This is a genomic window from Streptomyces sp. 35G-GA-8 (assembly GCF_023534745.1).
GTDB lineage: Bacteria > Actinomycetota > Actinomycetes > Streptomycetales > Streptomycetaceae > Streptomyces.
The window spans coordinates 50,497-106,942 of the sequence record NZ_JAMHJQ010000007.1; the positions used below are offsets into that span (position 1 = coordinate 50,497).

General features: G+C 72.1%; 49 protein-coding genes, 1 tRNA gene, 1 pseudogene and 1 riboswitch (1 of these 52 cut by a window edge). Of the genes and pseudogenes, 24 read left to right on the plus strand and 27 right to left on the minus strand.

Annotated features, from left to right (window positions below):
• Positions 1 to 82: 82 nt before the first annotated feature.
• From M1203_RS17050 to M1203_RS17060, 3 genes are all read right to left on the minus strand, one after another.
• A complete protein-coding gene (locus M1203_RS17050; RefSeq protein WP_374403199.1) occupies positions 83 to 1,480 on the minus strand; it encodes a hypothetical protein in 1,398 nt (465 codons plus the stop codon).
• A gap of 333 nt (positions 1,481 to 1,813) precedes the next feature.
• Entirely contained in the window at positions 1,814 to 2,941 is a 1,128-nt protein-coding gene (locus tag M1203_RS17055) for a hypothetical protein (RefSeq protein ID WP_249950580.1), read from the minus strand.
• A 93-nt stretch (positions 2,942 to 3,034) separates the two neighbouring features.
• Positions 3,035 to 3,697: a class II aldolase/adducin family protein gene (locus M1203_RS17060; RefSeq protein WP_249950581.1), complete on the minus strand. Its 663-nt coding sequence runs from the start codon at positions 3,695 to 3,697 to the stop codon at positions 3,035 to 3,037.
• 176 nt (positions 3,698 to 3,873) lie between these two features.
• Here M1203_RS17060 and M1203_RS17065 point away from each other — a divergent pair, with 176 nt between their 5' ends.
• The 7 genes from M1203_RS17065 to M1203_RS17095 all read left to right on the plus strand — a co-directional run bounded on the left by M1203_RS17065 (position 3,874) and on the right by M1203_RS17095 (position 12,642).
• Positions 3,874 to 5,157: an inorganic phosphate transporter gene (locus M1203_RS17065; protein WP_249950582.1), complete on the plus strand. Its 1,284-nt coding sequence runs from the start codon at positions 3,874 to 3,876 to the stop codon at positions 5,155 to 5,157.
• A gap of 31 nt (positions 5,158 to 5,188) precedes the next feature.
• Positions 5,189 to 5,416: a hypothetical protein gene (locus M1203_RS17070; RefSeq protein WP_249950583.1), complete on the plus strand. Its 228-nt coding sequence runs from the start codon at positions 5,189 to 5,191 to the stop codon at positions 5,414 to 5,416.
• Positions 5,417 to 5,599: 183 nt separating this feature from the next.
• Positions 5,600 to 5,752, plus strand: a riboswitch (cobalamin riboswitch).
• 32 nt (positions 5,753 to 5,784) lie between these two features.
• Positions 5,785 to 6,804, plus strand: a complete 1,020-nt coding sequence (locus M1203_RS17075; RefSeq protein WP_249950584.1) for a cobalamin biosynthesis protein — start codon at positions 5,785 to 5,787, stop codon at positions 6,802 to 6,804.
• Positions 6,801 to 8,399: a cobyric acid synthase gene (locus M1203_RS17080; RefSeq protein WP_249950585.1), complete on the plus strand. Its 1,599-nt coding sequence runs from the start codon at positions 6,801 to 6,803 to the stop codon at positions 8,397 to 8,399. The genes M1203_RS17075 and M1203_RS17080 overlap by 4 nt, the downstream gene beginning before the upstream one ends.
• A 28-nt stretch (positions 8,400 to 8,427) precedes the next feature.
• Complete coding sequence (locus tag M1203_RS17085) at positions 8,428 to 10,596, plus strand: putative cobaltochelatase (protein ID WP_249950586.1); 2,169 nt, start codon at positions 8,428 to 8,430, stop codon at positions 10,594 to 10,596.
• Positions 10,596 to 11,195 carry a cob(I)yrinic acid a,c-diamide adenosyltransferase gene (gene cobO / locus M1203_RS17090; RefSeq protein ID WP_249950587.1) on the plus strand — a complete coding sequence of 200 codons (600 nt, stop codon included), beginning with the start codon at positions 10,596 to 10,598 and terminating at the stop codon, positions 11,193 to 11,195. The genes M1203_RS17085 and cobO overlap by 1 nt, the downstream gene beginning before the upstream one ends.
• Positions 11,196 to 11,202: 7 nt before the next feature.
• Positions 11,203 to 12,642 (plus strand): cobyrinate a,c-diamide synthase, encoded by a 1,440-nt coding sequence (locus M1203_RS17095; RefSeq protein WP_249950588.1) that lies wholly within the window; start codon positions 11,203 to 11,205, stop codon positions 12,640 to 12,642.
• Between the two features lie 116 nt (positions 12,643 to 12,758).
• Here M1203_RS17095 and M1203_RS17100 read toward each other — a convergent pair whose 3' ends face one another.
• Positions 12,759 to 13,505 (minus strand): ZIP family metal transporter, encoded by a 747-nt coding sequence (locus M1203_RS17100; protein WP_249950589.1) that lies wholly within the window; start codon positions 13,503 to 13,505, stop codon positions 12,759 to 12,761.
• Between the two features lie 99 nt (positions 13,506 to 13,604).
• On the opposite strand from M1203_RS17100, the pseudogene M1203_RS17105 reads away from it, so the two are divergent.
• The 3 genes and pseudogenes from M1203_RS17105 to M1203_RS17115 form a co-directional block, all read left to right on the plus strand.
• A pseudogene (locus tag M1203_RS17105) lies at positions 13,605 to 14,012 on the plus strand (cobalamin biosynthesis protein); the annotation flags it as partial.
• Positions 14,013 to 14,308: 296 nt separating this feature from the next.
• Complete coding sequence (cobC, locus tag M1203_RS17110) at positions 14,309 to 15,367, plus strand: Rv2231c family pyridoxal phosphate-dependent protein CobC (RefSeq protein WP_249950590.1); 1,059 nt, start codon at positions 14,309 to 14,311, stop codon at positions 15,365 to 15,367.
• Positions 15,368 to 15,488: 121 nt separating this feature from the next.
• Positions 15,489 to 16,592, plus strand: coding sequence for a DUF4037 domain-containing protein (locus M1203_RS17115; protein ID WP_249950591.1), 1,104 nt, complete (start codon positions 15,489 to 15,491; stop codon positions 16,590 to 16,592).
• Positions 16,593 to 16,704: 112 nt separating this feature from the next.
• Here the strand turns inward: M1203_RS17115 and M1203_RS17120 are convergent, their stop codons facing one another.
• Positions 16,705 to 17,634 (minus strand): SCO1860 family LAETG-anchored protein, encoded by a 930-nt coding sequence (locus M1203_RS17120; RefSeq protein ID WP_249950592.1) that lies wholly within the window; start codon positions 17,632 to 17,634, stop codon positions 16,705 to 16,707.
• Positions 17,635 to 18,024: 390 nt separating this feature from the next.
• Positions 18,025 to 19,116, minus strand: a complete 1,092-nt coding sequence (locus tag M1203_RS17125) for an amidohydrolase family protein (protein ID WP_249950593.1) — start codon at positions 19,114 to 19,116, stop codon at positions 18,025 to 18,027.
• A 181-nt stretch (positions 19,117 to 19,297) separates the two neighbouring features.
• Here M1203_RS17125 and M1203_RS17130 point away from each other — a divergent pair, with 181 nt between their 5' ends.
• From M1203_RS17130 to thpD, 5 genes are all read left to right on the plus strand, one after another.
• Positions 19,298 to 20,419 (plus strand): aminotransferase class V-fold PLP-dependent enzyme, encoded by a 1,122-nt coding sequence (locus tag M1203_RS17130; RefSeq protein WP_249950594.1) that lies wholly within the window; start codon positions 19,298 to 19,300, stop codon positions 20,417 to 20,419.
• Positions 20,420 to 20,819: 400 nt separating this feature from the next.
• On the plus strand, positions 20,820 to 21,359 hold the full coding sequence (gene ectA, locus M1203_RS17135; RefSeq protein WP_283958709.1) for a diaminobutyrate acetyltransferase: 540 nt from the start codon (positions 20,820 to 20,822) through the stop codon (positions 21,357 to 21,359).
• Between the two features lie 194 nt (positions 21,360 to 21,553).
• Entirely contained in the window at positions 21,554 to 22,822 is a 1,269-nt protein-coding gene (gene ectB, locus M1203_RS17140; protein WP_249950596.1) for a diaminobutyrate--2-oxoglutarate transaminase, read from the plus strand.
• A 130-nt stretch (positions 22,823 to 22,952) separates the two neighbouring features.
• Complete coding sequence (locus M1203_RS17145; RefSeq protein ID WP_249950597.1) at positions 22,953 to 23,351, plus strand: ectoine synthase; 399 nt, start codon at positions 22,953 to 22,955, stop codon at positions 23,349 to 23,351.
• A gap of 2 nt (positions 23,352 to 23,353) precedes the next feature.
• Positions 23,354 to 24,250: an ectoine hydroxylase gene (gene thpD / locus M1203_RS17150; RefSeq protein ID WP_249950598.1), complete on the plus strand. Its 897-nt coding sequence runs from the start codon at positions 23,354 to 23,356 to the stop codon at positions 24,248 to 24,250.
• Positions 24,251 to 24,353: 103 nt separating this feature from the next.
• Here the strand turns inward: thpD and M1203_RS17155 are convergent, their stop codons facing one another.
• Positions 24,354 to 25,418 carry an alkene reductase gene (locus tag M1203_RS17155; RefSeq protein ID WP_249950599.1) on the minus strand — a complete coding sequence of 355 codons (1,065 nt, stop codon included), beginning with the start codon at positions 25,416 to 25,418 and terminating at the stop codon, positions 24,354 to 24,356.
• Between the two features lie 159 nt (positions 25,419 to 25,577).
• Between M1203_RS17155 and M1203_RS17160 the strand changes: the two genes are divergently transcribed.
• Together M1203_RS17160 and M1203_RS17165 are read left to right on the plus strand one after the other, a co-directional pair.
• On the plus strand, positions 25,578 to 26,150 hold the full coding sequence (locus M1203_RS17160) for a MarR family winged helix-turn-helix transcriptional regulator (RefSeq protein ID WP_249950600.1): 573 nt from the start codon (positions 25,578 to 25,580) through the stop codon (positions 26,148 to 26,150).
• Complete coding sequence (locus M1203_RS17165) at positions 26,119 to 27,525, plus strand: serine hydrolase (protein ID WP_249950601.1); 1,407 nt, start codon at positions 26,119 to 26,121, stop codon at positions 27,523 to 27,525. The genes M1203_RS17160 and M1203_RS17165 overlap by 32 nt, the downstream gene beginning before the upstream one ends.
• Here the strand turns inward: M1203_RS17165 and M1203_RS17170 are convergent.
• The 9 genes from M1203_RS17170 to M1203_RS17210 all read right to left on the minus strand — a co-directional run bounded on the left by M1203_RS17170 (position 27,474) and on the right by M1203_RS17210 (position 36,902).
• Positions 27,474 to 28,523: an aminotransferase class V-fold PLP-dependent enzyme gene (locus M1203_RS17170; protein ID WP_249950602.1), complete on the minus strand. Its 1,050-nt coding sequence runs from the start codon at positions 28,521 to 28,523 to the stop codon at positions 27,474 to 27,476. The genes M1203_RS17165 and M1203_RS17170 overlap by 52 nt on opposite strands.
• Before the next feature lie 69 nt (positions 28,524 to 28,592).
• Positions 28,593 to 29,321, minus strand: a complete 729-nt coding sequence (locus tag M1203_RS17175) for a DsbA family oxidoreductase (protein WP_249950603.1) — start codon at positions 29,319 to 29,321, stop codon at positions 28,593 to 28,595.
• Positions 29,322 to 29,425: 104 nt separating this feature from the next.
• Positions 29,426 to 29,662: a hypothetical protein gene (locus tag M1203_RS17180; RefSeq protein WP_249950604.1), complete on the minus strand. Its 237-nt coding sequence runs from the start codon at positions 29,660 to 29,662 to the stop codon at positions 29,426 to 29,428.
• A gap of 199 nt (positions 29,663 to 29,861) precedes the next feature.
• Positions 29,862 to 30,212, minus strand: coding sequence for a hypothetical protein (locus M1203_RS17185; protein WP_249950605.1), 351 nt, complete (start codon positions 30,210 to 30,212; stop codon positions 29,862 to 29,864).
• A 150-nt stretch (positions 30,213 to 30,362) separates the two neighbouring features.
• Entirely contained in the window at positions 30,363 to 31,763 is a 1,401-nt protein-coding gene (locus M1203_RS39040) for a cytochrome P450 (protein WP_249950606.1), read from the minus strand.
• On the minus strand, positions 31,667 to 33,025 hold the full coding sequence (locus M1203_RS17195) for an SDR family oxidoreductase (protein ID WP_249950607.1): 1,359 nt from the start codon (positions 33,023 to 33,025) through the stop codon (positions 31,667 to 31,669). Before M1203_RS17195 ends, M1203_RS39040 begins: the two co-directional genes overlap by 97 nt.
• Positions 33,026 to 33,220: 195 nt before the next feature.
• Entirely contained in the window at positions 33,221 to 34,594 is a 1,374-nt protein-coding gene (locus tag M1203_RS17200) for an MFS transporter (protein ID WP_249950608.1), read from the minus strand.
• A gap of 113 nt (positions 34,595 to 34,707) precedes the next feature.
• Positions 34,708 to 35,322 (minus strand): DUF1349 domain-containing protein, encoded by a 615-nt coding sequence (locus tag M1203_RS17205; protein ID WP_249950609.1) that lies wholly within the window; start codon positions 35,320 to 35,322, stop codon positions 34,708 to 34,710.
• Between the two features lie 47 nt (positions 35,323 to 35,369).
• A complete protein-coding gene (locus tag M1203_RS17210; RefSeq protein ID WP_249950610.1) occupies positions 35,370 to 36,902 on the minus strand; it encodes an aldehyde dehydrogenase (NADP(+)) in 1,533 nt (510 codons plus the stop codon).
• A gap of 196 nt (positions 36,903 to 37,098) precedes the next feature.
• Between M1203_RS17210 and M1203_RS17215 the strand changes: the two genes are divergently transcribed.
• The 3 genes from M1203_RS17215 to M1203_RS17225 all read left to right on the plus strand — a co-directional run bounded on the left by M1203_RS17215 (position 37,099) and on the right by M1203_RS17225 (position 40,851).
• Entirely contained in the window at positions 37,099 to 37,869 is a 771-nt protein-coding gene (locus tag M1203_RS17215) for an IclR family transcriptional regulator (protein WP_249950611.1), read from the plus strand.
• A 78-nt stretch (positions 37,870 to 37,947) separates the two neighbouring features.
• Entirely contained in the window at positions 37,948 to 39,396 is a 1,449-nt protein-coding gene (locus M1203_RS17220; protein ID WP_249950612.1) for a penicillin-binding transpeptidase domain-containing protein, read from the plus strand.
• Positions 39,397 to 39,633: 237 nt separating this feature from the next.
• Complete coding sequence (locus M1203_RS17225; RefSeq protein WP_249950613.1) at positions 39,634 to 40,851, plus strand: MFS transporter; 1,218 nt, start codon at positions 39,634 to 39,636, stop codon at positions 40,849 to 40,851.
• On the opposite strand, the gene M1203_RS17230 is transcribed toward M1203_RS17225, so the two are convergent.
• Together M1203_RS17230 and M1203_RS17235 are read right to left on the minus strand one after the other, a co-directional pair.
• Positions 40,831 to 42,027, minus strand: coding sequence for a hypothetical protein (locus M1203_RS17230; RefSeq protein ID WP_249950614.1), 1,197 nt, complete (start codon positions 42,025 to 42,027; stop codon positions 40,831 to 40,833). The genes M1203_RS17225 and M1203_RS17230 overlap by 21 nt on opposite strands.
• Positions 42,024 to 43,025 carry a 5-dehydro-4-deoxyglucarate dehydratase gene (locus M1203_RS17235; RefSeq protein ID WP_249950615.1) on the minus strand — a complete coding sequence of 334 codons (1,002 nt, stop codon included), beginning with the start codon at positions 43,023 to 43,025 and terminating at the stop codon, positions 42,024 to 42,026. Before M1203_RS17235 ends, M1203_RS17230 begins: the two co-directional genes overlap by 4 nt.
• A gap of 266 nt (positions 43,026 to 43,291) precedes the next feature.
• On the opposite strand from M1203_RS17235, the gene M1203_RS17240 reads away from it, so the two are divergent.
• The gene (locus tag M1203_RS17240) at positions 43,292 to 44,101 is read left to right on the plus strand and encodes an NAD(P)-dependent oxidoreductase (RefSeq protein WP_249950616.1); all 810 of its coding nucleotides are present in this window, start codon (positions 43,292 to 43,294) and stop codon (positions 44,099 to 44,101) included.
• A gap of 240 nt (positions 44,102 to 44,341) precedes the next feature.
• Entirely contained in the window at positions 44,342 to 45,577 is a 1,236-nt protein-coding gene (locus M1203_RS17245; RefSeq protein WP_249950617.1) for a TerD family protein, read from the plus strand.
• Positions 45,578 to 45,703: 126 nt separating this feature from the next.
• On the opposite strand, the gene M1203_RS17250 is transcribed toward M1203_RS17245, so the two are convergent.
• The 4 genes from M1203_RS17250 to M1203_RS17265 all read right to left on the minus strand — a co-directional run bounded on the left by M1203_RS17250 (position 45,704) and on the right by M1203_RS17265 (position 49,342).
• A complete protein-coding gene (locus M1203_RS17250; protein ID WP_046495701.1) occupies positions 45,704 to 45,931 on the minus strand; it encodes a hypothetical protein in 228 nt (75 codons plus the stop codon).
• 63 nt (positions 45,932 to 45,994) lie between these two features.
• On the minus strand, positions 45,995 to 47,572 hold the full coding sequence (locus M1203_RS17255; RefSeq protein ID WP_249950618.1) for a TROVE domain-containing protein: 1,578 nt from the start codon (positions 47,570 to 47,572) through the stop codon (positions 45,995 to 45,997).
• 229 nt (positions 47,573 to 47,801) lie between these two features.
• Positions 47,802 to 47,877: transfer RNA gene (locus M1203_RS17260), tRNA-Lys, on the minus strand.
• 46 nt (positions 47,878 to 47,923) lie between these two features.
• Positions 47,924 to 49,342, minus strand: a complete 1,419-nt coding sequence (locus M1203_RS17265) for an alkaline phosphatase PhoX (RefSeq protein WP_249950619.1) — start codon at positions 49,340 to 49,342, stop codon at positions 47,924 to 47,926.
• 105 nt (positions 49,343 to 49,447) lie between these two features.
• Between M1203_RS17265 and M1203_RS17270 the strand changes: the two genes are divergently transcribed.
• Positions 49,448 to 50,212, plus strand: coding sequence for an SDR family NAD(P)-dependent oxidoreductase (locus tag M1203_RS17270; protein WP_249950620.1), 765 nt, complete (start codon positions 49,448 to 49,450; stop codon positions 50,210 to 50,212).
• Between the two features lie 432 nt (positions 50,213 to 50,644).
• On the opposite strand, the gene M1203_RS17275 is transcribed toward M1203_RS17270, so the two are convergent.
• From M1203_RS17275 to M1203_RS17290, 4 genes are all read right to left on the minus strand, one after another.
• A complete protein-coding gene (locus M1203_RS17275) occupies positions 50,645 to 52,099 on the minus strand; it encodes a hypothetical protein (RefSeq protein ID WP_249950621.1) in 1,455 nt (484 codons plus the stop codon).
• A gap of 298 nt (positions 52,100 to 52,397) precedes the next feature.
• The gene (locus M1203_RS17280) at positions 52,398 to 53,102 is read right to left on the minus strand and encodes an antibiotic biosynthesis monooxygenase (protein ID WP_249950622.1); all 705 of its coding nucleotides are present in this window, start codon (positions 53,100 to 53,102) and stop codon (positions 52,398 to 52,400) included.
• Between the two features lie 123 nt (positions 53,103 to 53,225).
• Positions 53,226 to 53,807: an SMI1/KNR4 family protein gene (locus M1203_RS17285; RefSeq protein WP_374403365.1), complete on the minus strand. Its 582-nt coding sequence runs from the start codon at positions 53,805 to 53,807 to the stop codon at positions 53,226 to 53,228.
• Positions 53,808 to 53,943: 136 nt separating this feature from the next.
• A complete protein-coding gene (locus M1203_RS17290) occupies positions 53,944 to 54,600 on the minus strand; it encodes a DUF4232 domain-containing protein (RefSeq protein ID WP_249950624.1) in 657 nt (218 codons plus the stop codon).
• Positions 54,601 to 54,744: 144 nt separating this feature from the next.
• Between M1203_RS17290 and dapA the strand changes: the two genes are divergently transcribed.
• On the plus strand, positions 54,745 to 55,650 hold the full coding sequence (gene dapA, locus M1203_RS17295) for a 4-hydroxy-tetrahydrodipicolinate synthase (protein WP_249950625.1): 906 nt from the start codon (positions 54,745 to 54,747) through the stop codon (positions 55,648 to 55,650).
• Here the strand turns inward: dapA and dapD are convergent, their stop codons facing one another.
• On the minus strand, positions 55,651 to 56,446 hold the 3' portion of the coding sequence (gene dapD / locus M1203_RS17300; RefSeq protein ID WP_249950626.1) for a 2,3,4,5-tetrahydropyridine-2,6-dicarboxylate N-succinyltransferase. 203 nt of this gene lie beyond the right edge of the window; 796 of the gene's 999 nt are visible here — the last part of the coding sequence; its start codon lies beyond the right edge, outside the window; it ends in the stop codon at positions 55,651 to 55,653. It lies immediately after the preceding gene.

The following is a 56,446-nucleotide window of genomic DNA, read 5'->3' on the forward strand; positions in this document are numbered from 1 at the left end:
CCGCTTGCCGCGGTCCGGGCGGCCGGGGCAGGGCCGGCGGGGCCGGTCCCTGCCTCCGTCGCCCGGCGCGCGGCCGGGCGGGTCAGGCTCCTCCGGTGTGCACCTGGAAGGCCGCCCGGCGGACCGCCTTGGCGAGGGCGGGATCCGGATGCGCGGCGGCGAGGGCGACCAGGACCTGGACGGTTCGGGGGTGGCCGACGGCCCGGACCTCGTCGAGGAGCGTGGGCACATTGCCCTGCACCGCGGAGTCCAGGTGACGGACCAGCAGATCGCTCTCGCCGTGGTCGGCGACGGCCGCCGCGGTGTCCACCCAGAGCCAGGTGGACTCCTCCCGGGTGAGGACCTCGGCGGCGTCCTCCGGGTCGGCGCCCTCGTACTCCGCGAGCCAGAGCAGGGCGTAGGGGCGCAGCGAGGGGTCCTTGGCGGCGGCCCGCACCTCACCCTCGGCGGGAGCGCCGACGACGCGCAGGGCTTCGAAGGCGAGCCCGCGCAGGAGGGCGTCCTCTCCCCGGGCGACGGCGAGCAGTTCGGTGACCGCGCTGCCGACGGTGCGGGCGGCGAGCCAGGCGCGGTATTCGGCGCGGGCGGGGCCGGGGGTGAGTCGGGCGCAGCCGCGCAGCATGTGCTGGGCGGACTGCTCGATATTGCCGGCGGGGCTCTGGGCGGCGACACAGATCTGCTCCAGCTTGACCCAGACCGCCCAGTTGCCGAGCGGGGTGAGGGTGGCCTGGCCCTTCCCGAGGGTCAGCGCGCCCACGGCGGCCAGCCCTTCCAGGGCCCAGTCGAGGAGCGGGGGCAGGAGGGCGTCGGCGGGCGGCTCGGGCGCCGGGGGCTCGACGGGGGCGGGCTGCGGGCCGTAGGGCACCTCGCAGCGCTCCTCGTGGAGCTCGGCGACCCGCTGCTGGAGAAGGTCGAGCAGGGCCGGTACGAGCACGGGACCGGCGGAGAGCTGGAGGAGGGAGAGCACCTGGGGGACGGCCTCGACGACCTCGGCGACCGTGGAGGCGGCGACATCGTCGGGGGCCGGGTGCACGAGCGACCAGGCGTCGAAGAGGGCCACCCAGCCGCGCTGGACGGCGCTGTCGTCGCGGTCCCAGGCCTGGAGCCGCCAGCCGGGCCGTACGGCGGTGCCGTGCAGCTCGACGAGTCCGGCCAGCCGGGCGCGGTCCCAGCCCGCGCGCACCTGCTCCGGCGTCAACTCCAGTGCGGTGGCGGCCCGTTCCGCCGTGGCCGCGTCGAGCGGACCCGCGCCGGGGTCCCGGTCGCCGGCCGCCCAGCGGGCGATCCGTACCGCGTCGGCGAGGACCGCTCTCGCCTGACGGGCCAGCTCCGCCGGGGGCGGAGTGCCCTCGGGCGGCCGGGGTGCCGGCCGGCTGCGCCCATCGGTCACTGCCCGTCGGGCCGTGGTCAACGGCCGCGGGCGGACGAGTCGGAGTCTGGAGTTGCGCGCCAATTGCTCATCAGGCTTTCGGGACGTCACGGGGGCAGTCTTCCCGGTGACCGCCCGAAAGCCCAAACGGAACCTGTTCCGGCGGTACGGGAAGGGCGGAAGGGGCCTGTTCCACGGGGGTGCCGCAGGGCACGGAGGGGAAGGAAGATGCCTGTTGGAAAGGTATGGGACAGCTGGTGGAGCGCTCCGTGACAGGTGGACACGGTGGGTCGCAAGGTGCGTGAAGGAAGCGAAGCGGAGCGTCGGGCGCCGCGCCGGATTCCCTACGGCCGCGCATGCCGGACAGATCCGTCAGACACCCGTAAGGCACCCCACGGCCACGCGCCGCGCGGGGCCCGCCATCGGGGGCTATCAGATCGGGGGCTACATCAGAGGGGTGAGGAAGCGGCGGAGCACCTCTTCGTAGCCGGTCGGATCCGCGTTCCACATGGCGGCGTGCGGAGCGTGCGCGACGGCGTGCAGGCTGATCAGACCGGAGCGGTGGGCGGCGAGTTCACGGGAGGGGTCCCAGGAGGCGAGGGTGTCGTCGGGGCCGTGGAAGATCAGCGTCGGGATGTTCAGATTGCCAGGGTCGGCGGCCTGGCGCAGCCGGTCGCCGTCGATTCCGGCGCGGTCCTGGGCCGACCGGACCGCGAGCGGCAGCAGCGGCGCGGGGATACGGCGGGCGGTGGCCAGCGCTCGCAGGGTGGCCTCGGAGTCCAGCACCGGCGAGTCGAGGACCAGCCCGGCGATCCGGGCGCGGAGCGCGGAGCCGGCCGCCGCGCCCAGCGCCATCGAGGCGCCGATGGACCAGCCGTGCAGCACCACGCGCTCGGCGCCGTACCGGACGGCGTAGCGGATCGCCGCGTCGAGGTCGCGCCATTCGGACTCGCCGAGGTGGCCGAGGCCGTCCGGGGAGCGGGGCGCCCCGGGATCTCCGCGATAGGCGAGGTCAAGTACCGGAAGTTCCTGTTCCGCCAGGAACTCCATGATGTTCATGGGGTGCTCGCGGGTGGTGCCGAGGCCATGTGCGGTGATCACCCAGGTGTCGCGCACCCCGGGCACGAACCAGGCGGGCAGGGGCCCGAGTTCGCCCGGGATCGTCACGTCCTTGTGGTCGAGGCCGAGCGCGGAGGTGGGATCGCCGCTGTGGACCTGCGGGGTGAGGCGTACGCGGGAGCCGGGGACGAGCGAGCCGTGGCCGACCCGCTCCAGCCGGCGCACCACGGTGTCCGCGGCGTGCTCCACCTCGTCGAGAACGGGCCCGACGACGGCGTGCACGCCGGGGCCCTCGATCCCGTACGTACCGGGGCGCAGGGAGGCGAGACAGCGGGTCAGCGTGATCTGTCCGGCGGCCGTGGCGTGCACGGTGAGCCGGGGGTCGCCCGGCAGCGGACGGCCCGGTGGCGTCTTGAGCGCGGCGTCGCCCGCGTACCGGCCGGCCGCGAACGCGGCCGCGCCGACGCCGATCAGTGTGGAGACGGCCGCTGCCGTCGCTTTGGCGGGGCGCACGTTCTCAGTGTGGTCACCCCCGCCGGGCTCGGCCAGCCGGCGGCGTCCGTCGGAGTGCCGGTTCGCTGCCGAACGCCGCGCCGAAAGCGCTGGTCAGCCGCGCTGTCCATACCCCTTCAACCGCTGTCCGACCTCGTCGAGCTGGGCCTCGGTCAGCAGCGTGGGAGTGCGGCCGGGCAGCGAGCTCGCGGTGAGCCAGAGCCGGCACATCCACTCCAGCTGGGCCGTGCGGTCGTAGGCCTGGGCGAGGCTGTCGCCGTAGGCGACGGTGCCGTGGTTCTGAAGCAGACAGGCGTTGCGGTCGCGCAGGGCGTGGAGCATATGGGCGGCCAGTTCGTCCGAGCCGTAGAGCGCGTAGGGGGCGACCCGGACCGCGCCGCCGAGGGCCGCCGCCATGTAGTGGATCAGGGGCAGTTCGGGGACGAGAGTGGAGACGGCGGTGGCGTGCACCGCGTGGGTGTGCACCAGGGCCGTCGCGGAGGTGTTCCGGTAAACGGCGAGGTGCAGCGGCAGCTCACTCGTCGGGGTGAATTCTCCGAGGACCTGACGGCCCTCCAGATCGACGCCGACGGTGTCCTCGGCGGTGAGCTGGTCGTACGGGACTCCGCTCGGCGTGACGAGGATCAGCTCGCCGATCCGTACCGACACATTGCCGGATGTGCCGACGACAAGCCCTTCACCTGCTGTTCTCCGGGCGGTCGCGACGAGTTCACGCCAGGCCCCGGCTATCGCGTCCTGGTTCTGCTGATCAGTCATAAGAGAATCCTGTCAGGCGGATACAGCGGCGCGCAGGGCCCTTCACCAGAACAGGTGGGCGATTTCTCCACACATGGGGACACCGCAAAGACGAGCCTAGTTCATCTTCCGTTTACCAAGACTCCCTACGTTCACCGAGGCCACTGACGTCAAAAGATTGCCTGGGTCCTGGGTCAATGGAACACATCACGCTGCTGCTCGCGATCGTGATCGTGACGGCTCTCGTGTTCGATTTCACGAACGGCTTCCACGACACCGCGAACGCGATGGCGACAACCATCTCGACCGGGGCACTCAAGCCCAAGGTCGCGGTGGGCATGTCCGCCGTCCTGAATCTCGTCGGCGCGTTCCTGTCCGTGGAGGTCGCCAAGACGATCTCCGGCGGACTCATCAATGAACAGGGCATCAGAACAGAAGTGATCTTCGCGGCGCTCGTCGGCGCGATCCTGTGGAATCTCTTCACCTGGCTGCTCGGCCTGCCGTCGAGCTCCTCCCACGCACTCTTCGGCGGCCTGATCGGCGCCACCCTGATGTCGGTCGGCACCTCCGGGGTCAACGGCGGCGTCGTCATCACGAAGGTGCTGATCCCCGCGCTCGCCGCGCCGGTCGTCGCCGGTCTCGCGGCGCTGCTCGCGACGAGGCTCACGTACCGCATCGGCCGCCGTACGGACGACAAGGCGACCGCCAAGGGCTACCGCGCCGGGCAGATCGCCTCCGCCGGGCTCGTCTCCCTCGCCCACGGCACCAACGACGCGCAGAAGACCATGGGCGTCATCACCCTCGCGCTGGTCACCGGCGGCGTCCTCGCCCCCGGCTCCAACCCCCCGATGTGGGTGATCGTCTCCGCCGGACTGGCGATCGCGCTCGGTACGTATCTCGGCGGCTGGCGCATCATCCGCACCATGGGCACCGGCCTCACCGATCTCCGCCCGCAGCAGGGCTTCGCCGCCCAGACCAGTGCCGCCACCGTCATCCTGGCCTCCTCGCATCTGGGCTTCTCGCTCTCCACCACCCAGTCGTGCTCCGGCGCCGTGATGGGCGCGGGCCTCGGCCGCAAGGGCGGTGTGGTCCGCTGGTCGACCGCCACCCGGATGTTCATCGCCTGGGGGCTCACGCTGCCCGCCGCGGGCCTGGTCGCCGCCGGGGCCGAGTTCCTCACCGGCCAGGGCACCTGGGGCATCGCGGTCGTCGCCGTCCTGCTCATCGGGATCTCCGGGGCGATCTGGCTCGCCTCGCGCCGCCGTCCGGTCGACCACACCAATGTGAACGAGAGCGGGGCCGGAGCAGCGGGCGCGGCAGAGGACGCCGGGAGCGCCGGGCCGGCGGGTGTCGTCACCAACGCCGTCGCGGCCGTCACCCCGCCGCCCACGGCCGGTGCCGCGCAGGATCTGTCGACCACCATCCCGGCCCCGGGCCCCGCGGACCCCGCGGGCGAGCCCGCGCGGACCGCCACGGTGTAAGTACCGCCACGGCGTAAGGAAGAGAAACCGCATGAACATCGACTGGGCAGCACTCGGTTCCGTCTTCGGGGTCAGCCTCGTGGCCACCGTCGCCCTCGTGGGCCTGTTCACCCTCGGCATCGTGGGCCTCGCCAAGCGGGAATCGGCGAGCGCGCGGGGCGCGACCGGCTCCGTGGCGCTGGCCCGCACGGGCGCGTACGCCTGCTTCGCGCTCTGCGTGGCGGCCGTCACGTACGGGATCTATCTGATCGTCGCCTGACCGGCGAGCGGTGACCGGGCGACCGGAACACCAGGACCACCACACCCCGGCCGGCCCCGGCGCGTCCGTCACGCGCCGGGGCCGGTTCGGTGTTGCCCACGGGACGGGCGTGCCGTGTGGGGCTCGGCACACTGTCCCGTCGCTGGTCAGGGATGAGTTGACGGGTGTTTGCGCTGCGTGGTGGACTTCCGGGGCCATTGGGGTCCTGTCCGGCCGGACAGGACCCGGGCGACGGCAGAAGAGGAAGCCGGTGCGAATCCGGCGCGGTCCCGCCACTGTCACTGCGAGCCATGTCTCCAGGAGCCAGGAACTCTCGCCGCCGCATCACGTCGAGCCGGGGCGCGGACCCTGAGTGAGGACATTTCGCCATGCCTGGCCGCCGTTCGGCCGTCGTGCGCGGCCGAGGTCGGGCCGCCGAGCGTGTTTTCGCCTACGGCGCCGCCGTGGGTCTCCTGGGCGACCAGTTGTTCGGCGATCCGCGCCGGGGCCATCCCGTCGCCGCGTTCGGCCGGGCGGCGACGGCCGTCGAGCGGACGCTGTGGCGTGACCACCGGGGCTGGGGCGCGCTGCACACCGCGGTCTGCGCCGGAGGAGCCGCCGGGATCGCGGCGCTGGCCGCCCGGGGCGTACGGGACCGACGCACCGCCTCCGTGGCACTGACCGCCGCCGCCACCTGGGCGGTGGTCGGCGGCACTTCACTGGGGCGGGAGGCACGGGCCATCGGCGCGGCGCTCGCCGCCGGCGACGTCGAACGGGCCAGGGAGCGGCTGCCGCATCTGTGCGGCCGTGACCCGCAGGCGCTGGACGGACAGCAGATCGCGCGGGCCGTGGTGGAGTCGGTCGCCGAGAACACCTCCGACGCCGTGGTGGGCGCGCTGGTGTGGGGCGCGGTGGCGGGCGTGCCGGGGCTCGCCGGATTCCGCGCCGTGAACACGCTGGACGCGATGGTGGGTCATCTCTCGCCCCGTTACCGCCGGTTCGGCTGGGCCTCGGCCCGGCTCGACGATGTCGTGGGATGGCCGGGCGCCCGGCTGACGGCCGTGCTCGCCGGGGCGCTGGCCGGAGCGGTCGGCGGCGATCCACGCGCGGCCCTGCGGGCGGTACGGCAGGACGCGCGCCGGCATCCGAGCCCCAACGCGGGCCCCGTGGAGGCGTCGTTCGCCGGCGCGCTGGGCGTACGTCTCGGCGGGACGCTCGCGTACGGCGGACGGGTGGAGCACCGGCCCGTACTGAACGGTGGGGGGCGGCCCGCCGGGGTCGCGGACATCGAGCGGGCCGTACGGCTGTCGCGCCGGGTGACCGGGGCCGCTCTCGCGGTCTGTGTGGCGGGCCGGTTCGGATTCGGCGCGATACGCCGTACGACAGGCGCGGGAAAGGGACGTGGATGAGCCGGGGCGGGCGCGGCGGAGGGCTGCTGATAGCCGGCACGACCTCCGACGCGGGCAAGAGCGTGGTCACGGCGGGGATCTGCCGCTGGCTGGTGCGCCGTGGGGTGAAGGTCGCGCCCTTCAAGGGGCAGAACATGTCGCTGAACTCGTTCGTGACACGCGAGGGCGCGGAGATCGGACGGGCCCAGGCGATGCAGGCGCAGGCGGCCCGGGTCGAGCCGACGGCGCTGATGAACCCGGTCCTGCTGAAGCCCGGCGGTGACCGCAGCAGCCAAGTGGTGCTGATGGGGCGGCCCGTGGGCGAGATGAGCGCCCGGGGTTACTTCGGGTCCGGGCCCGCGGCGGGGCCACGATCGGGCGACGCGTCCCCCGAGGCGACTCCGCATGGGCGGGAAGCCCTGCTCGGGCCCGTCCTGGAGTGTCTGGAGCGGCTGCGCGGCACGTACGACGCCGTGATCTGCGAAGGGGCGGGCAGTCCCGCGGAGATCAATCTGCGCCGTACCGACATCGTGAACATGGGCATCGCGCGGGCCGCGCGGCTGCCGGTGGTGGTGGTCGGGGACATCGACCGGGGCGGCGTCTTCGCCTCGTTCTTCGGGACGACCGCGCTGCTGTCGCCCGAGGACCAGGAGCTGATCGCGGGCTATCTGGTCAATAAGTTCCGGGGCGATGTCTCGCTGCTCGAACCGGGTCTTGAGATGCTGCGCGGGCTCACGGGGCGGGCCACGCTCGGCGTGCTGCCGTTCCGGCACGGTCTGGGCATCGACGAGGAGGACGGACTGCGCGTCTCGCTGCGCGGCGCCGTACGCGAGTCCCCGGCGACTCCCCCGTACGGCGAGGACGTGCTGCGGGTCGCGGTCTGCGCCGTGCCTCTGATGTCCAACTTCACCGATGTGGACGCGCTGGCGGCGGAGCCGGGGGTCGTCGTGCGGTTCGTGGACCGGCCCGAGGAGCTGGCCGACGCCGATCTCGTGGTGGTGCCGGGCACGCGCGGCACGGTCAGGGCGCTGGCGTGGCTGCGCGCGCGCGGACTCGCCGACGCGCTCGCCGCGCGGGCCGCCGAGGGGCGTCCCGTACTGGGGATCTGCGGCGGCTACCAGATCCTGGGCGAGCACATCGACGACGAGGTGGAGTCCCGGGCGGGCGCGGTGCCCGGTCTCGGGCTGCTGCCCGTACGGGTGCGGTTCGCCCGCGAGAAGACCCTCGCCCGACCGGTGGGCCTGGCCCTCGGTGAGGCGGTGGAGGGGTACGAGATCCATCACGGCGTCGCGGAGGTACGGGGAGGCGACGCGTTTGTCTCCGACGCGGACGGGAGCGCGCTGGACGGCTGCCGGGTGGGGGCCGTCACGGGCACGCACTGGCACGGGGCGCTGGAGAGCGACGCGTTCCGGCGGCGGTTCCTGACGGAGGTGGCGCGGACGGCGGGCCGGCGTTTCGTTCCCGCGCCCGACACGAGCTTCGGCGTGTTGCGGGAGGAACAGCTCGATCTGCTCGGTGACCTCATCGAGGAGCACGCGGACACGGACGCGCTGATGCGCCTGATCGAGGAGGGCGCGCCCGCGGGGCTGCCCTTCATTCCGCCGGGAGCGCCATGACGACCATCTTCGAAGGAGCGATCAGCATATGAGCACACCCTTTCCGTTCACCGCCGTGGTGGGAATGGACGATCTGCGGCTCGCCCTGTTGCTCAACGCGGTGAGCCCCGCCGTGGGCGGTGTGCTCGTCCGGGGTGAGAAGGGGACGGCCAAGTCCACGGCCGTACGGGCGCTTTCCGCGCTGCTGCCGGAGGTGCCGGTCGTCGCCGGGTGCCGGTTCAGCTGTGATCCCGCCGCGCCCGATCAGCGGTGCCCGGACGGGCCGCACGAGACGGCGCCGGGTGTGGCGAGGCCCGCCCGGATGGTCGAGCTGCCCGTGGGCGCCTCGGAGGACCGGCTCGTCGGCGCGCTGGACATCGAACGGGCGCTGTCCGAGGGCGTGAAGGCCTTCGAGCCCGGTCTGCTCGCGGACGCCCACCGAGGGGTGCTCTATGTCGACGAGGTCAATCTCCTCCATGACCACCTGGTCGACCTGCTGCTGGACGCCGCCGCCATGGGCGCCTCGTACGTCGAGCGTGAGGGCGTCTCCGTACGGCACGCCGCGCGGTTCCTGCTCGTCGGGACGATGAACCCCGAGGAGGGCGAGCTGCGGCCGCAGTTGCTCGACCGCTTCGGGCTGACCGTCGAGGTCGCGGCCTCGCGCGAGCCGGAGCTGCGGGTGGAGGTCGTACGGCGGCGGCTGGCGTACGACGACGATCCGGCCGGCTTCGCGGCGCGCTGGGCCGAGGAGGAGACCGCGCTGCGGGAGCGGATCGTCGCCGCGCGTGCGCTGCTGCCGCAGGTGCGGCTCGGGGACGGGGCGCTGCTGCGGATAGCCGCGACCTGCGCCGCGTTCGAGGTGGACGGGATGCGGGCGGACATCGTGATGGCGCGGACCGCGACGGCGCTGGCCGCCTGGGCGGGGCGTACCGACGTACTCGCCGAGGACGTACGGCAGGCCGCGCTGCTGGCGCTGCCGCACCGGCGGCGCCGCAACCCCTTCGACGCGCCGGGGCTCGACGAGGACAAGCTCGACGACACGCTGGACGAGTTCAAGGGCGAGGACGGCGACGGCGGGGACGACGACCCCGGTCCTGACGGGCCCGGCGGTGGCGGTGGCGTCCCGCCGCAGTCCGGTCCGGACAGTCCGGAGAGTCCGGAGGGTCCCGAGGGCTCGAACGGCCCCGAGGGGTCCCAGGGGTCCGAGGGGTCCGACACACCGCCCGAGTCCGGGTCGGGGCCGGACGACACGCCCGCGGAGGCGGAGCCCGAGCCCCAGGGACAGCCGCGCCGCGCCGGGGCCGGTGAGCAGTCCGCCGTACGGGCCACCGAGCCGTTCCGCACGAAGACGCTGAGCGTGCCGGGCCTGGGCGAGGGCGCGGCAGGCCGGCGCTCCCGGGCCCGCACCGAGCTCGGCAGGACGACCGGGTCCCGGCGGCCCGGGGGCGCGCTCACCAAACTGCATCTGGCGGCGACCGTCCAGGCGGCGGCGCCGCACCAGCGGGCGCGCGGGCGCAGCGGTCCGGGTCTGGTGGTGCGCAAGGACGATCTGCGGCAGGCGACACGGGAGGGGCGCGAGGGGAATCTCGTGCTGTTCGTGGTCGACGCGTCGGGCTCGATGGCGGCCAGGCGGCGGATGAGCGCGGTGAAGGGCGCGGTGCTCTCGCTGCTGCTGGACGCCTACCAGCGGCGCGACAAGGTCGGTCTGATCACCTTCCGGGGCACGGAGGCGGAGGTGGCGCTGCCGCCCACCTCCTCGGTGGACGCGGCGGCGGCCCGGCTGGAGTCGCTGCCGACGGGCGGGCGTACGCCGCTCGCCGCCGGGCTGCTCAAGGCGCATGACGTCCTGCGGGTGGAGCGGATGCGGGATCCGGCGCGCCGTCCGCTGCTGCTCGTGGTGACGGACGGACGGGCGACCGGGGCGCGGCCGGCGGGCGGCGCACGGACCGCGGGCGGCGCGGACCCGGTGGCGCTGGCGGCGCGCGCGGCGCGGCTGCACGCCTCGGAGGGAACGGCGTCGGTGGTCGTGGACTGCGAGTCGGGTCCGGTACGGCTCGGTCTGGCCGCGTCGCTCGCCGCGGCGCTGGCGGGTACGGCCATCACGCTCGACGAACTGCGCGCGGACAGCATCGCCGGTCTGGTCAGGGACGTACAGCGGGATGTGCGGGATGTACAGCGGGCACAGGCACACGACGGACGACCCAGGAGGGCCGCTTAATGCCACAGGGACAGCCGGAATCCGTACCGGACGACGGGCTCACCACCCGCCAGCGCCGTAACCGTCCACTCGTGCTCGTCCATACGGGCACCGGCAAGGGCAAGTCGACGGCGGCGTTCGGGCTCGCGCTGCGCGCCTGGACGCAGGGGTGGCCTGTCGGGGTGTTCCAGTTCGTGAAGTCCGCGAAGTGGAAGGTCGGCGAGGAACGGGCGCTGAAGGTGCTGGGGGCGAGCGGCGAGGGCGGTCCGGTCGCCTGGCACAAGATGGGCGAGGGCTGGTCCTGGGTGCAGCGCGACGCGCAGTACTCCAACGAGGAGGCGGCGCGCGAGGGCTGGGAGCAGGTCAAGCGCGATCTGGCGGCCGAGACGCACAAGCTCTACGTGCTGGACGAGTTCGCCTATCCGCTGCACTGGGGGTGGGTGGACACCGACGAGGTGATCGAGGTGCTGCGCGAGCGCCCCGGCACCCAGCATGTGGTGATCACCGGGCGCAACGCCCCGGAGAAGCTGATGGACTTCGCGGACCTCGTGACGGAGATGACGAAGGTCAAGCATCCGATGGACGCGGGTCAGAAGGGCCAGAGGGGCATCGAGTGGTGAACGTCCCATGGTGAACGTCCCGCGGCTGGTCATCGCCGCACCCGCCTCCGGGAGCGGCAAGACCACGGTCGCGACGGGGCTGATGGCCGCGTTCTCGGAGCGCGGTCTGGCCGTGTCCCCGCACAAGGTCGGGCCCGATTACATCGACCCGGGCTATCACGCGCTGGCCGTGTCCCAAGGGGCGTCCGGGGCGGCGGGAGGGTCCGGCGCGGCAGGAAGGTCCGGCGCGGCGGGATCGGCCGCCCGTGCCCGGCCGGGCCGCAATCTCGACGCGTACATGTGCGGTCCCGCCCTGATCGGGCCGCTGTTCGCGCATGGCGCGGCGGGCTGTGACCTGGCCGTCGTCGAGGGCGTGATGGGGCTCTACGACGGCGCGTCGGGCCAGGGCGAACTGGCCTCCACCGCGCAGGTGTCGAAACTGCTGCGCGCGCCGGTGGTCCTGGTGGTGGACGCCTCGTCGCAGTCGCGTTCGGTGGCGGCGCTGGTGCATGGCTTCGCCTCCTGGGATCCGGAGGTGCGGATCGGCGGGGTGATCCTCAACAAGGTCGCCACCGACCGGCATGAACGGCTGCTGCGCGACGCGCTGGACGAGTCGGGCGTGCCGGTCATGGGCGTGCTGCGGCGCGCGGACGGGGTCACCGCGCCCTCGCGCCATCTGGGTCTGGTACCGGTCGCGGAGCGGCGCGCTGAGGCGGTCGGATCGATGCGGGAGCTGGCCGCGCGGGTGCGGGCGGGATGCGATCTGGAGGCGCTGCTGGCGCTCGCGCGCAGTGCGCCGGCGCTCGATGTGACGCCGTGGGAGCCGGCGGTCGAGCCGGTCGTCCCCGCGACGGGCGCCGGTCGGCCGGTGATCGCGATGGCGGGCGGGTCCGCCTTCACCTTCTCGTACGCGGAGCACACCGAGCTGCTGACGGCCGCGGGCGCGGACGTCGTCCCGTTCGATCCACTGCGGGACGAGCAACTTCCGGAAGGCACCGGGGGGCTGGTGATCGGCGGCGGGTTCCCCGAGGTCTACGCGCCGGAGCTGTCCGCCAACGAGCCGCTGCGCAAGGCCGTGGCGGAGCTGGCGCACTCCGGCGCGCCGGTGGCCGCCGAATGCGCCGGGCTGCTGTATCTGGCGCGCTCCCTGGACGGGGCGCCGATGTGCGGGGTCCTGGCGGCCGACGCACGGATGTCGGGGCGGCTGACGCTGGGCTACCGGGAGGCGGTGGCCGTCGGCGACAGCGCGCTGGCGAGGGCCGGTACGCGCGTACGGGGGCATGAGTTCCACCGGACCGTGCTGGAGCCGGGCGCCGGGGCGGCTCCGGCGTGGGGCGTGGTGCATCCGGAGCGCCGGGTGGAGGGGTTCGTTCAACAGGGCGTGCACGCCAGCTATCTGCATACGCACTGGGCGGCGGCGCCGGAGCTGGCGCGGAGGTTCGTCGAGAGATGCGCGGCGGTTCGCTGAGAGATGTTCGTGAGCTGAGAGATGGTCATGAGCCGCGAGACGTGCGTGAGCTGCGAGATGTTCGTGAAGAGAGGTACGGCGTGACGGACGGGCCCGGGGGGAGCGCGCGCCCCGGGTCAGTCGGCCACGCCGACCACCGCCCAGATGAAGCCCACACCGAGGACCGTGCAGAGCAGCGTGGAGCGCGCCGGATGGTCGTGGTGCGCCTCGGGCAGGATCTCGGCGGCGGCGAGATAGAGCAGGACGCCGCCGAAGAAGCCGAGGTAGCTGCCGAGCGCTTCGGCCGGGAGGGTGAACAGCAGGGTGGACGCCGCGCCGAGCACCGGCGCGATCGCGTCCGCGACCAGCATCGTGATCGCCTTGCGCCGGTCGTTCCCGTACAGGCTGGTGATCGTGTACGTGTTGAAGCCGTCGGCGAAGTCATGGGCGATGACGGCGAGGGCGATGGCGATGCCCATGCCGCCGCCGACCTGGAAGGCCGCGCCGAGCGCGATGCCGTCCATCAGGCTGTGCCCCACCATGGCCGCCGCGGCCGTCAGCCCCACCTGGGGCACCCGCTCGCCAGGCCGGAGGCCGGAGCCGTGCGGGTCGCCGCCGTGGGACGCGCGGCGTACGGCGAGCAGGCGTTCCACCAGATGGGCTACGAGAAAGCCGCCGACGAACAGCAGCAGCGCCTGGGGCACCCCCAGGATCTCGCCGCCCGCCGCGTGTATGGCCTCCGGCAGCAGATCCAGTCCGACCACGCCGAGCATCAGCCCCCCGGCCAGGCCCAGCACGAGATGGCGGCGGTCGGTGACGCGCTGCGCCGCCCAGCCGCCGAACAGCGTCATGAGGAACGCGCCGAGCGCGACGAACACCGCCATGGGCCCTTGCATAGCCGATCGGACGGGTACTTCGCACATCCGGGGAGCGGGCCGGGAACCGCGGGGAGTGAGCCGGAAGCGGCGAGGAGCGAGCCGGGGCCCGCGCTTGTGGTGGGGGTGGGCGCGCGCTCCGGGGTGTCCGTGACGGACGTACTCGGGCTGATCGAGACCGCGCTGCGCGACGCCGGGCTCTCGCCGCGCTACCTGGTCGAGGTTGCCACGGTCGAGAGCAGGGTCGGTGAGGCGGGGATCGCCGGGGCGGCGGCGCGGCTCGGCGTCCCCCTGAGGGGATACCCGGCCGAGCTGCTGGCCGCGGTCGCCGTACCGAACCCGTCCGGTGCGCCGCTGGCGGCGGTGGGGACGCCGTCCGTCGCCGAGGCCGCGGCGCTCGTGTGCGGGGGCGAACTCCTCGTACCGAAACGGAAGTCGGAATCCGGCGCCGGGCCGGCGTCGGTCACCTGTGCCGTGGCGGATAGGAGCCAGTCGGAGTGGAACCGGCCGGGGCGGAAATGATGTCGGTGTTGACGGTAGAGTGCGGCGGCCTCGCGGCAGCGCGCGGACCGTGTGGTGACGTCCCGGGGAACCGGTGGCGGGAGAAGGGGAAAGGAGCCCGGTGATCCGCGTTGTCCAGCCCATCGAGAACAGTCGGGGAGTGATGTCCCGGCAGCGGGGATCGCGATCGCGCCCCTGGCCGGCGCGTCCCCGGTGGGCGCTTTCCCGGCTTGCGCCTTCCCCTACCTGGCTGTCGTCGGCCCCGCCCCACACGCCGGAGGCCATATCCGGCCGCGACCTCCATGACTGCCATGTCTACGCGCGCTGACAGCCATGACCTGCGCCATCACGGCGATGCCGAGGTGCGGGACGGAGCCGCCGGGCTGATCGATCTCGCGGTCAATGTGCGTACGGGCACCCCCCCGGACTGGCTGCGCGCGCGCATCGCCGACTCGCTGACCGGGCTCGCGGCGTATCCCGACGGGCGGGCGGCCCGCGCGGCGGTCGCGGCGCGGCACGGACTGCCGGTCGAGCGGGTGCTGCTGACGGCGGGGGCGGCGGAGGCGTTCGTGCTGCTGGCCCGCGCGCTGCCGGCCCGTCGGCCCGTGGTGGTCCATCCGCAGTTCACCGAGCCGGAGGCGGCGCTGCGGGACGCGGGGCACGCGGTGCGGCGGGTGCTGCTGAGCGCGGCGGACGGCTTCCGGCTGGATCCGGAGGCCGTGCCCGAGGACGCGGATCTGGTGGTGCTCGGGAATCCGACCAATCCGACGTCCGTGCTCCATCCGGCCGAGGTGATCGCGAAGCTGGCCCGACCCGGCCGGACGCTGGTGGTGGACGAGGCGTTCATGGACGCGGTGCCGGGCGAGCCGGAGGCACTGGCCGGGCGCGTGGACGTGCCGGGGCTCGTCGTACTGCGCAGCCTCACCAAGACCTGGGGCCTGGCGGGGCTGCGGATCGGCTATGTGCTGGCCGAGCCGGGCACGGTCGCGGCGCTGGAGCGCGCACAGCCGCTGTGGCCGGTCTCGACGCCCGCGCTGGCGGCGGCGGAGGCGTGCATGTCCCCTGCCGCGCTCGCGGAGGCCGAGCAGGCGGCGTGCCGGATCGCGGTGGAGCGCGCGCATCTGCTGGCCGGGCTGGCGGAGTTCGAGGAGGTGCGGGCGGTGGAGGCGGCGGAGGGCCCGTTCGTGCTGATCCGGGTGAAGCGCGCGGACGCGGTGCGGGCCAGGCTGCGCACGCTGGGCTTCGCCGCCCGACGCGGCGACACCTTCCCGGGCCTCGACCGCGACTGGCTACGGCTCGCGGTCCGCGACCGCGCCACGACGAACCGTTTCCTCCAGGCCCTGGACCAGGCCCTGACGGCGATCGGCTGACGGCGGCCGGTCGACGCGGCCGGCGGTCGGCCGCCGACCGGCCGACCCGCATACCGGCCCATCGAGGCGCGCCCCCCGATAATCGCTGGTCCCAAGAGGGCACGCCCGCCAAGGTGATCGCATGACCTCCGCCGACCCCGCTTTCCTTCCCGGTCTTGAGCTGTCCCGGATCCTGTACGAGGAGGCCGTCCGGCCGCTTCTCGATGACGCCTTTCCCGGACTGAGCCACGCCGCCGCGCGGGTCGGCACCGGCTCGGAGGTCCTCGGGTTCGACACCGCGCGGTCCGCCGATCACGAATGGGGGCCCCGACTAGAGCTGTTCCTGGCGCCGGACGAAGCGGCCCGGTACGGCCCCCGGCTCCACCAGCTGCTGGCCGAGCGACTACCGAAGGACGTACGCGGCTGGCCCACCCACTTCCGACGGCAGGACGATCCGCTCGACCCTGTCGGCCATATGGAGCTGACGGACGGTCCGGTGGACCACCGGGTCTCCGTCCAGGATGTCGGCGGCTGGCTGACGCTGGAGACCGGTGCCGATCCGACGGCCGGCGAACCGACCGTCCTGGACTGGCTCGCGATGCCGCAGCAGAAGCTCGCCGAGGTGACGGGCGGCGCGGTGTTCCATGACGGGCCCGGCACGCTCACCGCCGCGCGGCGGCGGCTGGCCTGGTACCCGGATCAGGTGTGGCGCCATCTGCTGGCCTGTCAGTGGCAGCGGATCTCGCAGCAGGAGGCTTTCGTCGGGCGCTGCGCCGAGGTCGGGGACGATCTCGGCTCGGCGGTGGTCGCGGGCCGCCTGGTGCGCGATCTCATGCGGCTGTGTCTGCTTCTTGAGCGGCGGTACGCGCCGTACGGCAAATGGCTGGGCAGCGCGTTCGGACGGCTGGACGTGGCCGAGGGCCTGCTCCCTTCGCTGCGGAGCGCGCTGACGGCGGCGGGGTACCCGGAGCGGGAGCGCGCGTTGTGCGAGGCGTACGAGACGGTGGCCACGCTGCAGAACGACTCCGGGCTCGCCGAACCGGTCGATCCCGCGTGCCGGAGCTATCACCGCCGGCCGTTCCAGGTGCTGCACGCCGAGCGGTTCGCGCGGGCTCTGGCGGCGACCGTCACGGATCCTGAGCTACGGGGGCGACCGCTGACGGGAAGCGTGGACCAGTGGGCGGACAGCACCGACCTCCTGAACCTCACGGGGCCGGTGCGGGCCGCCACCCGGGCGCTCGGGTAGCGACCAGGGGGCCGGAAGCGCCTCCCGCTCCCGGCCCCCCGACCCCCGTTACCGCCCGCGCCCCATCCCCCGGACCTGACATGACGTCAGTGGCCGGCGGGCAGGAGGGCGGTCAGCGTCGGCGGGCGGCCCTTGCCAGCAGCAGGGCTCCGCCGCCCGCCCCGAGCAGCGCCACCGCGCCGCCCGCCAGATACGGCGTCGAGGAGTTGCCGCCCGTCTCCGCGAGGTTCTCCTCGGCCGGCTCCGCAACGGTCTGGGGCTTCGTATCGGCCTTCGCGGGCGCGGACTTCTCCGGTTCCGGCGTCTCGGTGGCCGCGGGCGCCTTCGGCGACTCGCAGGTGGCTCCGGCGAGCGTGACGGTGCCCTCGACCTCGGCGACGTTCAGCTTGAGCGGGTTGATCGACACACGCAGTTCGAGCGCACTGGCCGCGGCCGTACGGGACGTGGTGTGCGTCTTCGACAGATCGAGCGTGACGGTGCCCACACCGGGGACCTCGACCCGGGTGGGACCGCCCGCGGAGAGCGTGACGCGCTTGCCGAGCACCGTCACCTGGCCGAGCAGTTCCGACTCCGCGACCGGCCGCTTCCCGGCCACGCAGACCGCCTTGGAGGTGACCTCCTGGAGCTCGATGAGCGAGAGCAGCGGCAGTCCGGGCACATGCACCTTCGCGTGGGCGAGGTTGGTGTATCCCTCCGCCTTGTGCGCGTCGGCCGTCGCCCTCGCGGTGGCCACGTCGGCGCGCAGCACGGTGAAAGCCCTGCCCTGGTCGACCCCGTCCAGCTGAACGCTCAGGGTGGTCTTGTCCGCGTTCGCGGGCGCCGACACCTCGTTCAGGGCGGCCCGCAGGGGCACGTTGAGGGTCTTGTTGAGCAGGGACACGTCGAGGCCGGTCCTGAGCACGACCGCGGTCGCGCGCCCGTCGCCCGCGCCCTCGGTGGCCCGCGCCGGAGCGGCGAGGACCAGAGGGCCCGCCGTCAGTGCGCCGGCGGCCATCAGGGCGGCGGCTCGACGTGCGGGCATGCGGAAGGTGTTGCTGTTCAAGATGTGGAACCCCCACAAGAGATTTGGTGTCGCCGGCCCGCCCAACGGGGACACGGGGCGGCGGCGACCGAGACACCGGAATCTTTACGCACGGAGAGTGAACCGGCAGACACCTGAGGCGAGTTCACTCCAAAGTGGGGTTTCCGGGTAGATATTCGATTCTTGTGGCACATGGGTTCCTCGAAGCCCCATGGATGACCGCCCGTCAGAGGGCAGAAGCGACCCGCGCCCCCTCAAGGGCGCCAGCGCGCAAGGGAGTTCAACGACACCGGTCGCCCCGCGTCACGCCTCCGTCAACCGAGTGCCGCCCGGCCCGGCGCAGTCGCTACCGGTCGCTACCGGTCGCCACCAGTAGCCACCGGTCGCCACCGGTCGTCAATCACGCTCCGATCAGCCGACGATCTGCCCGTTCAGCACGATCCGGCGCGGCGCCGCCAGGACCCGTACGTCCGCGCGCGGATCCTCGCCGTACACCACGAGGTCTCCGGGAGCGCCCTCCTCCAAGGACGGACGGCCCAGCCACTCGCGCGCACCCCATGTGGTCGCCGAGAGCGCCTCCACCGGCGGGATCCCGGCCTTTGTCAGCTCCTCGACCTCGCCCGCCACCAGACCATGGGCCAGACCGCCGCCCGCGTCCGTGCCGACGAAGACCGGGACGCCCGCGTCGTACGCCGCGCGCACGGTGTCGTAGCGGCGCTCGTACAGCCGGTTCATATGCGCCGACCAGCGCGGGAACTTGTCCTGCCCGCCCGCCGCGAGCCGGGGGAACGTGGCGATGTTGACCAGCGTCGGAACGATCGCGACGCCACGCTCCGCGAAGAGCGGGACGGTGTCCTCGGTGAGCCCCGTCGCGTGCTCGATACAGTCGATGCCCGCCTCGACGAGATCGCGCAGGGAGTCCTCGGCGAAGCAGTGCGCGGTGACCCTGGCCCCGAGCCGGTGTGCCTCCGCGATGGCCTCCTCGACCTCGGCGCGCGGCCAGCAGGCGGTCAGATCGCCCGCGTCGCGGTCGATCCAGTCACCGACGAGCTTCACCCAGCCGTCGCCGCGCCGGGCCTCCCCCGCCACATACGCGACCAGATCCTCGGGCTCGATCTCATACGCGTAGTTGCGGATGTAGCGGCGGGTACGGGCGATATGGCGGCCCGCCCTGATGATCTTCGGCAGATCCTCGCGGTCGTCGATCCAGTGGGTGTCCACGGGCGATCCGGCGTCCCTGAGCAGCAGGGCGCCCGCCTCGCGCTCGTCGAGCGCCTGCTTCTCGGTGGTCGCCTCGTCGACCGCGCCGTGATGGTCGAGGCCGACATGGCAGTGGGCGTCCACCAGACCGGGCAGCGCCCAGCCCTCGACCGTACGGACATCGCGGGCGCCGGCGGGCCGCTCGTAGCTGATCCTGCCGCCCACGACCCACAGTTCGTCCCTGATCTCCTCGGGGCCGACAAGCACCCGCCCCTTCACCCGCAGCACCGTGTGATCAGTCATGAGCAGCACTGTACGAGGCCGTGAGTACCCTCGACCGGGGGGTTCCGCACACAGGTCCGATCCCGGCCCCGTACCCCACCTTCCCTCTCCGTATCCACGCCCCGAACCGACCACCGACCGATCCCGAACCGACCCGCTCCGGCCCACCACGGCCGGGCGACCCACCGAAGAGAGCACCGCCGTGACACACCCGCTGCTGGACCTGCCCCCGCTGACTGCCGCGCACTTCGCCGCCATCGAGCGCCGCGTGGCCTCGCTCCTCGCCACCGAGAACGATGTCGTGATCATGCAGGGCGAGGCGCTGCTGCCGCTGGAGGGCTGCATCCGCGGCGGCGCCGGTCCCGGTTCCACCGCGCTGAACGTCGTCACGGGGCCGTACGGGCAGACCTTCGGGAACTGGCTGCGCGACTGCGGTGCGGTGGTCGTGGACCTGGAGGTGCCGTTCCACACGGCCGTGACCGCGGCGGCGGTCGAACGGTCGCTGGCCGCGCATCCCGAGATCGACTTCGTCTCGCTGGTGCACGCGGAGGCGGCGACCGGCAACACCAACCCGGTCGCGGAGATCGGCGAGGTGGTGCGGGCCCATGGCGCGCTGTTCATGCTGGACGCCGTGGCGTCGGTGGCCGCCGAGCCGCTGCTCACCGACGCCTGGGGGGTGGATCTGTGTGTGATCGGCGCGCAGAAGGCGATGGGCGGTCCCGCCGGGGTCTCCGCGGTGTCCGTGAGCGGGCGGGCCTGGGAGCGGTTCGCCGCCAACCCCCGGGCCCCGCGCCGCTCGTATCTCTCGCTCCTCGACTGGAAGGAGCGCTGGATCGACGGCGAGCGCCGCGCGCTGCCGCACGCCCCGGCCCAGTTGGAGATGCTGGCGCTGGAAGCATGTCTGGAGCGCATCGAGGCGGCGGGCCCGGCCACAGTCATGGCCCGGCACGCCTCGGCCGCGGCGGCCACCCGCGCGGGCGCGCTGGCGCTGGGCGGCGGTCTGACGCCGTTCGTCCACGAGGCCGCCGACGCCGCCCCGGTGGCCACGACGCTCCGTACACCGGCCGGGGTGGACGCCGCCGGTGTGGTGGCGAAGGCGCTGGCCGCCGATCCGTCGCTGCCGCTGGTCGCGGGCGGCGGGGCGCTCGCCGCGGAGATGATCCGGGTCAACCACTACGGCGCCGACGCGACCCCGGCCGCCGTGCGGTCCTCGCTGCTCGCGCTGGGCGCGGCGCTCGACGGCTCCGGAGGCGTGGTGGACCCGGAGGCGGCGGTGCGGGCGGCCGACGAGGCGTGGCGCCAGGGCATGGCCGACGAGGCGTAGCGGAGCCGGCGAGTGGCCGAGGGCCTGTCCCATGGCCTGGCCGGCCTCGGAATCATATGTGGCCGCAGTATCCATAAATTGAAGTGGGTATTAATTCGCGAATACGGGAAGATGCTTTACCGCGAGCAGCTTCCCGTATTCGTCTGCCCCGGTTTCTCTGCCCTAAACGCCAAGATTTCATCAGGGCCTCCGGTGTGATTCCGAGCGGTCTCCCGAGCGTTACGGACATGTGACCGAGTCCACAAATCCGCCCGTTTCGCCCCAACATATAGCTACATTTTACCCCGATCCGGGGTCGGCGCATCAGGTCCCACATGCCCGCGCGATAACACAGCCCGGCGTCTCACCCAACCCCTGGCCCAGATGCATCTTTTGAATTTGCTGGGTAAATTCAATCCGTATGACCGCCGCACAAGCAGACCTTGCAGGCGCCCGAAGCGAATTCCCCCGACCCTTCACGACCGACGCCCCACGAGTGGAGGACGGAGCCGCGATCTGGCGCATTGCCCGCGACTCCCAGGTCCTGGACCTCAACTCCTCGTACAGCTACCTGCTCTGGTGTCGTGACTTCGCCGCCACCTCGCTCGTCGCCCGTGACGAGACGGGATCCCCGGTCGCCTTCGTCACGGGGTACGTACGGCCGGAGCGCCCCGAGACGCTGGTCGTCTGGCAGGTGGCCGTCGACGCGGGCCACCGCGGCCACGGTCTCGCGGGCACCCTGCTCGACGAGCTGACCGCCCGGGTGGCCGAGGAGCGGGGCATCACGGCCGTAGAGACGACCGTGACCCCCGACAACATCGCCTCGGACCGGCTGTTCACCGCGTACGCCGCGCGTCACGGCGCCACGCTTGAGCGCGAGGTCCTTTTCGACGGCGGACTGTTCCCCGACGGGGTGCACCAGCCGGAGGTGCTCTACCGCATCGGACCGCTCTCGCCCTGAGCACGCCCGCGCCGGAGCCCGTCGAGGGCTCCCGCGCCGCCGCGCCCGGGGGCTCCCGCGCCGCCGCGCCCGGGTACGCCCGTATCACGCCGCGCACGCCACACAGCGGCGCGCGGCGCGCAGGAGCGTCCGAGCCCCGAGCACACTCCCGCTCTCTCCCATCACCCGCACACCCCCATCGGCAGGAGACCCCCATGACCATCACCCCGCCCGCACTGAGCGTCTTCGAGACCCTTGAATCCGAGGTGCGCAGCTACTGCCGCGGCTGGCCCGCCGTGTTCGACCGCGCGCGGGGCGCCCGCCTCACCGACGAGGACGGCCATGGCTACCTCGACTTCTTCGCCGGCGCCGGCTCACTCAACTACGGCCACAACAACCCGGTGCTGAAACGCGCGCTGATCGACTACATCGAGCGTGACGGCATCACCCATGGCCTCGACATGGCGACGACCGCGAAACGCGCGTTCCTGGAGTCCTTCCAGAACGTGGTGCTCCGGCCGCGTGATCTGCCGTACAAGGTCATGTTCCCCGGGCCCACCGGCACCAACGCGGTGGAGGCCGCGCTCAAGCTCGCCCGCAAGGTGAAGGGCCGCGAGTCGATCGTCTCCTTCACCAACGCCTTCCACGGCATGTCGCTCGGCTCGCTCGCCGTCACCGGCAACGCGTTCAAGCGCGCCGGTGCCGGTATCCCGCTGGTGCACGGCACCCCGATGCCCTTCGACAACTACCTGGACGGCCAGACCCCCGACTTCCTCTGGTTCGAACGGCTGCTTGAGGACCAGGGCTCCGGGCTCAACAAGCCCGCCGCCGTCATCGTCGAGACCATCCAGGGCGAGGGCGGCATCAATGTCGCCAGGCCCGAGTGGCTGCGGGCGCTGGCCGATCTCTGCCACCGCCAGGACATGCTGCTGATCGTCGACGACATCCAGATGGGCTGCGGCCGTACCGGCGCCTTCTTCTCGTTCGAGGAGGCGGGCATCACCCCGGACATCGTCACGCTGTCCAAGTCCATCAGCGGGTACGGGCTTCCCATGTCGCTGTGCCTGTTCACGCCGGAGCTGGACGTCTGGGAGCCCGGCGAGCACAACGGCACCTTCCGGGGCAACAACCCGGCGTTCGTCACCGCCGCCGCCGCGCTCACCACGTACTGGGCCGACGGCCAGATGGAGAAGCAGACCATCGCCCGCGGTGAGCAGGTGGAACGGGCGCTCTTCGCGATCCGCGCCGAGAGCAGCGGCGATGTCCCCGATGTGCGGGGCCGCGGGCTGGTCTGGGGCCTGGAGTTCGAGGACAAGAGCCGCGCCTCCGCCGTCTGCGCCCGCGCCTTCGAGCTGGGTCTGCTGCTGGAGACCTCGGGCCCGCAGAGCGAGGTGGTCAAGCTGCTGCCGCCGCTCACCATCACCGCGGAAGAGCTCGACGAGGGGCTGCGCACGGTGGAGCGCGCCGTACGCGAGACCGCCTGATCCGGCGCACCGCACACGGAAGCGCACCACACACGGAGGCGCACCGCACACGGAAGCGCACCACACGCGGAAGCGCGCACAGAGCGACCGCAGAAGAGAGAACCGCAGAAGAGAAAGGCGTCAAGGCACCGTGATCGTCCGATCGTTCAAGGACATCGAGAACACCGACCGCCATGTGAAGTCGGCCTCGGGCACCTGGGAGAGCAAGCGCATCGTGCTCGCCAAGGAGAAGGCCGGCTTCTCCCTCCACGAGACCGTCCTGTACGCGGGTACGGAGACATCGATGTGGTACGCCAACCACATCGAGGCCGTGCTGTGTGTCGAGGGCGAGGCCGAACTCACCGACGACGAGACCGGTGAGACCCACTGGATCGCCCCCGGCACGATGTATCTGCTGGACGGGCACGAGCACCACACGCTCCGCCCGAAGACCGACTTCCGCTGCGTCTGTGTGTTCAATCCACCGGTGACCGGGCGGGAGGACCACGACGAGAACGGTGTCTACCCGCTGCTGACAGAGGAGGGCTGACCATGACCACCACCCCCGTACGGACCGATCTGTACCCCACGCGCGGCCTCGGCGAGGTGACCACCCCCCGGCAGGACCCCGTCGTCTGGTCCCCTCCCGGCGTGCCGGGCCCGATCGCGCCGGGAGATCTCGGCCGCTTCGAGCGGGACGGTTTCCTCGCGGTCGAGCAGCTGATCGGCCCGGACGAGGTGGCGCTCTACCGTGCCGAGCTGGAACGGCTGATCACCGACCCGGCGGTACGGGCGGACGAGCGCTCGATCATCGAGCCCACGTCCCAGGACGTACGGTCGGTCTTCGAGATCCACCGCATCAGTGAGATCTTCGCCGGGCTCGTACGCGACGAGCGGGTGGTGGGCCGCGCACGGCAGATCCTCGGCTCCGAGGTCTATGTGCACCAGTCCCGGATCAACGTCAAGCCGGGCTTCGGCGCCTCGGGCTTCTACTGGCACTCGGACTTCGAGACCTGGCACGCGGAGGACGGTCTGCCGAACATGCGGACCGTATCGGTCTCCATCGCGCTGACCGAGAACTTCGACACCAACGGCGGTCTGATGATCATGCCGGGGTCGCACACGTCCTTCCTGGGGTGCGCCGGCGAGACCCCGCGCGACAACTACAAGCAGTCGCTGAAGATGCAGGACGCCGGTACGCCCTCGAACGAGGCGCTGACGGCCCTGGCCGACCGGCACGGGATCAAGCTCTTCACGGGCAAGGCCGGTTCGGCGACCTGGTTCGACTGCAACTGCATGCACGGCTCGGGCGACAACATCACGCCGTACCCGCGCAGCAATGTCTTCATCGTGTTCAACAGCGTGGAGAACGCGGCGCAGGAGCCGTTCGCGGCGCCGGTGCCGCGGCCGGACTTCATCGGGGCCAGGGACTTCACGCCCGTACGCTGACACGGCTGACACGGCTGACACGGCTGGTTGCGTTCGCGGGGCGCGGGGCGGGTCATGACGACCGGCCCCGCGCCCCTTTTCCTCGACCGTCGGCCGGTCCCGGTCAGTTCTCCAGGGCCGGGTAGTCGATGTAGCCCTTGTCGTCACCGCCGAAGAAGGACGCCGGGTCGGGGGTGTTGTACGGGCCACCCGCCTTGAGCCGGGCCGGCAGATCGGGGTTGGCGAGGAAGAGCGCGCCGAAGGAGAGCAGATCGGCGGTGCCGTCCTCGATCAGCGCCAGCTCGTCGGCGCCGGTGAAGCCCTCGGTGGCCGCGTTGAGGACGAGCGTCCCGGAGTACAGCTTGCGCAGGGTGACCGTCAGTTCGCGGTTGTTCTCGATCAGATGCAGATAGCCGAGGCCGATCGGCTCCAGCTGCCTGACCAGCTCGGTGTACACGGGCTCCGGGTCGGGCTCCGACACCCCGTTGTAGGGGTTGCCGGGCGAGATCCGGATCGCGGTCCGCTCGGCCCCGATCTCCGCGGCGACGGCGCGGGTCACCTCGACCGCGAAGCGGATGCGGGCCTCGTCGGAGCCGCCCCACTCGTCGGTGCGCAGATTGGAGTTGGGGGCCAGGAACTGATGGATCAGATAGCCGTTGGCGCCGTGCAGCTCGACCCCGTCGAAGCCCGCCTCGATCGCGTTGCGGGCCGCCTCGGCGAAGTCGCCGATGGTCTCCCGTACTTCGTCGGAGGTCAGCTCGCGCGGGACGATGAAGTCCTTGGGGCCGTCATGGGTGAAGACCTGCCCCGGTGCGGCGACGGCGGAGGCACTGACCGGAACGAGGCCGTCCGGCAGCAGGACCGGGTGGCCGATCCGGCCCGCGTGCATGATCTGCGCGAAGATCCTGCCGCCCTTGGCGTGTACGGCGTCGGTGACCTTGCGCCAGGCCGCGATCTGCTCCGTGCTGTGCAGTCCGGGGGTGTCGGGGTAGCCCTGACCGACCACGGAGGGCTGGGTGCCCTCGGTGATGATCAGGCCCGCCGAGGCCCGCTGCGCGTAGTACTCCACCGTCGAGTCGGTGGGCGAGTTACCGGCGCCGAAGGCACGGCTGCGGGTCATCGGGGCCATGGCGATGCGGTTGGCGAGCTGCGTACCCGACAGGTCGATCGGGTCGAACGCGGTGGTCATGGAGGCTCCCATAGCGGTCGTGAACGGTCGTGAAGAGTGCGGAACAAGGGCATGACGACATATGGCCGACACATTATGTGGTCGGCCAAGTAATGAACCGCGAGCCACCCTAATCCATTCCCGGGTCGATTATTGGCCGACCAAGCTAAGCTTCGGAGCATGACCCCGGACACGTCCACGACCACTCAGGACCCCGTCTGTCCCACCGAACCGCCCGGCGCCGCGTGCGGCGGCCCGGTCAGCCACGCCCTCTCCCGGGTCGCCCGGCTGCACCGCATCGCCGCGGGGAAACTGCTGCGGCGCTCCGGCCTCTATCCGGGCCAGGAGTTTCTGATGATGCGCCTGTGGGACGCGGACGCGGTACGCCAGTCCGAGCTGATCAAGTCGATGGATCTCGATCCCTCCACGGTCACCAAGATGCTCCAGCGGCTGGACCACGCGGGGTACGTACGGCGCTCCGCCGACCCCCAGGACCGGCGCGCCGTACTGGTGCGGGCGACCGGCGACAGCTGCGCGCTGCGCTCCGAGGTCGAGGGCGCCTGGACGGAGCTGGAGGAGCACACGCTCGCCGGGCTCGACGACACCGAACGCGCCGAGCTGGCCCGGCTGCTCGCCAAGGTCGAGGCCAACCTCTGCGCCGAGACGGCGGACTGTCCGGAACGCTCGTCCGGGGGGCACGGGACTGCCGAGGGGGACGAGCATGCCGTACGGGCCGCTGAACCGACTGGGTGAGTACTGCGCCGAGGCGCTGGCGGAACACGGCTGTCCGTCGGTCTCGGTCGCCGTGGCCGAGCGCGGCGAGGTGGTGCTCGCCGAGGCGTACGGAGTGGCGGACCTGGCGCGCGGGCGCCCGGCCACACCCGCCACGGCGTACGGACTGGCTTCCGTGACGAAGCCGGTCACGGCCACCGCGGTCTGTCTGGCGGCCGACGAAGGGCTGCTCGACCTGGACGCGCCCGTGCCGCTGCCGGGCGAGCACCGGTGGCCGGCGCCGACGGCACGCCAGCTGCTGCGCCACCGGGGCGGTTTCCCGGCCTTCTACGCCTGGGACTACGGCGACGACGAGCGTCGGATCGACGCCTCCCGCTACGCGTCGCTGTACCGGGCGCCTGGCACGGGATTCGAGTACGCCAACCTCGGCTACCGGGCCCTGGGCCTGCTGCTGGAGTCCGTCACCGGGCAGGAGTTGAGCGCGTTCGTCCGGGAGCGGGTGTTCGAGCCGCTCGGGCTCACCGGCTGTCATGTCGGACGGAGCTACCCGGGCCCCGCGCCGGCGGCGGTGCGGTACACGCCCGACGGCCGCGCGTACCCGGACTACGACTGCGACCACCCCGGTGCCACCCTCGGCTGGGCCCCGGCCGGTGAAGTCGCGCTCTTCGCGCAGTCCTGCGAACGCCTGCTGAAACCGGCGACGGCCGCCGCCATGAACGAGGCGGTGCCGCTCAACGCGCTGGTCGGCTACGGGCTCGGCTGGTGCCTGTCGTACGGCGACGGGCCCGTGGTGCGCAGCCATGGCGGCGGCGGGGGCGGGGTCGCGGCGATGACCGCGGCCGTGCCCGCGCGGGACCTCTCGGTCGCGGTGCTCACCAACTCCACGAGCAAGGCGGCCCGCGACGCGATCGTCCACTACGTGCTGGACGCCCTGGTCCCCGGATACCGGCCCGAGCTGATCGACCCGGGGATCCAGGAGCCGGAGCGCCCCGCGGACCTGCCGGAAGGTCTCTGGGCCGGCCGGATCGGGACGCCGGATGGTGATGTCCCGGTCGAGCTGCGGACCCGGGCGGACGGGCGGGTCGAACTGCTGCTCGACGGCGTGCGCACGGACTCGGTGGCCGTCGCCGCCGAGTCCTGCGATCTGCGGGCGGTCTTCCCCGCGCAGCTGCCGACCGCCGACGCGCGGGTCAACAGCCCCAGTCTGCTGCTGAGCCTCCGCCGGGAGCGCGGCCTTGGCCGGGGCGCAGAGCGGCTGACCGGCGTCGCCCACGCGTTCAAGGACGACGGCGATCGCGAGGGGCGGCTCGGGAACTTCCTCTGCCACCCCTGCGAGCTGACCGCTCAGCCGGCGAGCACGTCCAACGCCCGGTCCACGTCGGCCGTCGTGTTGTAGAGGTGGAACGCCGCCCGCACATAACCGGCGCGGACCGACACCGCCACCCGCGCCCGGCGCAGCTCGGGGTGGCGGTGCGCCAGTCCGGGGACGGACACGATCGCCGACTCGCCGGGGACCGGTTCATGGCCGAGCCCGGCCAGTCCCGTCCGGAAGCGGGCCGCCAGCGCGGTGTCATGGGCGTGGATCGCGTCGACGCCGATCTCCTCCAGCAGCGCGAGGGACCGCTCGGCGCCGTAGTACGAGAGGAAGGCGGGGGGCTCGTCGAAGCGGCGCGCGGTGGCGGCCAGCCGCTCGACGGGACCGTACGTACTGCCCCAGGTGTCCTCGGCGGCCACCCACCCCGCGTGCCGGGGCGTCAGTGACTTCTGCGCGTCCTCGGTCACGGTGAGGAAGGACGTACCGCGCGGACAGAGAAGGAACTTGAACCCGCCGGTCACGGTGTAGTCGTACGCCCCGGCGTCCAGCGGCAGCCAGCCGGCCGACTGGGTCGCGTCCAGCAGCGTACGGGCGCCGTGCGCCGCCGCGGCGGCCCGGATCGCGGGCAGATCGGCGACCCTGCCGTCCGCGGACTGGACCGCCGAGAAGGCGACCAGCGCGGTGTCCGGCCGTACCTCCCCGGCCAGTTCCGCCAGCGGCGCGTACCGGAGCACGAGGTCGCCGCGTACGGCGAAGGGGGTGATGACCGAGCTGAAGTCACCCTCGGGGAACAGGACTTCGTCGCCCGGCCGCAGGGCGGACGCGATCAGCCCGACATGCACGGCGACCGACCCGCCCACCGCGACCCGCTCGGCGGGGACCCCGGCCAGCCGGGCGAAGGACGCGCGCGCGGTGTCCACGGTCTCGAAACTGCCCGCGCCCTCGCCGCCCCGGCCGGTCGCGTTCTCCCCGGCCAGCGCCTGTACGGCCGCGACGGACCTGCGGGGCAGCAGTCCGCAGCTGGACGTGTTCAGATACGTCATGTCCGGCGCGAACTCGGCGCCTCCCAGGGTGTCCATGAACCCACCCTGGAACTCGCTCACCCCATAGTCAATTGCGCATGGGTGAAGGGAACACCCAAGCAGTCCTTATGAATGGGCCCCGGCCTGCGGAATCTCGCAGGAGCCGTCGGTGTCACAGACCGCGGCCTCGGGCGAGGTCCCGCCGACGGGTGTGATCGTACGGCCCTGCCACGCCTGCTCAAGCGCCTGGGTGAACACCTCGGCGGGCTGCCCGCCGGAAACGCCGTAGCGCCGGTCGAGTACGAAGAACGGCACCCCGTTCGCGCCCAGTTCCGCGGCCTCGCGCTCATCGGCCCGTACCTCGTCGGCGTACGCGTCCGCGTCGGCGAGCACCCCGCGGACCTCGGTCTCGTCCAGACCGGCCTCGACGGCGAGCGTCACCAGCGTCTCCTGGTCGTAGACGGAGCGTTCCTCGGCGAAGTTCGCCCGATAGGCGAGGTTCAGCAGCTCGTCCTGGCGGCCCCGGGCCTTGGCGAGGTGCAGCAGCCGGTGGATGTCGAACGTACTGCCGTGATCGCGCCCCTCAATCCGGTAGCCGAGCCCTTCGGAGCGGGCGTTCGCGGCGACGCTCTCCTCCATGGCGAGCGCCTCCGTACGGCTGCGCCCGTACTTGGCCGCCAGCATGTCGACGACGAGCCCGGTCTCCCCCTTGGCGTGCCCCGGATCCAGCTCGAACGACCGGTGCACCACGTCGACCTCGTCGCGGTGGGCGAAGGCCGCCAGCCCCTTCTCGAACCGGGCCTTGCCGATGTAGCACCAGGGGCAGGCGATGTCGCTCCAGATCTCGACGCGCATGTTTCCGCTTCTCTCCAGGATCGTGGGTGTGGTGTGCCGGGGGTGACCGGAGGCAGCCTCCGCCCCTTCGACAACGCATCCGCGTCCCGTGAGATTCCCGGCCGTCACATGAGGTGGTGCGGCACCTGGTGGATGTAGGAGGCACCACAGGCGTGGCAGAGGGGCAGTCCGGCGGGCGTGCCCCACACGTCCGCCGTCTGTGTGGCGGCGTCCGGATCCAGCTCGCGCCCGCACAGCGCGGTCGTCTCGTCCAGCCGGGTCATGTGCCATACCTCGAATCGGGGTTCCGGGTCATGGGGTGAGGCGCCCTCCGCGTACTCCGCGCGCATTTCGTATTCCATGCTGTGTCTCCTGATCGGCGTAATGGCCCACGGAACGTACTGGCCCACGGAACGACGACGCATGATTGCCCGCTCTCCCGGACGGTTGAAACAGGGCCCCCTCCACCCCTCTGAGCAGAGAAACGCCCCGCCCGGCTGGGGAGCCGGACGGGGCGGGCGGTGTCCTTCGGGAATCCTCGGAAGGCGCGTTCAGGCGCGTTCAGAAACGTTCGAGGAAAATGACGGAGCGCAGCTTGAGACGCTCGCTCGCCGAGCCGCCGGGACGCAGGGTGTACTCCTCGCCGTCGCAGTCCGGCCCGGTGAAGACGCGCGCGGCGGCCGTCGTGTGGTTGCGCGGTGTGTGCGCGGGCGGTACGTATTCGCCGGCCGCTTCGGGGATCATGACGCAGACCAGGCTTTCGGGGTCCACCAGTCCGCCGACCCGCGGCTTTCCCGCGATGTCCGTATAGACATAGGTGAATTCGCCCTCTGCCGCCGAAGCCGAGCCGGGTACGGAGACGAGCAGGGCGAGGGCGCCGACGGCGGCGGCCAGAGTGCTGCGAAGACGCATGCGGATGACTCCTTTGTCGTGACGCCACGAGGCTCCACGACAGGGCTCGGACGCGGAGCCGCAAAGGCGGGTACGTCACCCGAAAGCGGTCGGGAAATCGCTCCTCTGTCGGCTACGGGGAGCACACGTGCGACAGCCGGTCCGGTTCTCCTATTCTCCGGTTCTTGGGCCGGTACCGGTATCCACGGGGAGCCGGTCGAGCCGGCGCAGACAGGTGCCGTGCCAGCTGAGTTCACCGAGGGGAACGGCGAGACTCAGCCTCGGGAAGCGGCGGAAGAGGCCGGTCAGCGCCTCGTGCACCAGCTGACGTCCGAGCGACGCGCCGAGGCAGTAGTGGGGGCCGTGCCCGAAGGAGAGATGACCGGCGGCGGTACGCCGGTGCCCGGCCACGCGCAGTGGATCGGCTCGCAGCGGATCCGGCCAGGTGGCGGAGTGGAGATTGGCGGCGAGTACGGACGTGACGACCACGGCGCCGCGCGGCAGCGGGACGCCCGCGAGGGCGCAGTCGTCCCGGGTGAACCGCCAACCCGTGTGCTGGAAAGGCGGATTCAGCCGCAGGATCTCCTCGGTGACCGCCGTGGTGTACGCGGTGCCGTGACCGTCGCCGAGGCCGTGCCGTACCTCGGGGCGCCGCAGGGCCATGAGGGCGCCCGCCGGGACGACGGTGGACAGCGAGTCGACCGTACCGATCAGCAGCATGCCGAGCATCCCCGCCAGTTCGGCGTTGCCGATCCGTCCGCTCTGCCGGGCGCCCAGCAGGGCCGTGGCGGCGGTGGGGACCGAGGAGCGGCGCGCGGCGCCGATGATGTGCAGGACGGTCTGGGCGAAGACGCGGTGTGCCGACCTGGCCTCTTCGGTGCCGGGGACCGCCCCGCTGGCGGCGAGGGCGGCCGTCACCGCCGCGTCGCGCCGCTCGGGCGCGATGCCCAGGATCTCCCCGGCCGTCGCCCCGGCCAGGGGCAGCGCCAGATCGGTGACGAGGTCGATGCGGTCGCGTCCGGCCAGCGAGCCGATGATCCGGGCCATGACGTCCCGCAGCCGCGCGCCCGTACGCTCCGTCGCGGCGGCGGTGAAGTACGGGGCGACGATTCGGCGCAGCCCCCGGTGGCGTGCCCCGGACGCGGAGAGCAGCTGCGGCGCGTGGGCGAAGAAGTCCTCGGGGTAGCGGCGGTCGGGGAAGCCCTGCACCCGCCCGCCCAGCTCACCGATGTCGTTGGTGAGTCGCGGATCGGTGAGAACACCGCGCGCCAGGGCTGGATCGGTGGCGGCCCACGCGCGCAGACCGCCGCCGAGCGTGACCGGGCGCAGGGCGGGCCCGTCCGGTGTGGTGAGGCGCCGCGCGGCCGCGGTGAATCCGCGCTCGTGCAGGGCCGGACAGGCCAGCGGGACGGAGATGGCGATGATCCGGTCCTCCGTCGAATCGGTGATGGTCTCTCCTCGGGTCGACGGCCGCGTCAGCGAGCCATGAGGGGTGGGGTGAGCGCCGCGTCCAGGTACGGGTTGTCGACCGGGGCCGGCGGGCGGACCAGTCTGCGGCGTTCCAGCTCGCACAGACTGGTGCGTTCATAGCGCCGCCGCAGCCCGAGATAGGCCGTGGCCTCGGCGCCGTACAGATCCACGGCGCGCTCCAGCCCGCTGGGGCTCGGCCGTTCGGGCACCAGCGCGAGCCGCAGCCAGGGGATGGACCGCTGAAGCGCCTCGTTGACCCGGGTCACCGAGGTCTCGGTCGGGTGCACGATGTGATGGACGCGCGCCCCGGGCGGTACGTCCGGCCGGTTCACGGAGGACTCCTGGGTGGCCACCTGCTCGGCGATGCGCAGCATCGCGCGGGCCGCGTCGTCGACTTGCAGGAGGTTGATGCTGGCGTCCGGAGCACCCAGCAGCCGGATGGTCAGTCTCCCGGAGGCGTCGAGCGGAGCGGAGGAGGCGTCGACGAGGGCCCGGGGGCCGTGCCTCAGGAAGAGGGCGAGCTTGGCCGCCAGTACGGCATAGGTGTGCTGCGGGGCGCGTGGCAGGGCGGTCCGGTCGCTGAGCAGCACACTGGGCCGGAAGACCGTGGCGCCCCGGCCCTGGGTACGCGCCCAGTCGTGGACCAGCCGTTCGGCGCGGTGCTTGGACTCCTCGTACGGCGTGAGAAAGCCGTCGGCCTCCAACTGCCGCTCGGGTACGAGGCCGTCGAGCCGTGCTCCGGCGACGAACGCGGTGCTGACATGGAACAGATGCGGGGCACGCCGGCCGGCCGCGGCCAGCGCGAGGATCTGCCGGGTGCCCTCCACATTGGTGCGGTGCAGTTCCCCCGCGTCTCCGTGCAGCTTGGTCAGCGCGGCACAGTGCAGAACGGCGTCCACGCTGTCCGCGACCGCCTGGAACTCACCCTCGGACAGGCCGAGTCGGGGGCGGTCGAGGGTGATCTGCACGGCGTGTACCTGACGCGCCACCCGCTGTACGGTCTCGGCCGGTGCCCCGGCCGAGCGCAGCGCCAGCGCGAGCGAGGCCATGGCCCGGTACGGGGGTTGGCGTACCAGCGCCACCACCCGGGTGCCCTGCGGCAGCAGGTGCAGCAGCAGATACGAGGCGAGGAAGCCGGTGGCTCCACTGACGGCGATCGTCGAATCGGCCAGGGCTGGGGTGGCCGAGTCGGGCCCGGGGCCGGGCACGTGAGGTGCGAGTCCGGGGCCGGGCACTTGACGTGCGAGTCCGAGGCCGGCGAGGTGACGCTCGGGGCTCGGGCCGGGGAGTCGACCCCCGGGGTCCTGGCCGGGCGCGTCGGACTCGGGTTCTGGATCGGGGTCGGGCAATTCGGCGTCGGGCATGCCGTCTCTTCACATTCTTCGCGGGGAGCGTCCATTCGCTCGGAGACCCACTCATCGCCCCGGAGTTCACCGGAACCGGCTCACGAGGAGACCGAACTTATCCCGGCCGACCGGCTTTAACCGCTCCTTATGTGGGACAGGAGTGCCTTCCACCCCATCGAGTGATCCACCTGCTTTTCATATTGCCCCATGGATTTACTCGTATGAATGCGAATCGGTACCGGTCGTCCCGGAGACAGGCACCGTGTCGTCACCTCCGTGGCATTTCCCTCGCCGGCATTGCCCCCTTGTCGTACACCGATCGTCGTACTTCGTGTCGGCGTAACCCGGTGCGGCGTCCGCGGTGTTGGCGGGTCCCGGCGCCCGGAGGGAGCGGATCTGGGGTGAGAGCAGCGCCGCGCCGGTGGCGAGGATGACGAGGGCCCCGCAGCCGACCAGCGCCGGCCCGGTGCCGACGCGCTGGGCGACGGGGCCCGCGACCAGCAGGCCGAGCGGGGCGAAGGCGAGGGATCCGAACAGGTCGTACGCGCTGACGCGGGACAGCGCCTCCTCGGGGACCTCACGCTGGATGGTGGTGATCCACAGCACCCCGAAGATGTCATTGGCGAAGCCCGAGCAGAACATGGCGACGGCGATCGACCAGATCGGCGCGTGGACGCCGAGCAGGATCATGGGCGCCGCGAACGGGAAGGTGGCCAGCACCGCGACGAGCAGCGGCCGGCGCACCCGGATACGGGTGGCGATGCCCGCGCCGGCGAGCATCCCGAGCGCCTGGGCGGCGACGATCAGCGACCAGGTCCGCGCGCCCCCCAGATGGTCGTTGGCCGCCAGTGGTCCGAACACCCCGACCGTGGCGTTGACCGCGGCGACGACGACCGTGTACTGCGCCACGACGACCCACAGCCACTGCCGTGAGAAGAACTCGTGCCAGCCGTCCCGCAGATCGGCCCAGCCGGAGGACGCGGCGCGGGGGCGCCTCGCGAGCCGCAGACCGTTCACGAGCACCGCACTGAGCACGAAGGAGAGGGCGTTCAACGCCAGGGCCCAGCCCGCCCCGACGAAGGCGACGGTCACCCCGGACAGCGCCAGACCGAGCAGCGTCGCGCTGTTCGTCCCGATCCGCAGTATCCCGTTGGCGCGCTGCAACGCGCTCTCGGGGACGATGAGCGGTACGACCCCTTCCAGGGCCGGCATGAACAGCGCGGTGGCCGTCCCCGCCAGGACCGCCAGCGCGCACAGGGCCCACAGCGGCGCGTGCCCCGTGAGGATCATCGCGGCCAGTCCCGCGTAGGCGGCGGCGCCGACGACATCGGCGAGCACCATCAGCCGCGAGCGTGACATCCGGTCGGCGATCACCCCGCCGACGAGAATGAACAGCAGCATCGGCAGCGCCTGGCAGGCCAGCACCAGCGACAACTGCCCCGGCCCGGCCCCGGGCAGGGCGAGAACGGCGAAGGCCAGGGCGACCCGGGCGAACGCGTTGCCCAGAACGGAGATGGTGCGTGCGGCGGCGAGCAGCGTGAACCGCCGGTCACGCAGGAGCGGCGGCGCCGCCTCAGCTGCAGTCATGGCCCGTGACCTTAGGGCCCGCTCCGGTGACCGATGTGCCTTTCAGGACGGGGACACAACCGGCCCGATCGCCCGGGTCCCGCGGCTCCGTGCCCGCCCCGGGCGGCGGAATCTCAGCTACCGTCGCGTGTGTCCGTGAGTCCCTTCGGCCGGAAGACGATCCTGTCGTACGTCACCGCGCATCCCTCGCCCGTGGGTGACTGCGCGAGAAAGCCGACGCGCGCCGACGCGGCGCGCGCGGGCGTACCCAGCGTGAAGACGCGGACGAAGGTCCACCGCTCGCCGTCCGGGGAGGCGTGGAAGGCGAACGCCCGGCCGGTGCGGCTGATCCGCAGCCAGTAGCTGTCGCCCTCCACCACAAAGGAGTTGGCGTCGTCGGAGTGGCCGCGCGTGACGACCGTACAGATCGTCGGGCGCTCCGGCGACAGCTCCAGACAGAGCTTGGCCCAGTGCTGTTCGTCGGCCTCCAGCGTGAGCACCCCCGCGTCGAAGGCGGCGGCGAAGCCGACCGTGACGCGGGCGATCAGCTGGAAGTCACCGGCCGGGGTGCCGAGCAGGCGCGGCGCGTCGGAGGCCGGCTCAAGGGACGCGCCCGCCGGTGGTACGAAGCGGTCCTGCCGGGCGCCCGCCCGGCCGGTGAGCGCTCCGGCCGCGTAGCGCCACGCGCCCTCGGGGCCGTACGGCCGCAGCGGGAACGGCAGTTCGGGGAGATCGATCCGGTCACTCATGCGCTTGGGCTCACCGTTCTCGCGTCTCGGATCGCTGGTCTCGGATCTCAGTTCTCCGGACGGCCGTCGACCCGGCGCGGCAGGTCCAGGGGGTTGTCGTCACGCAGCTCCGGCGGGAGCAGCGCGGCCGGGGTCGACTGGTAGGAGACCGGGCGCAGCCAGCGCTCGATCGCCGTGGCGCCGACCGAGGTGGAGGTGGAGGTGGTCGCCGGGTAGGGGCCGCCGTGGTGCTGCGCGGGGGCGACGGCGACACCGGTCGGCCAGCCGTTGACCAGGACGCGCCCGGCCAGCGGGGTCAGTTCCGCGAGCAGATCGGCGGCGCCCGGCGCGGTCCCGTCGGCCTCCTCCTCGGCGAGCTGGAGGGTGGCGGTGAGATTGCCGGGAAGCCGGGAGAGTACGGAGGTGATCTCGGCCGGGGAGCCGTACCGCGCGACGACGGTCACCGGGCCGAAGCACTCCTCCAGCAGCAGATCGTGGTCGCCGTCGGCGGTCAGCAGCTCCGCGTCGAGGGTCAGGAAGCCCGCGCTGACGGTGTGTTCACCGCCCGCGCCGGGGGTGATCGGGGCGTCCACGCCGGGCAGCGCGGCCCGTTCGCGTACGCCCGCGACGAAGGCGTCCCGCATCCGGTGGTCCAGCATCACGCCGGGCTCGGTCTCGCTGACGGCCGCCGTCAGGGACTTCACCAGCCGGTCGCCCGGCTCACCGGCCGGGGCCAGTACGAAACCGGGCTTGGTGCAGAACTGCCCCTCCCCCAGCGTCATCGAGCCGGCCAGCCCCGCACCGATCTGCTCGGCGCGCTCGGCCGCGGCGGCCTCGGTGATCACGACGGGGTTGAGGGAGCCGAGCTCGCCATGGAAGGGGATGGGCGTCGGCCGGGCGGCCGCGGCGTCGAAGAGCGCCCGTCCGCCCCGTACGGAACCGGTGAAACCGGCCGCCGACACCAGCGGGTGCCGTACCAGCTCGACGCCCGCCTCGAAGCCGTGCACGAGACTCACCACGTCCTCGGGCAGCCCCACTTCCACGGCGGCCCTGCGCAGCACGGAGGCGCACAGTTCGGAGGTGGCGGGGTGGTCCGGATGCGCCTTGACGACGACGGGGCAGCCGGCGGCGAGCGCGCTCGCGGTGTCGCCGCCGGGCACGGAGAAGGCGAGCGGGAAGTTGCTCGCGGAGTAGACGGCGACGACGCCGAGGGGCACCTTCCAGCGGCGCAGATCGGGCCAGGGCGGGGTGCGGTCGGCGTCCGCGTGGTCGATCCGTACGTCGAGGAAGGCTCCCTCCTCGACCACTTCGGCGAAGGCGCGCAGCTGAGCGGTGGTACGGGCCAGCTCGCCCGTGAGCCGTACGGGGCCGAGCGCGGTCTCCGCGTCCGCGGCCTCGATGACATGCTCTCCGGCCTCGTCGAGCAGATCGGCCGCCGTGCGGAGCAGGGCCGCGCGCGCGGTACGGTCGGCGAGAGCGGCCCGTGCGGCGTGCGCACCGCGTACCGCGCGGTCGACCTCCTCCGCCGTCGCCTCCCGCGCGACCTGCTCGCGCTGCTTCCCTGTTCGGGGGTCGACACTCCAGACTGGTGCTGCTGCCACCGCGACTTCCCTTCCCGACGTACCGACCGACCGACCGAGCGAGCGACGTACCGACTGCTGACACCACTCGGAACTTGTTCGGTATTCTGAACAGAGTTCCTGATAGTGAATCGCTGAGGACTCTATTTCCGCGCGTTCCGTGTGGTCAAGAGTGGTCAGGAGAGCAAGTCAAGTGGGCGAGAAGGGGCGAGGGACGATGTCGACCGCGGAGACCGGTGGCGCACAAGTGAAGTCCGCCGTGCGGACGGTGGAACTGCTGGAGTACTTCGCGGGACGCCCCGGCATGCATTCGCTCGCCGCCGTGCAGGAGGCGGTCGGATACCCCAAGTCCAGCCTCTACATGCTGCTGCGCACGCTGGTGGAGCTGGGCTGGGTGGAGACGGACGCGACGGGCACGCGCTACGGCATCGGTGTACGGGCCCTGCTGGTCGGCACCTCGTACATCGACGGCGACGAGGTCGTCGCCGCCGCCCGCCCCACGCTGGACCGGCTCTCCGACGACACCAGCGAGACCATCCACCTCGCGCGGCTCGACGGCACGAATGTCGTCTATCTCGCCACCCGCCAGTCCCAGCACTATCTGCGGCCCTTCACCCGGATCGGCCGCCGGCTGCCCGCCCACTCCACCTCGCTCGGCAAGGCGCTGCTGGCGACCCACAGCGACGAGCAGGTGCGCAAGATGCTGCCGGAGACCCTGCCCGCGCTGACCGAGCACACCATCACCGACCGCGAGAAGCTCATCGAGGAGCTGCACACCGTACGCGAGCAGGGCTACGCGGTGGACCGCGAGGAGAACACGCTCGGGCTGCGCTGTTTCGGTATCGCCATCCCGTACCGGACACCGGCGCGTGACGCGATCAGCTGCTCCGTGCCGGTGGCCCGGCTCACCCCCGGCCATGAGCAGATGATCAAGGACACGCTGTTCGACGCGCGCGACCGGCTCACGCTCGCCACCCGGCGGCTCTGACCGGCCGGGGATGAGGAATTCCTGAGAAGCGAGCGGGGCGGGAACGCCGTCCGCACCGCCGCTCGTCCCTCATATGGGATGAACAAGACGATCAGACACACGGCGGTCATCTGTCTGCTGCTGGTGCTCGCCCTGCTGGTGCGGGCCACCTGGGTGCAGGCGTACGAGGCCAGGGCCCTCGCGGACGACAAGCACAACCGGCGGAACATCATGGCGCAGTACGCGCGGCCGCTCGGTGACATCATCGTGGCCGGCTCGCCGGTCACGGGCTCCAGAAAGACGGCGAGCGGCGATCTGGCGTACGAGCGCACGTACACGGACGGCGCGCTCTACGCGCCCGTCACCGGCTACAGCTCTCAGGCGTACGGCTCGACCCAGCTGGAGGGCATCTACGCCGATGTCCTGGACGGGACGGACAGCAGGCTGAAGAACCCGCTGGACGCGATCATGGGCAAGCAGACCGCGCCGGGCGATGTTCTGACGACGATCGATCCCGCCGTGCAGGAAGCCGGATATCGCGCGCTGGGCGGCAAGAAGGGCGCCGCCGTGGCGATCGACCCGACGACCGGCCGGGTGCTCGGGGTGGTCAGCACCCCCTCCTACGACCCCACGAAGATCAGCGGCACCACGGACGGTGACGCCTGGCAGCAGCTGACCGGGGACGCGGAGAAGCCGATGGTCAACCGCGCGCTGCGGCAGCCGCTGCCGCCGGGCTCGACGTTCAAGCTGGTGGTCGCGGCGGCGGCGCTGGAGGACGGTCTGTACGGCTCGGTCGACGAACGGACCGACAGCCCGGATCCGTACACCCTGCCGACCACGACCACCGTCCTGCGCAACGAGAACAGCTCCGCGCCCTGCGAGAACGCCACCATCCGCACCGCGCTCGAATACTCCTGCAACACGGTCTTCGCGAAGATGGCCGACGACCTCGGCCAGGACAAGGTCCGCGCGATGGCGGAGAAGTTCGGTTTCAACGACGCCACGCAGGATATGCCGGTGCGCGCCTCGGGGAGCGTCTATCCGTCCGGCATGGACCGGGCGCAGACGGCGCTGACGGGGATCGGCCAGTTCGATGTGACCGCGACCCCGCTCCAGATGGCCATGGTCTCGGCGGCCCTGGCCAATGACGGGCTGCTCGCCGCGCCGCACATGGTGTCGAAGGTGGTGGACGCGAGCGGCGACACCCTCCAGTCGTACCAGGACGGCGATACGCGGCGGATCGTCTCCTCGTCGACGGCCGAGCAGTTGCGCAGCGCGATGGTGACGGTCGTCCAGGACGGCACGGGGACGAACGCGCGGATCGACGGCGCCGAGGTGGGCGGCAAGACGGGCACCGCGCAGCACGGCGTGGACAACGTCAACACGCCGTACGCGTGGTTCACCTCCTACGCGAAGGACTCGTCCACCGGCAAGGAGGTGGCGGTGGCGGTCGTCGTGGAGGACTCGGGCGCGGCGCGCTCGGAGGTCAGCGGGAACGGTCTGGCCGCGCCGATCGCGCGGCAGATGATGGCGGCGGCGCTGACCTGACCCGGCCGGCCCGGAGCCGCCCAAGACCCGCCCGAGGCCCGTCTAAGGCCTTTTCCGCGCCGGGGAGTAGGCCATTCACCCGATGCGCCGACCGGGGCCTCAGGGGCCATTCTGACGCTCGTAAGGGAGGCGTCCGGGCGGATTCCGAGCGGCTTCCGGGCCGGATTCCGTGACCGGCTCCGCGAGGCGGAAAGGGCCGGTGGGGCAGTGCGGTGGGACGGGGGAGGTCTCCGGAGCGTGCTCCGGGACCGTAACGCGGGGCTGTATCTGGCGGGTGTCGTCGTCTCCGGTTTCGGTACGTCCGCGATGTGGCTGGCGGCCGGGGTCTGGACCAAGTCGCTGACGGACTCGGACAGTCTGGCCGCGCTCACGGTCTTCGCGCTGTGGGCGCCCGCGCTCGCGGGCCCGCTGCTGGGGACGGTCGCCGACCGGGTGCGCCGGCGACCCCTGCTGATCGGCTGCAATCTCGCCATGGCGGCGCTGCTGCCGCTGCTGCTCGCCGTCGACTCGGCGGACCGGATCTGGATCCTCTTCTGTGTGCTGTTCGTCCACGGCGCGAGCGGTGTCGTCCAGGACGCGGCGGAATCGGCCCTGGTCGCCACGGCGATCGATGCCCGGCTGCTGGGCGACTTCAACGGGCTGCGGATGACGGCCAACGAGGGCATGAAACTGCTGGCGCCGCTCGCGGGCGCCGCGCTCTGCGCCCGGTTCGGCGGCGGCGCGGTGGCGCTGCTCGACGCGGTGACCTTCGCCGTGGCCGCCGGGTTCTTCACGGCAATGCGCGTACGGGAGGAGAGGCCGGGCCCGGATCCTGTTGGCGGCCGGGCGCCGGGCATGTCCGAGGGCGTCCGGGCGCTGCGCGGCTCGGCGGTGGTACGGCCCCTCGTACTGGCCGCGTCGGCGACGATGCTGCTCGCCGGGCTCAACGGCGCGGCGATCTACGCGGTGGTCGACCGCGGCCTCGGCCACTCCCCCGCGTACGTGGGGGTCCTGTACGCGGTGCAGGGCGCCGGTTCCGTGCTCACCGGGCTGGTGGCGGGCCCGCTGCTGCGACGGCTGCCGGAGCGGGTGTTCGCCGCCGCCGGTGTCGCGCTGTTCGCCCTGGCGGTCGCGGCGCGGGCACTGCCGTACGACGCGGTGGTGCTGGCGAGCGCCGCCGGGGTCGGCATCGGGCTGCCGTGTGTGCTGATCGCGGCGCTGACGGCGGTGCAGCGCGAGATCCCGGCCCAGGTCCTCGGCCGGACGGCGGCCACCGCCCACACGCTGATGTATGTGCCCAACGCGCTGGCGCTGGCGCTCGGCGCGGGTCTGATCGCGCTGGCCGACCCGGCCGTCCTGCTGCCGGTGACCGGGGCGGCCGGGCTGCTCGTCGCACTGGCCCTGGCTGCCCCGTGTCACAGGCGGAAGAAAGGCCCCCGGCCGCGTCCGCCGGACTTACTCGTCCAGATCCGATAGATCCGATAGATCCGACAGTGCCTTCGTGACGGCCTTCAGATCCGCGTCCGAGGCCAGTCCCGCGTGATACAGCCGCAGTTCGGTCGCTCCGAGCGCCTTGGCCCGCGCGGCGTCGTCGGCGAGGGCGGCCGGGTTGCCTCCCATGCCGGTGACGACCGTGAAGTTCGCGGCCAGGACGGAGGCTTCGGTGCCGTGGCCCGCGAACGGGCTCAGCATCGCCTGTGCCGTGCCCCCGGTGCAGGGCAGGACGACCCCGTCCGCGACGCCGAGGATGTGCGCCGGGTCCACCCCGGCGTTGGCGCCGACGTGGTAGGACACCGGGTCGGCGTGCAGCAGCACCTGGAAGTCGGGCCCGGCCGCCGCCCGTACGGCCGCGACCGCCCGCTCCTGGAGCGTACGGGCGACCGAGCCGCGCCACTCGGCGGTGACGGCGGCGAGATCAGCGCCGAGAAGCTTCTCCACCGAGGACCAGCCCGCCTCGGCTGAGCCGGTGGCCCACAGGGGCCCCAGCGCGCGCCGCACGGCGGCGGCCAGTTCCTCCGGCGGGGCGCCGAGACCGGCGTACCCCTCCCGGCACACGCCGCAGAAGCAGAGCGACATCAGATACTGCGCCGCGTCACCGAGGCCGACGCCCGCGATCTTGTCGTGGGCGTGCAGATGCGCGAGCCCGTACCAGCCGCAGGACTCCAGCTCGGTGCCGCGCGCCCCGGGCCGTACGGAGGCCTCGGCCGCCAGCTCCACCAGATACGCGCCGACCGCGGGCCGGGCGATACAGGGCGCCCAGGGATAGCGGTCGCCGTAGGCGTTCACCACGGAGGTGTCGGGACGCTCTGCGCCGAGACGGGAGTTGTGCGCGAGGACCACCCAGCTGTGCACGTCGAGACCGGCGTCGGCCAGGGCCGTCGCGGCCTCGCCGTACGTGTCGCCGGGGGCCCAGGCCCCGGCGGGGTACGGACGCAGCTCATGGTGTGCCCAGCGGGCGTCGTCCACCGGGTAGAGGACCGCGGCGTGTTCGGCGGTGACCACGCGGTGGCGCGGGTGGCGCGGGGTCAGCGCGCGGGTGGAGTGGTAGGCGGCGGCGAGGGTGACCTGGCGGACGCCGAGGTCCGCGATCCTGGCGGGGGCGTCCGGGTCGCCCACCACGTCCCAGGGGTAGAGAAAGGCCGAGGTCTTCACGCGGCGCCGCCCTCCGTGCCGGTCCCGGCGCCCGCGCCGTCCGGATCGTCGTCGCCGTCGTCGCTCACCAGCAGGGCCCGGCCCCGCTCAATGATCTCGGCCAGCTCCTTGATGTGCGCGGGCCCCGGCTCGCTCAGCGGCGGCCGTACCTCCCCGACGTCCAGTCCGCCCAGCCGGACGCCCGCCTTGACGAGCGAGACGGCGTATCCGCGTCCCTTGCCCCGCAGTTCGACCAGGGGGCGGTAGAAGCCGTCCAGCAGACGGTTCACGGTCGTGTCGTCGCCGGTGGTCAGGGCCCGGTGGAAGGCGAGGGCGATCTCGGGGACGAAGCAGAAGACGGCGGAGGAGTAGAGGGTGACGCCGATGCCCCGGTAGGCGAGACCGGTGAGCTCGGCGGTGGGCAGGCCGTTGAAGTAGAGGAAGTCGCGGTCCGGCTCCTCGGTGCGTACGGCGCTGATGATCCGCTGCATCAGTTCGAGGTCGCCGTATCCGTCCTTGAGGCCGACGATGCCGTCCACGCGGGCCAGTTCCACGACGGTCTCGGGGGTGAAGACGGCGTTGTCGCGCTGGTAGACGATCGTCTCCAGCGAGGTGGCGCCCGCCAGCGCGGTGTAGTGGCGCAGCAGGCCCTCCTGGTCGGCGACGACCAGATAGGGCGGCATCGCGAGCAGTCCGTCCGCCCCCGCTTCCTCGGCCAGCCGCGCGTACTGGACGGCGAGCGCCGTGCCGTAGCCGGCGCCCGCCACGACCGGGACTCGGCCCGCGGTCTCCTCGACGGCCGCGGCCACGCAGGCGAGGAACTCCTCCGGGGCGAGGGCATGGAACTCACCGGTGCCGCAGCAGGCGAAGACGGCCGCGGCACCCGCGGCGACGCCTTCGCGGACATGCGCGCGGTACGCGTCGAGGTCGAGCGCGCCGTCGGGCCCGTACGCGGTGACGGGGAAGAACAGCGGCCCGGCCACGTGAGTCAGGCGGGCGGCGAGCGGGGCTGAGGTCACGGGCGCTCCCTGGGCCATGCGTCGAGCGACGACCGCTCGTGCACAATTATGATCGATGTCCATATCCCTGAACAACGCCACGCTAGGGCAGCCGCGCACCACGGGTCAAGACGGAAAACCGCAACCCAGAGACGGATTCCCGCACTCCGGGCGACACTTGACGCCGCTTCGCCGCACTCTCTAGTTTGTCCACGCATGTGAATTCTATCTACGGATCTGAGCTTGAATCCGTGCGCCCGGTCCCGAGCCGCGAGGAGATCTCCCCCATGCCCGCACCCCGTACCGTCCTGCTCACCGGTGCCGCCGGCGGCCTCGGCACCCTGATGCGGGGTCTGCTGCCCGCGTACGGCTACGAGCTGCGGCTCTTCGACGTCACCCCCATCGAGGGCGAGCCCGACGCCATCACCGCCGACCTCGCGGACAAGGAGGCGCTGCGCGAGGCGGTCCGGGGGGTCGACGCGATCATCCATCTCGCGGGCATCTCGCTGGAATCCACCTTCGACAAGATCCTGCGCGCGAACATCGAGGGAACGTACAACCTGTACGAGGCGGCCCGCGCCGAGGGCGTCGGACGGACGCTCTTCGCCTCCAGCAACCACGCGGTCGGCTTCACGCCGCGCCCCCAGGGGGACGACCCGCTGATCCCGGTCGACACCCCGCGCCGCCCCGACACGTTCTACGGACTCTCCAAGTGCTTCGGCGAGGACCTGGCACAGCTCTACTGGGACCTGCACGGCATGGAGACCGTCTCCGTACGGATCGGTTCCTGCTTCCTGGAGCCGAGCACCGTCCGCATGCTCTCCGTCTGGCTGAGCCCCGGCGACTGCGCGCGGCTCTTCCACGCCGCCCTCACCGCCGAGGGCGTCGGCCACAGCGTCGTCTACGGCTCCTCCGCCAACACCCGGCTGTGGTGGGACCTCACCGGCGCGCGTGCGCTCGGATACGAGCCGCGCGACGACTCCGAGCAGTACGCCGCGAAGCTCATCGCGGAGCAGGGCGAACTCGACCCGGACAACCGGGACCACGCCTTCCTGGGCGGCGCGTTCACCACCAACCCGCCGCGCTGGCCCCACTAGGGCGTGTTGCGAAAGTCCCGCCTGGCTCGCGGTGTCCGGCACGCACGCTCGCTGCGTTGTCGGATCGTCCAAGTAGCTCCGCTACGAGGACGATCCTCCGCCTTGCGATCGCACGCACCGGACACCGCGAGCCCCGCCCTGCGGGCGGACGGCGCTACTTTCGCAACACGCCCTAGACACCCGGACCCGATCGGCGGAAGGTAAGGGAACGGCAAAGCGGGGTCGTTCGTTACGTCTGGCATGACAGCTATGACCCCCGGCTCGAACATCCCTCTTCCCACCGCCCATGTGGCGGTGGACGTCGCCGCTCCCGTGCGGCTCGACGTTTCGGGCCTGCTGCTCACCGCCGACGGCAAGGTGCGCTCAGACGACGACTTCATCTTCTACAACCAGCCGACGGGCCCCGGCGTGACCTACCGCTCCGGCGGCGGCACGGCGCCCGACGCGATCGTCGTCGACACCAGCGCCGTGCCCGCCGGCATCGAGAAGATCGTCGTCACGGCGAGCCCGGACGCGGCGGGGCAGAGCTTCCAGGGCATCGAGCCCACGGCCACGATCCGCGACGCGGGCAGCGGCGGCGCGCTGGCGACGTTCACCCCGCCGCGACTCGGCACCGAGACCGCCCTGGTGATCGTGGAGATCTATCTGCGCAACGGGGCGTGGAAGGTCCGCGCGGTCGGCCAGGGGTACGCCAACGGACTGGCCGGGATCGCCACCGACTTCGGTGTCTCCGTGGAGGAGCCCGCACCGGCCGCGGCCCCCGTCGCGCCCCCGGCGCCCGTCGCGGCACCGGCCCCCACCCGTGCCTACGCGGGGGCCGATCCGCGGATCCCCGCTCCGCCGGTGCCCGCCACACCGCCGGCCGCTCCCCCGGCCCCCGCCGCCGCGCCCGGCAGCGGCAAGATCAATCTGGACAAGGGCAGGGTCAGCCTCCAGAAGAACCAGACGGTGTCCCTGGTCAAGGGCGGCCGTCCGCTGCTCACCCAGGTCAAGATGGGCCTCGGCTGGGAGCCGGCGTACCGCGGCAAGGACATCGACCTCGACGCGTCCGTGATCGCCTACGGCCCGAACCGCAACCATCTGGACAGCTGCTACTTCGGCAAGCTCTCCATCCTCAATGGGGCGATCAAGCACTCCGGCGACAACCTCACGGGCGAGGGCGCGGGTGACGACGAGGTGATCGTGGTCGATCTCGGCCGGATCCCCGCCGAGGCGAGCGGTCTGGTCTTCACGGTCAATTCCTTCACCGGCCAGAAGTTCACCGAGGTCGCCAAGGCGTACTGCCGGCTGATCGACGCGACCACGAACGAGGAGCTGGTGCGCTTCGATCTGACCAGCGCCGAGCCGCAGACCGGCGTGATGATGGCCAAGCTGATCCGGCAGTTCTCCGGCGAGTGGGAAATGACCGGTCTGGGCGAGTTCGTCAAGTCCCGTACGGTCCGGGGCATGGTCAAGCCCGCCGCGAAGATCCTCTGACCGGCTCCCGGGGCATCCCCGGAGGGCGGCGCGTGGGCGGATGACACGATGCCCCCCGCGCCGTCGCGGGTCCTGAAGGTCCGCGACGGCCCGGGGGCCGTGTCCGCAAGCTGCCGGTTCGGGACCTCAGAGCTTGGTCAGCTTGGCGAAGGGGCTCAGGATCCTCCCCTGTCGCCCCGAGAAATCAATGAGCACGGCATGGTCGCCCTCGACTCCGATGACTCTTCCCAACCCGAACTGATCGTGCGAGACACGGTCTCCCACATCGAACTGCTCGGGCGGGGGTGAGGCCGGGGCCTGGCGGTTGAAGGGACTGGACGGCAGGTGGCGCCGGGATCCGGCTGACTTTGTCATTACTCGGAGTATGGGCCCAAGAAGCCCCGACGCGCCATGCCCGACCACCGACCGACGCCCGGATCACCCCTGCCAGGGCCAGCGGGCGTCCCGCCCCGCCTCCAGGAGCGGGACCATCCGGAAGGCCGCGTCGGTCAGCCCGCCGAACGTGTGCCGGTCGGCCCCGCCGGACGGACCGTGCCCGGTCCGGTACCCCGCGAGGTTCCAGGTATAGACCGGGACACCCGCCGGCACCCGCTCCGTCGGGCCGCCGCCGGAGCTGTACGCGGCCTGCTCGTCGGTGACGATCAGCACCCGGTCATGGCGCCGGTAGTGGGTACGGACCGCCTCGGCCGTGTTCGTACCGCCGAGGTCGCCGAAGCGTTTCAGCACCTTCAGCACGGACTCGCCCCGCCGGTACCTCACCGGAGCGCTGCGCGTACCGAACTGCACCAGATCGGCGTCCGCCGCCCGCATCGCCACGGCCGTTCCGAAGATCGCCGCGGCGTCGGCGCGGTTCAGCTCGGAGCGGTCGGAGAGCGGGGACCACATCGAACCCGAACGATCGACCAGGATCAGCGTCCGGCCGTGCAGCGAGGGCACGTTGGCCAGCGAGTGGCCGAGCGCCCGCTCCAGCGGAAACGACCAGCGCAGCGACGGCGCGTGCTGGTACGCGGCGAGATAGCGGAACGGGAACTGCCGCGCCTTCGCCACCACTTCGGGATCCGCGATCCTCTCGGCCACCCGGGCCGCGACCTCGTCGCTGACACCCGCCTGATCGAAATTCCGCAGATTGCGCAGCAGGGCCATCGCGCCCATCGACGGAATGACGGCCTCCCAGGCGGCCGCGTCCATCGGCCCCTGGAGCCAGCCGGCCAGCGCCTCCCAGGTCATCCCCGCCTCGGCGAGCCGCCCCGCCCCGTCGGGAGCGGTGAGCACCGCGCGCCGCCGCTCGACCGGCACCTCCATCAGGGCCCGGTGGGCGGTGAGCATGCGGTTCGACGCCGGCGGAACAGCCGCCTCCGGATGGTGCCTGCGATCGAGCGCGTAACGGAACAGCTCGCCCTGCCACGCCTTCGCCGGATCGGGCGAGGCATGCACCAGATTCAGGATGTCGCCGAATCGATAACCCTTCGCGGCGGTGTCGTACTTCAGCAGCGACTTTCCGTTGTAAAGCCGCCGGACGGCGTCCGCGATTCCGCGCTTGACGGGCTTGGGCACAGCGCGGCCGTATCGCGAGATCCAGTAACCGAGCAGTTCGCCGGGCTCGTCCGCGCGGAGCAGAACGGAGTCGACGACCCCGCGGTTCGCAGGACCGTCCGTGGCGCCCGCGTCGAGCCGCGCCTTGACGTATTCGGCGGCGCCCACGATCGACGCGGTACGCAGCTGCCCCTCGCCGCGCAGCCAGCCGAGCAGCCCGGCGGTCCACTCCGGCTCGGTGACGGCGAGCTTGCGCACGAGCGCGCGGAACCGCTCGTCGCGCGCCTCACCGGACTCGTAAGCCGTGTGCTGGGAAACGAAGTTGGCGACCGCGAGCAGGAACAGCTCCGACTTCGCGTCACGCAGGACGCCCACGCCGCCCTCATGGGTACGGGAAACCGCGATCGACCGCACGGGCGAAGCCGGACGGGCCTTGGCCGCACGGGTATTGAAACGGGACATCAGAATTCCCCCGAATTCCAGAAATGGATTCCAGGGAGGACACGGCGAAATAGGGACACCCTCGCCCCGGCACGCCGCGCCTCCCGAGATCAGAGTCGGCGGCGGCGTGATTTCATTCAAAGAAGTAGCCGCTGCCCGCGCACCGGGAGGTGCGAAGTGGTGTGTCCAGAGATCAAAGCCGGCGGAACCAACAGTCGGTGCTCTGGCCACTGAGCTACACCGGCCTGAGAACCGGTGGCGGGATTCGAACCCGCGACCTCCCCATTAAGAGTGGAAGTAAGTCCTGCCTTCGCACCTGGACAGGCATGACTTTAGAGAGGCAACGGGTCCGTCTGCCACGGGTTTTCGCCGTCAGTCGCGGGGGGTGCGCCGCCACGGGCCGGTGATGGCCAGCATGATGCCCGGCTCCTGGATATTGGCGAACAGGGTGCGGCCGTCCGGCGAGAACACGACACCCGTGAACTCGCTGTCGTTGAGGTCATTGCGCGCGATGGGGTACGTACGTCCGCGCTCCGTCGCCCCGAAGAGATGCTGAAGGCCCTCGCCGTCCTCCGCGATGACCAGACCGCCGTACGGCGAGACCGTGATGTTGTCCGGTCCGTCGAAGGCACCGTCCTTGCCCGGGTCGGCGTTGACGCCCAGCAGCACCTTCAGCGTCAGCGTGCGGCGGCGCGGGTGGTAGAACCACACCTGACCGTCGTGCGGCACGCCGGGGCTCTCGTCACGGGCGTACGAGGAGACGATGTACGCGCCGCCGTCCGCCCACCACATGCCCTCCAGCTTCCTGGCGCGGGTGACGTCCTCGCCGTCGAACTGCTTCCGTACGGGCACGGTCTTCCCGTCCCGGTCCGGTACGTCCACCCAGTCCACGCCGTAGACCGTGCCGATCTTCGCGGCGCGCGAGAGGTCGTCCACGAACCGGCCGCCCGCGTCGAAGCAGCGGGGCGCCTGGAGCACACCCGCGTCGTCGGCGAGCCGCCGCAGCTGCCCGCGCCCGTGCTTGAAGCCGTGCGGCGGGACCCAGCGGTAGAAGAGCCCGTTGGGCTCGGAGTCGTCCTCCGTCAGATAGGCGTAGCCGGTACGGGGGTCGATGACCACGGCCTCGTGGTCATAGCGGCCGAACGCCTTGATGGGCTTGGGGTTCCGGTTGGCGCGGCGGTCGTACGGGTCGACCTCGAAGACATACCCGTGGTCCTTGGTCATCCCGTTCTGCCCGGCGCGGTCGGAGTTCTCCTCGCAGGTGAGCCAGGTGCCCCACGGAGTGCGCCCGCCCGCGCAGTTGTTGGAGGTACCGGCGATACCGACCCACTCCGCGGTACGGCCGTCGCGGTGCGTCTCGACGACCGTGCAGCCACCGGGCGCGGCGGGGTCGTAGACCAGGCCCTCGGTGAGCGGCACCGGGAACTCGTAGTCGCCCCTGGGGCCGTCCATCTCGTGGTTGTTGACGAGCAGCGTCACCCCGCGCGGGCCCTCGAACGTGGCGGTGCCGTCGTGGTTGGACGGGGTGTCCTCGCCGGTCTCCAGCTTGGTCACACCACTGTGCGTGATGACCCGGTACGAGAATCCGGCCGGCAGCGCGAGTATGCCCCGCGGGTCGGACACGAGCGGCCCGTAACCGGGCGCGGGCACGGGCCCGGAGGCGACCTCGGGAGCGTCCTCCGCCGCCAGCGCGCCGGGCGCGGTGGCGAGCGCTCCCGCGGCGCCGGTCAGGACGAATCCCGCCCCTGTCAGTGCGGATCTTCCGGTGAATTCCCTGCGGCTCAGCGGCATCGCGGTCTCCTGAAGGGGCACGTGTGTCGGGGGTACGCTCCCGACGCTCCCGCCCGCGGATAAACAGCGCTTGAACACCGCCCGACATCGAGAGGCCCGCTTTCCATGAATCTGCCGTCCACCGGCCGCCGCGTCCTCGTCACCGGCGCCTCCCGCGGCCTCGGCCGCGCCGTCTCCCGCGCCTTCGCCGCGCAAGGTGACCGCGTCGCCGTCCACTACGGCACCCGCTCCGCGGACGCCCGCCACACCCTGGAGTCACTGGCGGGCACCGGCCACGCCCTGGTGGGCGGCGACATCTCCGATCCGGCGGGCGCGGCGCGGGTCGCGGACGAGGCGGCCGATGCCCTCGGCGGGATCGACGTCCTCGTCAACAACGCGGCGGTCAACGAGCCCCACCCGCTGCCCACCACGTCGTACGACGACTGGGCGGCGGCCTGGCAGCGCCACCTGTCCGTCAACCTCCTGGGCACGGCCCTGCTCAGCCACCGCGCCGCCCGCTCCATGATCGACCGCTCGACGCCCGGCCGGATCATCAACATCGGCTCCCGCGGCGCGTACCGCGGCGAGCCGGACCACCCGGCCTACGGCGCGACGAAGGCGGCGGTCCACGCCCTGGGCCAGTCCCTGGCGGTCTCCCTGGCCCCGCACGGCATCGCCGTGGCGTCCGTGGCCCCGGGCTTCTTCACCACGGAACGCGTGGCGTCCCGCCTCACGGGCGAGGAGGGCGAATCGATCCGCGCGCAGAGCCCGTTCGGGCGGGTGGGTACGGCGGAGGAGATCGCGGGGGCGGTGGTGTGGCTGGCTTCGCCGGGGGCGGAGTGGTCGTCGGGAACGATCCTGGACCTCAACGGAGCGTCTCACCTGCGGTGAGCAGGCGGGGGTACGGTCCGGGGTCCGTTTCGGCTGGGGCCGGTTTTCGTGTGCGGGTTGTTGCCGGTGGTCGCTCCGGGCTCGCATCCGGGACTGCATGATTTACGGCGCGCAGCTGCACTGTCGTTGGTTCGGGCGTTCGCGCGCCACAAATCACGCTCTACGTCCCGGACACGACCCCTGCGCGCCCCCCTCCACCGCCCGCACAAGCGGCCCGGCCGACCACGAGGGCAAGTGCGCCCACGGGCAGGAGGGGGCCGGGGTCGGAGGAGGTGCGTGTCCGGACACTAAAGCGTGATTTGTGGCGCGCGGACGCCCGAACCATCGACTGGGCAGAGTCGCGCCGTAAATCATGCCGTCCGGACATGTACCTCCGGAGGCCCCGGCCCCCGGACGACGACGACGAGACCGCAACCCGCACCCGCCCCCCGCCTACCGCGACCTCGCCTTGAACGCCGCCTTGCGCGCGTCCTTCGACGCCGTCCTGTCCCGATGCAGCCGCCCCATCGCCTCCAGCACCTCCGCCGTCGCCGGATGCTCCACCCGCCACGCCGCCTCGAAGAACCCGCTGTGCTGCCCCACCAGGCCCTCGACCAGCTCCTGGAGCTCGTCCGGCTCCCCCTCCGCGTCCAGCTGCGCGGCGATCGTGTCGATGGCCAGCCAGAAGATCATCGACTCGGGCGGCGGCGGCACATCACCCGCGCCCAGCTCGGCGAGCCAGACACGCGCCAGGCCGCCCAGTTCCGCGTCGTCCAGGACCTCGCGCACCGCCGACTCCGCCTCCGCGCCGACCAGGGACAGCGCCTGCTGGCAGTGCAGGCGGCGCAGGGGCGCGCCCGGGTCCGTGCCGCGCGCGGCGGCCAGGAGTTCGCGTGCGGCGTCGGCCGGCGCGCGCCGGGTCAGCCACTGTTCCGTCTCCGCGCGCGCGGACAGCTCGGGGAAGTGCGCCACGCCGTCCAGCAGCGCGTGCGCGTCCTTGTCCGCGAGATCGCCCACCGCGGGCGCGTCGACCCCCGCCTCCAGCATCCGGGACCTGATCCCGTAGAGCCCGAGGGGCGTCAGCCGGACCATCCCGTACCGGGTGACGTCCTCCTCGTCGACGGGCAGCGACGCCTCGGGCGCGTCCCCCGCCTCCTCGACCATCAGCGCCTCGTCGACCGGTACGTACGAGACGAGCCCGATGGGCTCCAGCAGCCGGAACTGGTCGTCCAGCCGCATCATCGCCTCGGACACCTGCTCCAGGACGTCGTCGGTGGGCTCGCCCATGTCGTCGGGCACGATCATCGACGCGGCGAGGACGGGCAGGGGCACCGGCCCCTCGCCGCCCTCCGCGAGGGTGAGCAGATAGAGGTTGCCGAGGACGCCCTCCAGGAACTCCGCCTCCAGCTCCGGGTCCCAGTCCAGCGATTCGAGATCGATCTCGCCGTCGTCGCCGATGGCCGCGGCCAGATCGTCCAGTACGGGCGCGGTCGCGTCGGCGAAGACGACGTCCAGGGCGTCCAGCCAGAGCGACAGAATGTCCTGCGGGCTGCCGGAGGTGAGCACTCCGAGCTGCTCGCCGGTGGTGACGTGGCCCTCCTCGTCGGGGGCGGCACCGTCCGGGTCGTCGACCTCCACGAGGCCCGTGTCGACCGCGACCCGCCATGCCTCGCTGGCGTACGCCTCGCCGTCGCCCTCGGAGAGCTCGTCACCGAGGTCGAGGAGTTCCGCCGCGGCGGGCAGCTGCTCGTCGACCAGCTCGCCGCCGGGTCCCACCCGCGTCGCCGGCCCGGCCCAGCGTGCGAGGCGTACCGCGCGGGCGAGCAGTGGCGCGGCGAGGGCGTCCCGCGCCAGCTCCGCTTCCGAGGGCAGTCGCACCGGCGGCAGGGTGGGGCGGTCTCCGGGCATCTGGTGGTTCTCCTTGTGGCGTACGCGGTCGATGCGGCCTCCAGCGTAGACGTTTTTGGACCCATGCCACCTGGTTCATGTACTCGACAACCGACGGGCGCCCAGGGGCCCTTGACAACTGGCCTCCGCAGCCAAGAGATTGACGCGCGTAGAAGTCCTACGGAGAACGGCAGCTGTCCCGGAGTTCGCCCGGCAGAACAGCGACCACGACCCGCGGTCCCGCGTTTCCGCCCCCGAGAAGCCGCGGTGGTCCGGCCCGACCCCACACGAGGCCGGGCCACCGCTCTCGGCGCAGGGCTCAGCCCGCGCTGAGGCTGATCGCGGGCGTGTACCGCGTCACCGTGCTGCCCTTCACGCCGGGGTAGGACCGCACCCGTCCCCACTGCTCGGTGGCCGAACCGACCCCGTTCCCCGGTGCGTCGAGGGCGTCGATATGCGCCTGCTCGCTCTCCCATGCCGCGTAGTTGAGTACGCGCGTGCCGTCGGTGCTGAGATGGAAGTGCGCGGAGATCCCACCGGGGGGCGTGTCGGGGTCGGTGCCGAGGGCCTCGAAGACGGCGTCGACCCAGCCCTTCTGGCGCTCGGCGTCGGGCCCCTCGAACTCCACCTCCACCAGCACGACGCAGCCGGGCACCCGGGTCTCCGCCCCCGCCAGGGCGCCGCTGCGGTACAGCTGGTACGAGCACAGCCCCACGCGCTCGATCCCGGGCACGGCGGCGTCGATCTCGGCGTTGCGCTCGTCCCTGAAGGTACGGAAGAACGCGTCGTACGCCGCCCGGTCGCGCCACTGCGAGTAGTGCCGCAGGGTCTTCCCGTCGTTTCCGGTGTAGACGCTGTACGAGAGCAGCCCGACGTCCGGCCATTCCCTGCTCCGCCAGGCCCGGGTGATGGCGTCGACCGTGGCCCGCTGCCGCTCGGGCGTACCGACGCGCCAGGTGGTGACGAGGACGAGACCCACACCGGGGCGGGTGATCTCCGGAACGGTGCCGAGGTGCACGGACATGGTGGAACCTCCTTGCGGCGCACCCCCGCGGTGCGCCCGTGACCACCATGCTCGAATGTGAAGTGGGGTTGAGGTCAACGGGCCGGGCCCCGGCGGGCGCCGCCTCTTCACCCCATCATCGCGTCAGACCACGACGTCGAACCACGGCCGGCGCGTGGTGGCCCAGTGCGCCACCCAGCCCGCGAAGCCCTCTTCCGCGGTGGTGTGCCCGAAGGCCGCCCCGAACGGCGCCGCGCCCACATCGCTGATGTTCCAGATCCGCCCCCGGTGCGGACCGCTGACGACCAGATGCCAGTACATGCCGCAGCCGTCCGTGCCCAGCACCACGCTCCCGTAGTTGTAGACCTCGTCGATGAGCGGCTCTATCTCCTCGTACGGACGGGGGTCGTCCTCCCACACCCAGGCCTCGGTGAGCGGGAACGGCTTCGCGAGATCCCGCTGCGTCTGGTCGCATCCCCAGTCGGCGGGCAGCGCCGCCAGGGGTATCAGCCCGTCGATATCGGCGGGTCCTTCGCTGCATCCGTCACAGATCTCCGCGACCAGGGTGCGGTACGGCTCGGGCAGGACGATTCCGTGCGCGCTCTCGAAGGCGCGTACCCCGTCCCAGCCCAGCGGCGGCAGGCAGCGCTCCGACGGGAAGGCGGCGCGCAACGTGTTGAGGTCGCCCCCGTCGGCGTCGCCCTGGTCGGCGTTCTCGGTGTCCATGCTCTCCATGCCCTCCATGTCCTCCATTGCACCAGTACCCACTGACAGTCCGGCCTCTGCTACCCCGAAGTACCCCATGGCGAACGGACCGTCGGTCACTCTTCGATGCCGATGTACGGGCTCCCCGCCCGTCCGTTCACGACGGGTCCGCGGTCCGCCCGGCCGCCCACGCGGTGACCCGCAGTTCGGCGTCCGTACCGATGTCGACGAACAGCGGGAACGTGTCGCGTTCCGCGCCCGGCGCCGCCGCGACGACCACATGGGCGCCGGTCGAGTGGGCCCCGGACTCGGTGATCCGGTTGTTCCACTGCAGTACCGACTCCACGGACTCCCCCGGTTCCAGGGTCAGTTCCCGCGGGCCCTGGTCGTCGGCCGCGCCGGTGCTCTCGTTCCCCTGGATCACCTTCAGGTCGACCGGCTCGCGGTCCTCGTCCAGGACGCCGATCTCCGGGTAGCCGTTGACGCGGTAGGGCTTGGTCCCGCAGTTCCGCAGCCCGATCGATACGGCCCGGATCCCCATGGCGGCGTCCACCTCGCCATGGCTGACGGCCACACCCGAGGCGAGACAGCGGCCCGGAACGGCGGCGTCCACGGGCTCGGGTTCCCCGGGCCGGGCGGCGGGCGGCTCGGCCGGCAGCGCCGCCGAGGGCTCCGAAGCGGTCGCGGCAGGCGTCCCCGCGCCCTCGCCCCGCGCGGCGTCGATCTCGTTCTGGATGTCGGAGCACCCGCTCGCCCCCGCCATCAGGACCAACGAGCCCGCCACCAGCGCTGCCGTTCGGCGTATCCGTGCCATGCGATTCCCTCCCCCGCGCGGCCCCTACGGGGCACTCGCCGATCATGCCAGACGGCCCGGGACCACTGCTCTTTAGTGCTGCTTCATCTTCACCCGAAGAAGATCTAAGTAGACCTTCACAGTTGCTCGGCGGACACTGCCGGTATGAGCACTCCCCGCCCCTTCGGTCGCGCCCTCTGCGCGATGGTCACGCCCTTCACCGCCGACGGAGAGCTCGATCTGTCCGGCGCCCGCGAACTCGCCGGCCGGCTGGTGGCCGAGGGGTGCGACGGACTGGTCCTGAACGGCACCACCGGGGAGTCGCCCACCACCACGGACGCCGAGAAGACCGCTCTCGTGCGCGCGGTGTGCGACGAGGTGGGCGGCCGGGCGGCCGTCGTCGCGGGCGTCGGCAGCGCGGACACCCGGCATACCCTCGCCCTCGCGCGGGCGGCCGAACAGGCCGGGGTCGACGGCCTGTTGGTGGTCACCCCGTACTACAGCCGTCCGCCGCAGGCCGCGCTTGAGGCGCACTTCCTGCGGATCGCCGACGCGTCGGGCATCCCGCTGATGCTGTACGACATCCCTGGGCGCACCGGCACCCGCATCGAGCCACCGACGCTGCTCCGGCTCGCCGCGCACCCTCGCGTCGTCGCCGTGAAGGACTGCGCGTACGACCTGCTCGGCAGCTCCACGGTGATCGCCCGCACCTCGCTCGCCTACTACTCCGGCTGCGAGGAGCTGAATCTGCCGCTGTACGCGGTCGGCGGCGCGGGTTTCGTCAGCACGGTCGCCAACGCCGCGCCCGGCCCGCTGCGCGCCGCGCTGGACGCGTATGACGCGGGCGCGGTCACCGAGTCCGTACGGCTCAACCAACTCACGCTTCCCCTGGCCGAGTTGATGATGGCCTCGGATCTGCCCGGTACGGTCACCGCGAAGGCGCTGCTCGGCGCGCTCGGCCGGCCGGGTGGACCGGTGCGTGAACCACTGCGGCCCGCCGGCCGGGAGACGGCCGACGGGCTGCTGAAGGCGTACGGAGAGCTGGTCGCAGCCACCGCCGCGCCGCTGTGATCAGTTGTGGCTGTGGAGCACGTCGTTGAGACCGTCCCAGACCGCGTTGTTCGGGCGGGCCTCGACGGCGCCGGTGACCGAGTTGCGGCGGAAGAGGATATTGCTCGCACCGGACAGCTCACGGGCCTTGACGATCTGTCCGTCGGGCAGCGTGACGCGCGTACCGGCGGTGACATAGAGCCCCGCCTCGACGACGCACTCGTCGCCCAGCGCGATCCCGATGCCCGCCTCGGCGCCGATCAGGCAGCGCTCGCCGATCACGATGCGCTCCTTGCCGCCGCCGGAGAGGGTGCCCATGGTGGAGGCGCCGCCGCCGATGTCCGAGCCATCACCGATGACGACGCCCGCCGAGATCCGGCCCTCGATCATGGAGGTGCCGAGGGTGCCCGCGTTGAAGTTGACGAAGCCCTCGTGCATCACGGTGGTGCCCTCGGCGAGATGCGCGCCGAGCCGTACGCGGTCCGCGTCGGCGATCCTGACCCCCTTGGGGGCGACATAGTCGGTCATCCGCGGGAACTTGTCGACCGAGGTCACCTGGAGGTGCAGCCCCTCGGCGCGGGCGTTGAGCCGCACCGTCTCCAGCGTGTCGACGGCGACCGGGCCGAGCGAGGTCCAGGCCACATTGGCGAGCAGACCGAAGACGCCGTCCAGGCTCTGGCCGTGCGGCTGGACCAGCCGGTGGCTGAGCAGATGCAGCCGCAGATACACGTCGTGCGTGTCCAGCGGCTTGTCGTCGAGCGAGGTGATGACCGTACGGACGGCGACGATCTCGACCCCGCGACGGGCGTCGGGGCCG

Excerpts from the sequence above, each read along its gene's own strand:
- M1203_RS17060 (WP_249950581.1), bottom strand. The coding sequence starts at position 3,697 with ATGACTGATCAGCAGAACCAGGACGCGATAGCCGGGGCCTGGCGTGAA.
- M1203_RS17065 (WP_249950582.1), top strand. The coding sequence starts at position 3,874 with ATGGAACACATCACGCTGCTGCTCGCGATCGTGATCGTGACGGCTCTC.
- M1203_RS17070 (WP_249950583.1), top strand. The coding sequence starts at position 5,189 with ATGAACATCGACTGGGCAGCACTCGGTTCCGTCTTCGGGGTCAGCCTC.
- M1203_RS17075 (WP_249950584.1), top strand. The coding sequence starts at position 5,785 with ATGCCTGGCCGCCGTTCGGCCGTCGTGCGCGGCCGAGGTCGGGCCGCC.
- M1203_RS17080 (WP_249950585.1), top strand. The coding sequence starts at position 6,801 with ATGAGCCGGGGCGGGCGCGGCGGAGGGCTGCTGATAGCCGGCACGACC.
- M1203_RS17085 (WP_249950586.1), top strand. The coding sequence starts at position 8,428 with ATGAGCACACCCTTTCCGTTCACCGCCGTGGTGGGAATGGACGATCTG.
- cobO (WP_249950587.1), top strand. The coding sequence starts at position 10,596 with ATGCCACAGGGACAGCCGGAATCCGTACCGGACGACGGGCTCACCACC.
- M1203_RS17095 (WP_249950588.1), top strand. The coding sequence starts at position 11,203 with ATGGTGAACGTCCCGCGGCTGGTCATCGCCGCACCCGCCTCCGGGAGC.
- M1203_RS17100 (WP_249950589.1), bottom strand. The coding sequence starts at position 13,505 with ATGGCGGTGTTCGTCGCGCTCGGCGCGTTCCTCATGACGCTGTTCGGC.
- cobC (WP_249950590.1), top strand. The coding sequence starts at position 14,309 with ATGTCTACGCGCGCTGACAGCCATGACCTGCGCCATCACGGCGATGCC.
- M1203_RS17115 (WP_249950591.1), top strand. The coding sequence starts at position 15,489 with ATGACCTCCGCCGACCCCGCTTTCCTTCCCGGTCTTGAGCTGTCCCGG.
- M1203_RS17125 (WP_249950593.1), bottom strand. The coding sequence starts at position 19,116 with ATGACTGATCACACGGTGCTGCGGGTGAAGGGGCGGGTGCTTGTCGGC.
- ectA (WP_283958709.1), top strand. The coding sequence starts at position 20,820 with ATGACCGCCGCACAAGCAGACCTTGCAGGCGCCCGAAGCGAATTCCCC.
- ectB (WP_249950596.1), top strand. The coding sequence starts at position 21,554 with ATGACCATCACCCCGCCCGCACTGAGCGTCTTCGAGACCCTTGAATCC.
- thpD (WP_249950598.1), top strand. The coding sequence starts at position 23,354 with ATGACCACCACCCCCGTACGGACCGATCTGTACCCCACGCGCGGCCTC.
- M1203_RS17155 (WP_249950599.1), bottom strand. The coding sequence starts at position 25,418 with ATGACCACCGCGTTCGACCCGATCGACCTGTCGGGTACGCAGCTCGCC.
- M1203_RS17160 (WP_249950600.1), top strand. The coding sequence starts at position 25,578 with ATGACCCCGGACACGTCCACGACCACTCAGGACCCCGTCTGTCCCACC.
- M1203_RS17165 (WP_249950601.1), top strand. The coding sequence starts at position 26,119 with ATGCCGTACGGGCCGCTGAACCGACTGGGTGAGTACTGCGCCGAGGCG.
- M1203_RS17170 (WP_249950602.1), bottom strand. The coding sequence starts at position 28,523 with ATGGACACCCTGGGAGGCGCCGAGTTCGCGCCGGACATGACGTATCTG.
- M1203_RS17175 (WP_249950603.1), bottom strand. The coding sequence starts at position 29,321 with ATGCGCGTCGAGATCTGGAGCGACATCGCCTGCCCCTGGTGCTACATC.
- M1203_RS17180 (WP_249950604.1), bottom strand. The coding sequence starts at position 29,662 with ATGGAATACGAAATGCGCGCGGAGTACGCGGAGGGCGCCTCACCCCAT.
- M1203_RS17185 (WP_249950605.1), bottom strand. The coding sequence starts at position 30,212 with ATGCGTCTTCGCAGCACTCTGGCCGCCGCCGTCGGCGCCCTCGCCCTG.
- M1203_RS17195 (WP_249950607.1), bottom strand. The coding sequence starts at position 33,025 with ATGCCCGACGCCGAATTGCCCGACCCCGATCCAGAACCCGAGTCCGAC.
- M1203_RS17200 (WP_249950608.1), bottom strand. The coding sequence starts at position 34,594 with ATGACTGCAGCTGAGGCGGCGCCGCCGCTCCTGCGTGACCGGCGGTTC.
- M1203_RS17205 (WP_249950609.1), bottom strand. The coding sequence starts at position 35,322 with ATGAGTGACCGGATCGATCTCCCCGAACTGCCGTTCCCGCTGCGGCCG.
- M1203_RS17215 (WP_249950611.1), top strand. The coding sequence starts at position 37,099 with ATGTCGACCGCGGAGACCGGTGGCGCACAAGTGAAGTCCGCCGTGCGG.
- M1203_RS17220 (WP_249950612.1), top strand. The coding sequence starts at position 37,948 with ATGAACAAGACGATCAGACACACGGCGGTCATCTGTCTGCTGCTGGTG.
- M1203_RS17240 (WP_249950616.1), top strand. The coding sequence starts at position 43,292 with ATGCCCGCACCCCGTACCGTCCTGCTCACCGGTGCCGCCGGCGGCCTC.
- M1203_RS17245 (WP_249950617.1), top strand. The coding sequence starts at position 44,342 with ATGACAGCTATGACCCCCGGCTCGAACATCCCTCTTCCCACCGCCCAT.
- M1203_RS17250 (WP_046495701.1), bottom strand. The coding sequence starts at position 45,931 with ATGACAAAGTCAGCCGGATCCCGGCGCCACCTGCCGTCCAGTCCCTTC.
- M1203_RS17255 (WP_249950618.1), bottom strand. The coding sequence starts at position 47,572 with ATGTCCCGTTTCAATACCCGTGCGGCCAAGGCCCGTCCGGCTTCGCCC.
- M1203_RS17265 (WP_249950619.1), bottom strand. The coding sequence starts at position 49,342 with ATGCCGCTGAGCCGCAGGGAATTCACCGGAAGATCCGCACTGACAGGG.
- M1203_RS17270 (WP_249950620.1), top strand. The coding sequence starts at position 49,448 with ATGAATCTGCCGTCCACCGGCCGCCGCGTCCTCGTCACCGGCGCCTCC.
- M1203_RS17275 (WP_249950621.1), bottom strand. The coding sequence starts at position 52,099 with ATGCCCGGAGACCGCCCCACCCTGCCGCCGGTGCGACTGCCCTCGGAA.
- M1203_RS17280 (WP_249950622.1), bottom strand. The coding sequence starts at position 53,102 with ATGTCCGTGCACCTCGGCACCGTTCCGGAGATCACCCGCCCCGGTGTG.
- M1203_RS17285 (WP_374403365.1), bottom strand. The coding sequence starts at position 53,807 with ATGGACACCGAGAACGCCGACCAGGGCGACGCCGACGGGGGCGACCTC.
- M1203_RS17290 (WP_249950624.1), bottom strand. The coding sequence starts at position 54,600 with ATGGCACGGATACGCCGAACGGCAGCGCTGGTGGCGGGCTCGTTGGTC.
- dapA (WP_249950625.1), top strand. The coding sequence starts at position 54,745 with ATGAGCACTCCCCGCCCCTTCGGTCGCGCCCTCTGCGCGATGGTCACG.